At 40.9% G+C, this 57,671-nt stretch carries 50 protein-coding genes and 1 tRNA gene (2 of these 51 running past the window's edge); 32 read left to right on the forward strand and 19 right to left on the reverse strand.

Annotated elements, in window-relative coordinates:
- From PX700_RS09780 to gmk, 4 genes are all read right to left on the reverse strand, one after another.
- On the reverse strand, positions 1 to 335 hold the 5' portion of the coding sequence (locus tag PX700_RS09780) for a RidA family protein (RefSeq protein WP_415637951.1). Its footprint begins 58 nt before the window's first position; 335 of the gene's 393 nt are visible here — the first part of the coding sequence; the start codon lies at positions 333 to 335; the stop codon falls past the left edge of the window.
- Between the two features lie 12 nt (positions 336 to 347).
- Entirely contained in the window at positions 348 to 2,453 is a 2,106-nt protein-coding gene (gene spoT / locus PX700_RS09785) for a bifunctional GTP diphosphokinase/guanosine-3',5'-bis pyrophosphate 3'-pyrophosphohydrolase (RefSeq protein WP_415637952.1), read from the reverse strand.
- A gap of 122 nt (positions 2,454 to 2,575) precedes the next feature.
- On the reverse strand, positions 2,576 to 2,851 hold the full coding sequence (gene rpoZ / locus PX700_RS09790) for a DNA-directed RNA polymerase subunit omega (RefSeq protein WP_007378835.1): 276 nt from the start codon (positions 2,849 to 2,851) through the stop codon (positions 2,576 to 2,578).
- A 125-nt stretch (positions 2,852 to 2,976) separates the two neighbouring features.
- Entirely contained in the window at positions 2,977 to 3,597 is a 621-nt protein-coding gene (gene gmk, locus PX700_RS09795; protein WP_415637953.1) for a guanylate kinase, read from the reverse strand.
- A 250-nt stretch (positions 3,598 to 3,847) separates the two neighbouring features.
- Between gmk and PX700_RS09800 the strand changes: the two genes are divergently transcribed.
- Complete coding sequence (locus tag PX700_RS09800) at positions 3,848 to 5,323, forward strand: NAD(P)H-hydrate dehydratase (RefSeq protein WP_479520619.1); 1,476 nt, start codon at positions 3,848 to 3,850, stop codon at positions 5,321 to 5,323.
- 21 nt (positions 5,324 to 5,344) lie between these two features.
- Here PX700_RS09800 and PX700_RS09805 read toward each other — a convergent pair whose 3' ends face one another.
- The 5 genes from PX700_RS09805 to PX700_RS09825 all read right to left on the reverse strand — a co-directional run bounded on the left by PX700_RS09805 (position 5,345) and on the right by PX700_RS09825 (position 9,359).
- Positions 5,345 to 5,776, reverse strand: coding sequence for a VOC family protein (locus PX700_RS09805; protein WP_479520620.1), 432 nt, complete (start codon positions 5,774 to 5,776; stop codon positions 5,345 to 5,347).
- Between the two features lie 400 nt (positions 5,777 to 6,176).
- Entirely contained in the window at positions 6,177 to 6,590 is a 414-nt protein-coding gene (rnk, locus tag PX700_RS09810; protein ID WP_479520621.1) for a nucleoside diphosphate kinase regulator, read from the reverse strand.
- A gap of 199 nt (positions 6,591 to 6,789) precedes the next feature.
- Entirely contained in the window at positions 6,790 to 8,436 is a 1,647-nt protein-coding gene (groL, locus tag PX700_RS09815) for a chaperonin GroEL (protein WP_479520622.1), read from the reverse strand.
- A gap of 48 nt (positions 8,437 to 8,484) precedes the next feature.
- On the reverse strand, positions 8,485 to 8,772 hold the full coding sequence (locus PX700_RS09820) for a co-chaperone GroES (RefSeq protein ID WP_415637959.1): 288 nt from the start codon (positions 8,770 to 8,772) through the stop codon (positions 8,485 to 8,487).
- A gap of 110 nt (positions 8,773 to 8,882) precedes the next feature.
- A complete protein-coding gene (locus tag PX700_RS09825; protein ID WP_479520623.1) occupies positions 8,883 to 9,359 on the reverse strand; it encodes an FxsA family protein in 477 nt (158 codons plus the stop codon).
- A gap of 178 nt (positions 9,360 to 9,537) precedes the next feature.
- On the opposite strand from PX700_RS09825, the gene cutA reads away from it, so the two are divergent.
- The 5 genes from cutA to accC all read left to right on the forward strand — a co-directional run bounded on the left by cutA (position 9,538) and on the right by accC (position 14,234).
- On the forward strand, positions 9,538 to 9,858 hold the full coding sequence (gene cutA / locus PX700_RS09830) for a divalent-cation tolerance protein CutA (RefSeq protein WP_415637961.1): 321 nt from the start codon (positions 9,538 to 9,540) through the stop codon (positions 9,856 to 9,858).
- Positions 9,858 to 11,687, forward strand: a complete 1,830-nt coding sequence (locus PX700_RS09835; protein WP_479520624.1) for a protein-disulfide reductase DsbD — start codon at positions 9,858 to 9,860, stop codon at positions 11,685 to 11,687. The genes cutA and PX700_RS09835 overlap by 1 nt, the downstream gene beginning before the upstream one ends.
- A gap of 228 nt (positions 11,688 to 11,915) precedes the next feature.
- Entirely contained in the window at positions 11,916 to 12,368 is a 453-nt protein-coding gene (gene aroQ / locus PX700_RS09840; protein WP_415637963.1) for a type II 3-dehydroquinate dehydratase, read from the forward strand.
- 40 nt (positions 12,369 to 12,408) lie between these two features.
- Positions 12,409 to 12,867: an acetyl-CoA carboxylase biotin carboxyl carrier protein gene (gene accB, locus PX700_RS09845; RefSeq protein ID WP_166378325.1), complete on the forward strand. Its 459-nt coding sequence runs from the start codon at positions 12,409 to 12,411 to the stop codon at positions 12,865 to 12,867.
- A gap of 26 nt (positions 12,868 to 12,893) precedes the next feature.
- Positions 12,894 to 14,234 carry an acetyl-CoA carboxylase biotin carboxylase subunit gene (accC, locus tag PX700_RS09850; protein ID WP_415637964.1) on the forward strand — a complete coding sequence of 447 codons (1,341 nt, stop codon included), beginning with the start codon at positions 12,894 to 12,896 and terminating at the stop codon, positions 14,232 to 14,234.
- A gap of 210 nt (positions 14,235 to 14,444) precedes the next feature.
- Here accC and PX700_RS09855 read toward each other — a convergent pair whose 3' ends face one another.
- Positions 14,445 to 14,690 carry an HP1242/YdcH family protein gene (locus tag PX700_RS09855; RefSeq protein WP_166420091.1) on the reverse strand — a complete coding sequence of 82 codons (246 nt, stop codon included), beginning with the start codon at positions 14,688 to 14,690 and terminating at the stop codon, positions 14,445 to 14,447.
- 331 nt (positions 14,691 to 15,021) lie between these two features.
- Here PX700_RS09855 and PX700_RS09860 point away from each other — a divergent pair, with 331 nt between their 5' ends.
- The 8 genes from PX700_RS09860 to speD all read left to right on the forward strand — a co-directional run bounded on the left by PX700_RS09860 (position 15,022) and on the right by speD (position 22,845).
- Entirely contained in the window at positions 15,022 to 15,603 is a 582-nt protein-coding gene (locus tag PX700_RS09860) for an anthranilate synthase component II (RefSeq protein ID WP_415637965.1), read from the forward strand.
- A gap of 36 nt (positions 15,604 to 15,639) precedes the next feature.
- Positions 15,640 to 16,800, forward strand: coding sequence for an HDOD domain-containing protein (locus tag PX700_RS09865; RefSeq protein WP_479520625.1), 1,161 nt, complete (start codon positions 15,640 to 15,642; stop codon positions 16,798 to 16,800).
- A gap of 379 nt (positions 16,801 to 17,179) precedes the next feature.
- Complete coding sequence (locus tag PX700_RS09870; protein ID WP_479520626.1) at positions 17,180 to 18,385, forward strand: aspartate aminotransferase family protein; 1,206 nt, start codon at positions 17,180 to 17,182, stop codon at positions 18,383 to 18,385.
- A gap of 85 nt (positions 18,386 to 18,470) precedes the next feature.
- Positions 18,471 to 19,487, forward strand: a complete 1,017-nt coding sequence (gene astA, locus PX700_RS09875) for an arginine N-succinyltransferase (protein ID WP_415637968.1) — start codon at positions 18,471 to 18,473, stop codon at positions 19,485 to 19,487.
- Between the two features lie 15 nt (positions 19,488 to 19,502).
- The gene (gene astD, locus PX700_RS09880; RefSeq protein WP_479520627.1) at positions 19,503 to 20,972 is read left to right on the forward strand and encodes a succinylglutamate-semialdehyde dehydrogenase; all 1,470 of its coding nucleotides are present in this window, start codon (positions 19,503 to 19,505) and stop codon (positions 20,970 to 20,972) included.
- A 125-nt stretch (positions 20,973 to 21,097) separates the two neighbouring features.
- Complete coding sequence (locus PX700_RS09885) at positions 21,098 to 21,445, forward strand: DUF3802 family protein (RefSeq protein ID WP_415637970.1); 348 nt, start codon at positions 21,098 to 21,100, stop codon at positions 21,443 to 21,445.
- Positions 21,446 to 21,530: 85 nt separating this feature from the next.
- Positions 21,531 to 21,944, forward strand: a complete 414-nt coding sequence (locus PX700_RS09890) for an OsmC family protein (protein ID WP_024600073.1) — start codon at positions 21,531 to 21,533, stop codon at positions 21,942 to 21,944.
- Positions 21,945 to 22,032: 88 nt separating this feature from the next.
- On the forward strand, positions 22,033 to 22,845 hold the full coding sequence (gene speD / locus PX700_RS09895; RefSeq protein ID WP_024593800.1) for an adenosylmethionine decarboxylase: 813 nt from the start codon (positions 22,033 to 22,035) through the stop codon (positions 22,843 to 22,845).
- 106 nt (positions 22,846 to 22,951) lie between these two features.
- Here the strand turns inward: speD and PX700_RS09900 are convergent, their stop codons facing one another.
- On the reverse strand, positions 22,952 to 24,229 hold the full coding sequence (locus PX700_RS09900; RefSeq protein ID WP_479520628.1) for an SLC5/6 family protein: 1,278 nt from the start codon (positions 24,227 to 24,229) through the stop codon (positions 22,952 to 22,954).
- 439 nt (positions 24,230 to 24,668) lie between these two features.
- Between PX700_RS09900 and PX700_RS09905 the strand changes: the two genes are divergently transcribed.
- The 3 genes from PX700_RS09905 to PX700_RS09915 all read left to right on the forward strand — a co-directional run bounded on the left by PX700_RS09905 (position 24,669) and on the right by PX700_RS09915 (position 26,862).
- The gene (locus PX700_RS09905; RefSeq protein ID WP_479520629.1) at positions 24,669 to 25,466 is read left to right on the forward strand and encodes an alpha/beta fold hydrolase; all 798 of its coding nucleotides are present in this window, start codon (positions 24,669 to 24,671) and stop codon (positions 25,464 to 25,466) included.
- 773 nt (positions 25,467 to 26,239) lie between these two features.
- Positions 26,240 to 26,521, forward strand: a complete 282-nt coding sequence (locus tag PX700_RS09910; RefSeq protein WP_479520630.1) for a hypothetical protein — start codon at positions 26,240 to 26,242, stop codon at positions 26,519 to 26,521.
- Positions 26,522 to 26,565: 44 nt separating this feature from the next.
- Positions 26,566 to 26,862 carry a hypothetical protein gene (locus tag PX700_RS09915; RefSeq protein ID WP_479520631.1) on the forward strand — a complete coding sequence of 99 codons (297 nt, stop codon included), beginning with the start codon at positions 26,566 to 26,568 and terminating at the stop codon, positions 26,860 to 26,862.
- A 113-nt stretch (positions 26,863 to 26,975) separates the two neighbouring features.
- On the opposite strand, the gene cysQ is transcribed toward PX700_RS09915, so the two are convergent.
- From cysQ to cysG, 6 genes are read right to left on the reverse strand one after another with little or no spacing between them, the layout of a single operon-like run.
- A complete protein-coding gene (gene cysQ, locus PX700_RS09920) occupies positions 26,976 to 27,746 on the reverse strand; it encodes a 3'(2'),5'-bisphosphate nucleotidase CysQ (protein WP_479520632.1) in 771 nt (256 codons plus the stop codon).
- A gap of 9 nt (positions 27,747 to 27,755) precedes the next feature.
- Positions 27,756 to 28,349 (reverse strand): adenylyl-sulfate kinase, encoded by a 594-nt coding sequence (cysC, locus tag PX700_RS09925; protein ID WP_010555008.1) that lies wholly within the window; start codon positions 28,347 to 28,349, stop codon positions 27,756 to 27,758.
- 32 nt (positions 28,350 to 28,381) lie between these two features.
- On the reverse strand, positions 28,382 to 30,106 hold the full coding sequence (locus PX700_RS09930) for an SLC13 family permease (protein WP_479520633.1): 1,725 nt from the start codon (positions 30,104 to 30,106) through the stop codon (positions 28,382 to 28,384).
- 31 nt (positions 30,107 to 30,137) lie between these two features.
- A complete protein-coding gene (cysN, locus tag PX700_RS09935) occupies positions 30,138 to 31,562 on the reverse strand; it encodes a sulfate adenylyltransferase subunit CysN (protein ID WP_479520634.1) in 1,425 nt (474 codons plus the stop codon).
- On the reverse strand, positions 31,562 to 32,461 hold the full coding sequence (gene cysD, locus PX700_RS09940; protein WP_008133447.1) for a sulfate adenylyltransferase subunit CysD: 900 nt from the start codon (positions 32,459 to 32,461) through the stop codon (positions 31,562 to 31,564). The genes cysN and cysD overlap by 1 nt, the downstream gene beginning before the upstream one ends.
- Positions 32,462 to 32,510: 49 nt before the next feature.
- Entirely contained in the window at positions 32,511 to 33,938 is a 1,428-nt protein-coding gene (cysG, locus tag PX700_RS09945; protein WP_479520635.1) for a siroheme synthase CysG, read from the reverse strand.
- A 448-nt stretch (positions 33,939 to 34,386) separates the two neighbouring features.
- On the opposite strand from cysG, the gene deoC reads away from it, so the two are divergent.
- Positions 34,387 to 35,133, forward strand: coding sequence for a deoxyribose-phosphate aldolase (gene deoC, locus PX700_RS09950; RefSeq protein WP_479520636.1), 747 nt, complete (start codon positions 34,387 to 34,389; stop codon positions 35,131 to 35,133).
- Positions 35,134 to 35,143: 10 nt separating this feature from the next.
- Positions 35,144 to 35,992 (forward strand): SPFH domain-containing protein, encoded by an 849-nt coding sequence (locus tag PX700_RS09955; protein WP_415637978.1) that lies wholly within the window; start codon positions 35,144 to 35,146, stop codon positions 35,990 to 35,992.
- Positions 35,993 to 36,039: 47 nt separating this feature from the next.
- Here the strand turns inward: PX700_RS09955 and PX700_RS09960 are convergent, their stop codons facing one another.
- Positions 36,040 to 37,173 carry a CsgG/HfaB family protein gene (locus PX700_RS09960; protein WP_479520637.1) on the reverse strand — a complete coding sequence of 378 codons (1,134 nt, stop codon included), beginning with the start codon at positions 37,171 to 37,173 and terminating at the stop codon, positions 36,040 to 36,042.
- A 136-nt stretch (positions 37,174 to 37,309) separates the two neighbouring features.
- Positions 37,310 to 41,290: a hybrid sensor histidine kinase/response regulator transcription factor gene (locus tag PX700_RS09965; protein WP_479520638.1), complete on the reverse strand. Its 3,981-nt coding sequence runs from the start codon at positions 41,288 to 41,290 to the stop codon at positions 37,310 to 37,312.
- A gap of 163 nt (positions 41,291 to 41,453) precedes the next feature.
- Between PX700_RS09965 and PX700_RS09970 the strand changes: the two genes are divergently transcribed.
- The 13 genes from PX700_RS09970 to tuf form a co-directional block, all read left to right on the forward strand.
- A tRNA-Trp gene (locus PX700_RS09970) sits at positions 41,454 to 41,530 on the forward strand.
- 132 nt (positions 41,531 to 41,662) lie between these two features.
- Positions 41,663 to 42,040: a preprotein translocase subunit SecE gene (gene secE / locus PX700_RS09975; RefSeq protein WP_002958877.1), complete on the forward strand. Its 378-nt coding sequence runs from the start codon at positions 41,663 to 41,665 to the stop codon at positions 42,038 to 42,040.
- 4 nt (positions 42,041 to 42,044) lie between these two features.
- On the forward strand, positions 42,045 to 42,608 hold the full coding sequence (gene nusG / locus PX700_RS09980) for a transcription termination/antitermination protein NusG (RefSeq protein WP_166420077.1): 564 nt from the start codon (positions 42,045 to 42,047) through the stop codon (positions 42,606 to 42,608).
- A 214-nt stretch (positions 42,609 to 42,822) separates the two neighbouring features.
- Positions 42,823 to 43,251: a 50S ribosomal protein L11 gene (rplK, locus tag PX700_RS09985; protein WP_002958879.1), complete on the forward strand. Its 429-nt coding sequence runs from the start codon at positions 42,823 to 42,825 to the stop codon at positions 43,249 to 43,251.
- Between the two features lie 3 nt (positions 43,252 to 43,254).
- A complete protein-coding gene (gene rplA, locus PX700_RS09990; protein ID WP_024600086.1) occupies positions 43,255 to 43,959 on the forward strand; it encodes a 50S ribosomal protein L1 in 705 nt (234 codons plus the stop codon).
- A 323-nt stretch (positions 43,960 to 44,282) separates the two neighbouring features.
- Positions 44,283 to 44,777 carry a 50S ribosomal protein L10 gene (gene rplJ / locus PX700_RS09995; RefSeq protein WP_002958881.1) on the forward strand — a complete coding sequence of 165 codons (495 nt, stop codon included), beginning with the start codon at positions 44,283 to 44,285 and terminating at the stop codon, positions 44,775 to 44,777.
- Between the two features lie 76 nt (positions 44,778 to 44,853).
- Positions 44,854 to 45,216, forward strand: coding sequence for a 50S ribosomal protein L7/L12 (gene rplL, locus PX700_RS10000; protein ID WP_002958882.1), 363 nt, complete (start codon positions 44,854 to 44,856; stop codon positions 45,214 to 45,216).
- A gap of 271 nt (positions 45,217 to 45,487) precedes the next feature.
- A complete protein-coding gene (gene rpoB / locus PX700_RS10005) occupies positions 45,488 to 49,513 on the forward strand; it encodes a DNA-directed RNA polymerase subunit beta (RefSeq protein WP_415637982.1) in 4,026 nt (1,341 codons plus the stop codon).
- 104 nt (positions 49,514 to 49,617) lie between these two features.
- Positions 49,618 to 53,793, forward strand: a complete 4,176-nt coding sequence (gene rpoC / locus PX700_RS10010; protein WP_415637983.1) for a DNA-directed RNA polymerase subunit beta' — start codon at positions 49,618 to 49,620, stop codon at positions 53,791 to 53,793.
- A gap of 194 nt (positions 53,794 to 53,987) precedes the next feature.
- A complete protein-coding gene (rpsL, locus tag PX700_RS10015) occupies positions 53,988 to 54,362 on the forward strand; it encodes a 30S ribosomal protein S12 (RefSeq protein WP_008165517.1) in 375 nt (124 codons plus the stop codon).
- 97 nt (positions 54,363 to 54,459) lie between these two features.
- Complete coding sequence (gene rpsG, locus PX700_RS10020) at positions 54,460 to 54,930, forward strand: 30S ribosomal protein S7 (RefSeq protein WP_010555004.1); 471 nt, start codon at positions 54,460 to 54,462, stop codon at positions 54,928 to 54,930.
- 27 nt (positions 54,931 to 54,957) lie between these two features.
- Positions 54,958 to 57,072, forward strand: coding sequence for an elongation factor G (gene fusA, locus PX700_RS10025; protein WP_415637984.1), 2,115 nt, complete (start codon positions 54,958 to 54,960; stop codon positions 57,070 to 57,072).
- 62 nt (positions 57,073 to 57,134) lie between these two features.
- On the forward strand, positions 57,135 to 57,671 hold the 5' portion of the coding sequence (tuf, locus tag PX700_RS10030) for an elongation factor Tu (RefSeq protein WP_002958888.1). The gene runs 648 nt beyond the window's last position; the window shows 537 of its 1,185 coding nt (coding positions 1-537); the start codon lies at positions 57,135 to 57,137; its stop codon lies off the right edge, out of view.

Below are 57,671 nucleotides of genomic sequence, written 5' to 3' on the forward strand. Positions count from 1 at the left end.
AGTGCACGAACACCTAATGCAGCTCTTGCTGGGTAGGGTTGTTTAAAGTATTGGCTCATCACTTCATTTACAGTAGCGAAGTTAGATAAATCAGTAAGGTAGATATTAATTTTTACCAAATCTTGAATTTTCCCACCTGCTTCTTCACAAACCGCAGCGATATTTTTGAATACCTGATGCGTTTGCTCACTAAAGTCTTCTGAAATCATTTCCATCGTTTCTGGCACTAATGGAATTTGACCAGATAAATAAACAGCGGTGCCTACTTTAACTGCTTGGCTGTAAGTGCCAATGGCAGCAGGTGCTTTGTCGGTAGAGATAAATGCTTTATTCATGTGTTTCCTATTTTACTTTTTACGATAGACTTTTTGCACATCAGGCATAACGCGAATGCGGCGCATAATGTTAGCAACGTGGATACGGTTTTTAACGGTAACCCCTAAATCTATCACGTATAAATTACTTTCTTTTTCATCAGTGGTAATTTCTACAATATTGGCTTGGGTTGTAGCAACCACATTGGTTAATTTAGCCAGTGCCCCTTGATGATTAATAATTTCAACTCTCAGAGCTGCAATGTATTCTTTTTCTGGGTTATCGTCCCATTTTACAACTAAGTATTTAGAGCGTTCATTTTCCCAACCGCGAATGTTTTTACATTCTTGGCGGTGAACAGTCAGGCCTTTACCTTGGCTTATATGAGCCGTAATGGCATCGCCGGGTACAGGGCGGCAACACTTAGAGTAATTAACTAGCATGCCTTCAGTACCAATAATGGTTGCTTTAGCTTGGCTTGCTATATCAGTTAAGTCGTCATTGTCATTTTGCAATAAGCGCTTGGCAATTAACATACTCATTAAGTTACCAGAGCCAATCTCTACTAACAACTCAAGTACAGTAGAGAGTTCGTGCTCCTCAAGTACTCTCGCTATATTTTCATCAGCAATACTATCGAGTTTGTTTTCGCCTAGTGCTGAGTCGAGTAAACGACGCCCTAAAAGCATGGCCTCTTCATGATGCTGACTTCTAAGGTAATTACGAACACCTAAACGCGCTTTACCAGTAACAATAAAGTTTAGCCATGTTGCATTAGGATGGGCACCTGAGCTTGTTATTATCTCTATGGTTTGCCCTGTATCCAATGCCCTGTTTAAAGGGTGTGGTTTGCGATTAACGCGAGCACCTACACAGGTGTTGCCTACATCTGTATGTACTGCATAAGCAAAATCGACTGCGGTAGCACCCATTGGTAGCTCAACAATACGACCATCAGGTGTAAATACGTAAATTTCTTCTGGAAATAACTCAGTTTTTACGTTTTCAATAAATTCAAATGATGACCCTGCACTTTGCTGCAGTTCTAATAAGCTTTGCATCCATTGGCGAGCACGTTGCTGCGAAGTATTACCTGCGCCATCACCCGATTTTTTATACATCCAGTGCGCTGCTACACCTTTGTCTGCCATCTGATCCATATCGTGAGTACGAATTTGAATCTCAACAGGTATTCCGTGTGGGCCAACTAATGAAGTATGAAGCGATTGGTAACCGTTTGTTTTTGGTACCGCAATATAATCTTTAAAGCGTGTTTCAATAGGCTTATAAAGACTATGAGCCACACCTAATACGCGATAACACGTATCCATAGAGTCAACGGCTATTCTAAACGCGTAAATATCCATAACTTCGTTAAATAGCAGTTCTTTATTAAGCATCTTTTTATAGATACTATATAAATGTTTTTCACGGCCTGACACAGTCGCTTTAATGCCTGACTCTTCAAGACGTGCTTCTATTTCATGTTGGATATTCGTAATAACTTCTTTGCGATTGCCACGTGCTTTAGCTACTTCAGATTTAAGTGCACGATGACGCATAGGGTATAAAGCTTGAAAACCTAGGTCTTCAAGCTCATTTTTAATATCGTGGATACCTAAACGGTTTGCTATTGGCGCATAAATTTCTAGCGTTTCACGCGCTATTCTGCGGCGCTTATCTGGGCGCAGTGCGCCTAAAGTACGCATGTTGTGTGTTCTATCAGCAAGCTTGATTAAAATAACTCGAATATCCTGAGTCATTGCCATAATCATTTTACGGTAGTTTTCAGCTTGGAATTCTTTTTTATCTTTAAAGCTGAGCTTATCGAGCTTGCTTACACCTTCAACTAGTTCTGCAACAGTTTCGCCAAAAATTTCGGCTAAATCTTGTTGGCTAAAATCAGTATCTTCAATTACATCATGCATTAGCGCGGCCATGAGCGTTTCATGGTCAAGATGCATGCCTGCAAGAATTTGGGTTACTTCTACTGGATGAGTTATGTAAGGTTCGCCACTTGAGCGAGTTTGTCCTTCATGGGCCTCTCGGGCTACCACGTAAGATTTTTGAACCAGCTCTACATCAGCAGCGGGCAAGTATTCTGAAATTTTCTTTTTAAGACCTTCAAAAAGATACATTTACACTCCAATGTTCTTGTGAAGCAAATTAGGTAAGTTACGAATATACGATGAAATGAAAGGATTGCCAACGGCTATAGTAGAAATACTGCGCCGTTGGCTAAATCAGACCGGGAGGTCGATTATTGGTTGCCACCAACAATGGCAGCAACAGCAGCTAATTCTGCTGCTTCTTGGTGTTGTTGTTCTTCACGGTCAATTAAGTCCATTGAAGCGCTATCAACTAAACCTAATTCAATTTCACGTAAAGCAACTACCGTTGGCTTATCGTTTTCAGGGTCTACTAGTGGAGTTTTACCACCAACAGCAATTTGGCGGGCACGACGAGCCGCAACTAAAATTAAGTCAAAACGATTACCAACTGCATCTACTGCATCTTCAACTGTTACGCGGGCCATCACAGCACTCCAAAAATAATTTAAAAGCAAAGGCGTAGTTTACTCCAAGGAGCCACTTTCGCCAATAGCCAGTGTTCAATTTTTATCAGTTTTACTTGCCTAAGCCTAATTTAAGTAGGCTTAAATTATTTAAGTAAGCTATTTAGTAAAACTTGATGACGATCTTCTTGGGCTTTTAGTGTTAAGCGCTGAGCCATTACAATTATTTTTATGTCGGCAAGTGCCGTCTCAAAGTCATCATTAACAATTACAAAGTCGTATTCGTTATAATGTGAGGTTTCAGATTGTGCTTTTGCCATACGAGAGGCAATTACCTCAGCCGAATCTTGGCCACGGTTATTTAAGCGTTGTTCAAGCTCTTCTTTTGAAGGAGGTAGGATAAAAATAGTTTGCACGCTTGGCATAATTTTACGAACTTGCTGGGCACCTTGCCAATCAATATCTAAAAACACATCAATACCGGCATCAAGTTGCGACTCAATAGCCTGCTTTGATGTGCCGTAGTAATTATCAAATACTTGAGCCCATTCAAAAAAATCATCTTTGGCAATAAGCGCTTTAAATTCATCTGTAGATGCAAAGTGATAATGCACGCCATTTTCTTCACCTGGGCGAGGGGCACGAGTTGTATGTGATACAGATACTTTCATATCAGCGTGATTTTTTAATAACGCATTGATTAAGCTTGATTTACCAGCACCAGAAGGAGCTGACAAAATAAATAAATTACCGCGAGTTTGTGCCATGTTTTTCTCTACCTAAAAATAAACAGGCTTGGATTACAAGTAAGCCAAGCCTTTAATTAACTGTATTGTACTTTAATTAGCTCACCTTGCTCAAGTTAGTCGTGCACATGTTAACTGTGGTCAAGTTAGTCGTACCAAATTGGCTTGGTAGTACATTTTAAATAAAATTGAGGTTTAAAATTATCAACAGAACTAGCCGCTAGATATAAGTATTTGATAAGGTGAAGTATCACTCTTTATAGGAACCTTCATGCTCAATAAAACTTTATTTACCGCACAACAAGTAAGAGAAAATGAAGCTTTAGCTGCTAAAAATAGTCATTGTGATTTATTTACCCTAATGCAGCGTGCAGGCGAGGCGGTATATAAGCAATGGCAGTTATTTGATGCACAGCATACATTAGTCATTGTTGGTCACGGTAACAATGCTGGAGACGGTTACGTTGTAGCTAGGCTTATTATGCAGTCAGGTAAAGAGGTAACAGTATGTGCTGCTGAACTCGAAAAAACATTAAAAGGTGATGCAGCAAAAGCGCAGCAGTTATGGATTGAAGCGGGTGGAGTCGTTTCTCACTTTACAAAAGACGCTCTTGATGAGTGCGATATAGTTATTGATGCTCTATTTGGTACTGGCCTTAAAAGTAACGTGCGCGATAATTTTGCGAATATAATAAAAGCTGTAAATAACAGTGATAAGCCCGTAATAAGCATTGATATTCCATCAGGTATTGAGGCTAATACAGGGCAGCCTTTAGGGTGTGCAGTTCAAGCTACTTCAACCGTTACTTTTGTGGGTATTAAGCAAGGGCTGACAACGACGGCAGGTAAACAATATAGCGGTAAGTTAGTATTTGATGACTTAGCAATTGCTGATGCGTTTAGTGGTGTAGCCCAATCATCAGGAACCCTTGTTAATATCAATAGCTTTAAAGGAATAGCCACGCGGGCAATCAATAGCCACAAAGGCAGCCATGGTAAACTTTTATGTGTTGGTGGCAACCAAGGTACTGCAGGTGCAATTAGGCTAAGTAGTGAAGCAGCTCTTAGAGCGGGTGCTGGTATGGTAAGAGTGTATACACACGAAAGCTCAATAACGCCTATTAGTATTGGCAGACCAGAATTGATGGTAAGCAGTAATAACTTACATCAAGCGCTAGAGTGGGCAAGCTGCGTTGTTATTGGCCCAGGACTTGGGCAAGACGAATGGGCACAACAAACATTCGATGAAGTAATGCAATATTGCCAAAACAATAAAATGCCATTGGTTATAGATGCAGATGCTCTTAATTTACTGGCTAAGAAAGCTTCATCATACACGTTAGATCAATGCGTACTTACGCCACATCCCGGCGAAGCTTCTCGACTGCTAAGTGTTACCACCAGCGACATAGAATCAGACCGCTTTAATTACGCGCGCCTTTGCGCCAAGCGTTATAACGCGACTTGCGTATTAAAAGGGGCTGGAACATTAATAGATAATGCTCAGCATACGTGGGTATGTGAAGATGGTAATCCGGCATTGGCAGTTGGCGGAAGTGGCGATGTACTTACCGGTATTATTGGTGCATTACTTGCTCAAGGTTTAACTATTGATGAAGCAGCACGCTATGGTGTAACACTACACGCTAAAGCTGGTGATATAGCAAGTGAGCGAGACGGGCAAAGGGGCATGCTACCCAGCGATTTATTTTCAATTGTCAGAGAGTTAGTTAATAAAGTGACGTGAGTTTAAGCGTTACTTTATCAACTAACTATTAAGCTGTAGTAAATCCCATTTTGTACCATATAAGTCTTCAAAAACCACTACGGTGCCATAGGGTTCTACTCGAGGCTCTTCGGTAAATGTAACGCCTTTTGAAAGCATTAAATTATAATCTCGCCAAAAGTCATTGGTATGCAAAAATAAAAACACGCGACCACCCGTTTGATTACCAATAGCGCTAATTTGTTCGGGTGTTGTAGCTTTAGCAAGCAGTAGACTAGTCCTGCTCGAATTAGTCCCTTTTGAACTAGCCCCGTTTGAATTTGGAGGTGAAATTAACACCCAGCGTTTACCCTCTCCTAAGTTAGTATCCTCTACTAACTCAAAGTTGAGCTTTTGAGTGTAAAACTTAATTGCCTCATCGTAGTCCTTAACAACTAATGCAATGCTGCCGATATGCTGTTGAACGTTAGTCATGTTTGGTTTACTCCGTACTATTTAATAAATGTGCTTTTTATCATATTCAACCTGAACTTTGGTTAAGATATTTACCAAAATATTGAATTATAGTGATATTTAAATTTATTTTCTCTAGCCAGAGGTTTTCAGTGAAAACAAGGCGAACTTACGCGTCACTAGCTGGCCTATTGCAAGTAAATTCAACGCAGTGAGCGCTGAAAATAGCTACTTGAGATAGATTTATTACCCAGAGTTTAGGTTGCTTAGTAAACGATTACGCAGCGTATATGCCCGCAGTATGTAACTTAGTTATAGGTATAAATTAAACAGTATCAATCTGCTTTATAACAAAAAGCAAAACCCAGCTTCGGGCTGGGTCTACTTTAAATCGATTTTTAGCGCTAAGTGTATAAAATGTTTATCTGTGTAATTCACCAGCACGTTCTGGCTGGTAGGTTACTTCTTTTATTTTTACCTTTATTAAGCCGCCACTCGGTTTAGGCCACTCAATTTCGTCGCCTTGGTTTAGCCCAAGTAATGCGCTACCAATGGGTGATAATATCGATATTTTATCGCCACTAGAGTCACTGTTTTTTGGATACACCAAGGTTAACGTAAATTCTTCTTTAGAAGACTCAACAATAAAGTTTACAGTTGAGTTCATCGTCACAACTGACGATGGTATATCTTTAGGTTCGACTATTGTTGCTCGTGCCAGTTCAGCTTCCAATTCTTCTTTATTAGCAAAGCTACCTGCAGGTAGTGATTCCATTAAGTCATACAATCTATCTGCATCGAGTGATGAGATGATTAGTTCAGGTTTTTTATTCATTTTAATATCCTTAATAATTTTTAATAAATAAAATTAACTCTGAGTATGGCTTGGCATGCATTTAAGAAGCAAAGGGATACGCGAAGTCATTTTATTAATTAGCCACACCTGTGGCTTTTATTTTCTTTTTGCCCAATAGCTAAAAACCCAGCCGAAGCTGGGTTTTTATTTGAGCTAGGTACTTAGCAGGTGATGTTTATCACATCATTCCGCCCATACCACCCATTCCGCCCATGCCACCCATATCAGCGCCACCAGCTTCATCTTTCGGGATTTCAGCTACCATTGCTTCAGTAGTGATCATTAGACCCGCAATAGACCCTGCAAACTGTAATGCAGAGCGTGTTACTTTAGTTGGATCTAGGATACCCATTTCAATCATGTCGTTGTATTCGCCAGTTGCTGCGTTGTAACCAAAGTTACCGTCGCCGCCTTTAACTGCGTTAATTACAACTGAAGCTTCGTCGCCAGCGTTAGTTACGATTTGACGAAGTGGCGCTTCCATCGCACGAAGTGCAACTTTAATACCGTGGTTTTGATCTTCGTTGTCGCCAACTAAATCAACCAGCTTGCTAGCTGCACGGACAAGTGCAACACCGCCACCAGGTACTACGCCTTCTTCAACCGCTGCACGAGTTGCATTTAATGCATCTTCAACGCGGTCTTTTTTCTCTTTCATTTCCATTTCAGTAGCAGCACCTACTTTGATAACTGCAACACCGCCAGCTAGTTTAGCCATACGCTCTTGTAGTTTCTCTTTGTCGTAGTCTGATGTTGCTTCTTCGATTTGTGCTTTAATTTGTGAAACACGACCAGTAATACCCGCTTCTTCACCAGCACCATCAATGATTGTTGTATCATCTTTAGTGATAATTACGCGCTTAGCTGTACCTAGGTCTTCAACTGTTGCTTTTTCAAGCTCTAAGCCGATTTCTTCAGAAATTACAGTACCGCCAGTTAATACAGCGATATCTTGTAGCATTGCTTTACGACGGTCGCCAAAACCAGGTGCTTTAACAGCTGATACTTTAACAATACCGCGCATGTTATTAACTACTAATGTAGCTAGTGCTTCGCCTTCAAGGTCTTCTGCGATGATTAGTAGTGGTTTACTTGCTTTAGCAACCGCTTCTAATGTTGGTAATAATTCACGGATGTTAGATATTTTTTTATCTACAAGTAGAATAAATGGATTATCTAGTTCAACAGTGCCTTTTTCTGGGCTGTTGATAAAGTAAGGAGATAAGTAACCACGGTCAAACTGCATGCCTTCAACAACATCTAATTCGTTTTCAAGTGATTGACCTTCTTCTACAGTAATAACACCACTGTTACGGCCTACTTTTTCCATTGCTTGTGCAATGATATCGCCAATCTCTTGATCAGAGTTAGCTGAAATAGTACCTACTTGTGCAATTGCTTTAGTGTCAGAACAAGGAACCGATAACGCTTTAAGCTCTGCAACAGCAGCAATAACTGCTTTGTCGATGCCGCGCTTAAGATCCATTGGGTTCATGCCTGCAGCAACCGCTTTAAGGCCTTCATTAACAATAGACTGTGCAAGTACTGTAGCGGTAGTTGTACCATCGCCGGCTGCATCATTTGCTTTAGATGCAACTTCTTTAACCATTTGTGCGCCCATGTTTTCAAACTTATCTTCAAGTTCGATTTCTTTTGCTACAGATACACCATCTTTAGTGATAACTGGAGAGCCAAATGATTTGTCTAGTACAACGTTACGGCCTTTAGGACCTAGTGTAACTTTTACTGCGTTTGCCAGGATGTTTACGCCAGTTAGCATTTTAGCGCGTGCGTCACCTGCAAAAAGTACTTCTTTTGCTGCCATGTTTTAAATTCCTCTAAATTCTTAAATGTTTATAAACGAAAAGTAGGTTTAGCCTACAATGCCTAAAATATTATCTTCACGCATGATCAGGTACTCTTGACCTTCGATCTTTTCAACTTTTTCAACATATGAGCCAAATAACACAGTGTCACCGGCTTTAACTTCTAACGCTCTCACGTCACCGTTTTTTAAAACGCGACCATTACCTACGGCTACAACTTCTCCGCGAGTTGATTTTTCAGCTGCAGAGCCAGTTAATACAATACCGCCAGCAGATTTTGTTTCTTCTTCTAGACGTTTAACGATTACGCGATCTTGTAAAGGACGAATGTTCATGTTTTTTAGTTCTCCTAACAGTTTCTGAACAGTACAGAAAAAAGCTTTTCTAATTTGCATTCATTAATGGGGGTGGAGTGTAAAATTCCAAGAGAAAAAACGATAAATTTTTAATCTTTTCGCTCATATTCACCATCAATAGTGGTTGGTCGTTCCATTTGCCCTTGATCTCGTTCAGCATGTTGCTGCCCAGCAAACGGCGATGGCCCTTGTTGCATGCCTGCGCTCATTCTAACAGTGGCTTGGCTAGCAAGGCCTGCAGCCAATTTGTTACGAATGGCAGGGGTTAATAATAGTAATCCAAATACGTCTGTCATAATGCCAGGGGTAAGTAATAATACGCCTGCAATTACCACGCATATTCCGGTAAATAATTCTTTGGCTGGCATTTGCCCTTGCGCCATTTGCGCTTGTACGTTTTGCAGCGCACCCATACCTTGTGTTTTAACCATTTTGGCACCTAAAATCGCAGTAATAACAACCAGTGCTATTGTTGCAAATCCGCCAATCACGTCGCTTACTTGAATCAGCAAGGCGATTTCGATAATAGGAATGATGATAAACAACACAAATAAAAATCTAAACATAGCGCTCTCTAAATAATGACACTCAAAAGAGTTGATGAAATATTAATGAGGGTGACGAGGTCTCTTTTCAAGGTTAGGGCATAGGTATCGTCATTTTACTGATATTTTAGCGTCTACACATTGTATCGGCTATCAGATACTATGAAGCTAGACACTGTTAAATAAGTAAAGGTTCACAATGACTACGCAATTTAAAATGATTTTTACGACCTGCAAAGATGAAGCTGAAGCGCGCACTCTTGCAAGGGCGTTAGTAGAAAAAAAACTGGCTGCTTGTGTAAATATTTTACCTAACATGGGCTCTATTTATATGTGGGAAGGCGAAGTGGCAGAAGCAACTGAAGCCAAGCTACTTATAAAAACCAAAGCAGACAAAATGAACGATGTGTTTCTAACAATAAAAGAGTTACATAGCTACGAAGTGCCAGAGATTCAGGTTTTAGAAGTTTCTACGGGAAATTTGGCGTATTTTAATTGGATGGACGAGGTACTGAATTAATGCGTTTTTTCTTTTTATTGTTGGTTACATTATTAACCGTACCTGTAAAGGCTACGACTAATAATGTGCTTGGTGATCTACTTGGGCCTCCTCAACACACTTTTTTACCTGTAGAGCAAGCATTTGTATTTGACTTTGATCAGCAAGGCAGCACCTTGTTTGTAGGTTGGGATATAGCGCCAGACTATTATTTATATAAAAAGAAAATAGAAATCATTGCCAAAGGCGCAAGCATTAAAGTAGGTGACTCTGGTAGTGGCGAAATTATTGAAGATGAGTTTTTTGGTAAAACAGAAGTCTTTTTCAATTCTGCGAGTGTTGTAAGTAAGCTAAGCAATATAACCGAAGGCGCCGTTGTTAAAGTTCGTTATCAGGGCTGTGCAAAAGCAGGGCTTTGTTATCCGCCTGAAGTTATTAGTATTCCGCTAAGTGTAATTAGTGGCGCGCAGGTTAAAAATGTAGATCAAAATAGCGCTACCGATGAAACGGCGTCCGCAGCCAATACGTTTGCAGCACTTAACGAGCCGGCAGGTGAACCTAAAACAAATTCGGATGATGCCGAAAAAGAACTTACTTTTACAGAGCAGCTAGCAAGTCAGAGCTTGATAACTAATTTACTCATATTTTTTGTAGTGGGTGTAGGCCTTGCTTTTACGCCGTGCGTATTTCCTATGTTTCCTATTTTATCGAGCTTAATTGCGGGCCAGCAAAACCTTTCAACTAAAAAAGCCTTTGCACTGTCGTTTGTATATATACAAGGTATGGCAGTTACCTATGCAGCGCTTGGTTTAGTTGTTGCGGCACTTGGTGGGCAGGTGCAGGGGTATTTACAGCATCCATTTGTATTAATCAGCTTTAGTTTATTGTTTGTATTATTGGCTATGTCGATGTTTGGCTGGTACGAAATAAAACTGCCAAGCAGTATGATGAGCAAGTTAACCCAAATAAGTAACAACCAAAAAGGCGGCAACTACGTTGGCGTATTTTTAATGGGCGTGCTTTCGGGCTTAATAGCATCACCTTGTACTACGGCGCCGTTGTCGGCTGCTCTGTTATTTGTAGCGCAAAGTGGCGATTACTTAGTCGGGGGGTTAACACTCTACGTGCTTAGTTTAGGTATGGGCTTACCATTATTATTACTCGGTACATCTGGCGGTAAATTACTACCTAAAGCGGGTGGTTGGATGGAGCAAGTTAAAACCTTGTTTGGTTTTGTGATGCTTGTAGTGCCGCTTATATTACTTGAGCGACTAGTAAGCGCCGACATTATATTATTAATGGCAGGTGTGCTTGCATTAACAACAGCACTTTACTTACATCATTGGCAAAGTAGTCAAACACAAAGCAAGTTAAAAACCGCACTGTGGTTTGCTGCAACGCTACTCGTTATTACAGGCTTTACGTTAACTAAAAACTATTTTTGGCCAGTACAATCTGTACAGGTAAGCTCGCAAAATAATGAGTTTAAAAAGGTGGCTGATTTAGCTGAGCTAAAAAAAGCGGTAGCGAAAGCAAACGATGACGGCCGAATGGTTATGGTCGACTTATATGCTGACTGGTGCGTGGCGTGTAAAGAGTTTGAGCATTACACGTTTCCAGATGCCAAAGTGCAAAGTGAATTTAGCCATTATCAGCTAATTCAAGTTGATTTAACGGACAGTGATAATAAAACAATTGAGCTAATGGAAGAGTACACCGTGTTTGGTTTACCGAGTATTTTGTTTTTTAACACCCAAGGTAAAGAGTTAAGTACACAACGTGTAACCGGCTTTTTAAACGCTGACGATTTTGCTAAACACCTTGCTACAGTGCGGGCCAGCGCACAATAATAGTGCAACACAGCCACTTGGGTATACCGAGTGGCTTTCTAATTTTTGCTCCCTCTTACGTTCCCAGAATAGAGATTGGACCAGTATTTTGCTGCTATTTACATCGAAATCACTATAATAGTTGGTTAACGTGAGAATTTGTTGCTACATTGCTTTTTTTGCTTACTTAAAAGTGAAAAACTAGTCAGTAACCGCTTAACTCATTACTTATAGGATATATCGCGTATTATGGCTGCAAAATTTAACCTTTTGGTTATAAATGGTCCAAATTTAAACATGCTTGGCAAACGTGAACCGGATAAATATGGTTTTCAAACGCTAAGTGAAATTATGAGCGAACTAGCAAGTGCCGCTGATAGTCTAGATGTTGAGTTAGCGCATTTTCAAAGTAATAGTGAGCAAGCCCTCATTGAACGAATACACAGTGCTTGGCAAGCGGTTGATTACATAATAATTAACCCTGCTGCATTTACGCATACAAGCGTTGCATTACGTGATGCATTGCTAAGTGTTGATATTCCGTTTTTTGAAGTGCATTTAAGTAATGTGCACGCACGTGAAGCTTTTCGCCATCATTCGTATTTTTCTGATGTGGCGCAAGGTGTGATATGTGGATTAGGTGCAATGGGTTATCACGCTGCATTAAATGCCGCTGTGAGCCGGTTGCAAAACGCAATTTAATTTAAATTAACACACAAACAACTAACAGGCGGGTCGTGTAATGGATATTCGCAAGATAAAGAAGCTTATCGAATTAGTAGAAGAATCAGGTATTGCTGAACTAGAAATCACTGAAGGTGAAGAATCAGTACGTATTAATCGTAACAACATGAGCGCAGGCCCAGGTTACCCGCAATTTGCTCCACAGCAATATGCACCGGCGCCAGCAGCACCAGTTGCAGCGGCTCCTGTAGCAGTTGAAGCGGTAGCACCAGCAGAACCTACTGGTCATCAAGTTAAATCACCAATGGTTGGTTCTTTTTACTCTGCGGCTTCTCCAGAAGCGCCAGCATATGTAGAAGTTGGTCAACAAGTTAAAGTTGGCGACACGCTTTGTATTATCGAAGCTATGAAAATGATGAACCAAATTGAATCAGATAAAGCCGGCACAGTAAGAGCTATCTTAGCTGAAAATGGCGAGCCAATAGAATTTGATCAACCTCTATTCATCATTGAATAATAGCGTAACCTAAAAGGCCAACTCTAATGTTAGATAAAGTAGTCATTGCAAACCGAGGTGAAATTGCACTTCGTATATTGCGCGCCTGCAAAGAGCTTGGGATCAAAACGGTTGCTGTGCATTCAACGGCAGATCGCGATCTTAAGCATGTATTGCTTGCAGATGAAACCATCTGTATTGGTAGACCATCAGCAACTGAAAGTTATTTAGATATTCCGCGCATTATTGCTGCGGCTGAAATAACTGACGCTGTAGCGATTCATCCAGGTTACGGTTTCCTTGCAGAAAACGCTGATTTTGCTGACCAAGTTGAGCAAAGTGGTTTTGTATTTATCGGTCCTCGTGGCGACACTATTCGTCTTATGGGCGATAAAGTATCTGCTATCGCAGCAATGCGTAAAGCAGGCGTTCCATGTGTACCAGGCTCAGACGGCCCGGTATCAGATGATAAAGAACGCAACATGCAAATCGCTAAGCGTATCGGTTACCCGGTAATCATCAAAGCCGCTGGTGGCGGTGGTGGTCGTGGTATGCGTGTTGTTCGCAGCGAAGCTGAACTTATTGATTCAATAGCATTAACACAGCAAGAAGCTAAGCAGTTCTTTGGTAATAGCATGGTTTACATGGAAAAATTCCTAGAAAACCCACGCCATATCGAAGTTCAAGTATTAGCTGACGGCCAAGGTAATGCAGTACATTTAGGTGAACGAGATTGTTCTATGCAACGTCGTCACCAAAAAGTAGTTGAAGAAGCGCCAGCACCAGGAATTACTGCTGAAACGCGTAAATTCATTGGCGAGCGCTGTACACGTGCATGTATCGAAATTGGATACCGCGGTGCAGGTACGTTTGAGTTTTTATACGAAAACGGCGAGTTTTACTTCATCGAAATGAATACGCGTATTCAGGTTGAACACCCTGTAACTGAAATGGTTACTGGTATCGATTTAGTAAAAGAGCAATTAAAAATTGCAGCGGGCCAGCCTTTATCATTCACTCAAGACGACGTTGTTATTCGTGGTCATGCTATTGAGTGTCGTATTAATGCTGAGGATCCTGAAACGTTTATTCCTTCACCGGGTAAAATTACACGTTTCCATCCTGCTGGTGGTTTAGGTATTCGTTGGGACAGCCATATTTACGCTGACTATACGGTTCCACCACATTACGATTCAATGATTGGTAAGTTAATTACTTACGGTGAAAACCGTGACGTAGCTATTGCCCGCGCGCGCAATGCACTTAACGAGCTAGTAATTGACGGAATTAAAACTAATACTCCTTTGCATAAAAGAATTCTTGCGGATGAAAACTTCAAAAATGGTGGTACTAACATCCACTATCTTGAGAAGAAATTAGGATTATAATTCGAGCCTAAAAAGGCGCTTAATCAGATCGATCTGGTTTGAGCAATTAAAAATCCGATATCAGGTGACTGATATCGGATTTTTATGTAATTAGCGTCAAATTTAATCTCTTAAATTAATTAAATCTTATTCCGGATTGGCATTATAAAGTAGTTAACATTAGCCCTTTTTGACCTAAAGAGCTCACCTCATCAGTGAGCTCTTTTTTGCTTATTGTGTAGCTTGTTGTAAGTGCTCATACAGCCAATCTTTTAACTCTGATCGGTCGTGTTTTAAGAGATGCATTTGCTCGTCGCTAATTGGCGCATCTTTAAGTTCTAACATTCTAATTTCTTTGTCTAGCTTATCGTACTTATCTGCTTTTTTTGCAAACTCAGTATCGCTTTCATTTAGCTTGGCAATGGTATTTAAATACTCTGGAAAGTCATTTGTGAGTGAGTGGTCTTCGCCTAACATATTTGCTCCTTAGTAGGATATAAATGAGTTGTTTAAGTGAATTACTGCCTTCATATAATACACTGGGGTTTAAACAATCATAAATCAACCATGGCAACTTAAATTGATATAGCACAACAGCTAGATTTTTACGGTCGACTTTGTAGTTCGTTTCTTTATAATCTTTATGTTCCTTTTAAAGACTGTTGATTAACTTGCGCAATATATATTGACTTTACACTTACTAGATGAGGAAACCTCATTTATGTAGGCTAATTAATAGTGGTAGAATGCAGTGCTTAGCACCACTTGTGTGAAGTAGTGGTCAATAATTTAGAAGGTTTGTTGTGTAATGCTGTTAATGATCGATAACTACGATTCGTTTACTTACAACTTAGTGCAATATTTTCAGCGATTAGATCAAGACGTGTTAGTAAAACGTAATGACGAGCTAAGCATTGCACAAATAAAGCAGTTAAATCCGCAACACATCGTGTTATCGCCGGGGCCATGCACGCCTAACGAAGCGGGTATTTCGTTAAATGTTGTTGATCAACTAAAAGGGCAGTATCCTATTTTAGGGATTTGCTTGGGGCATCAAACTATTGCGCAAGCCTTAGGAGGGGATGTAATTCGTGCTAAAAAAGTAATGCACGGTAAAACATCTCCTATAATGCATACTAATAAAGGGGTGTTTAAAGGCTTAGCTAACCCGTTAACAGTGTGTCGTTATCATTCTTTAGTGGTTAAAGCACAAACTCTGCCTAAAGAGCTTGAGGTAACTGCATGGACTCAAACTGAGCAAGGCGAGTTTGACGAAATTATGGGGTTGTTACACAAAGATCTCGCTATCGAAGGTGTACAGTTTCATCCCGAAGCTATTTTAACTGATCAAGGCTTAGATCTGCTTGATAACTTTTTAACTCGCTTCTAATGTTATAATACACAACGCATTTAATTAATGGATGTTATGACTGAACTTGTAGCCCAGCAGCGCACTGCCAAAATACTAAGCCAACGAGCTCATGACTTATTGCTTGGGCATAGCTTTGCGCACCAGCAAATTGGTTTCATTCATACATTAGATATAGATTACGGCGAACCCATGAAGCAGCGCACCTTACTTCAGGTTGAAGTGGCTGCACAGAATAAACGCCAGCAAAGCAGTACTGCACATCATAAGTACCGCGCTCAAGCGAGTGAGCAATTACACAAAGCAATTGAAACTGCTATATATAAGCAGCTCGAAGATATAGATGGCGTAATTCATAGCACCATAGGTATTGAAGATGGCATTGCCAATATACTCGACATATTAGCTGTAAAGTCGGCGTCCGTAGGGCGTTTAGAACCATTGGTTAACGATATAGGCTGGTTGGGTAGAGAGTTAGTAACGCTCGTTAATTTACCTTACTACCGTAATCAGCGTAGTAAAAACACATCTGTAAAAGTAGATAAACCGTCGCTAGCCCTTCGTTATATTGGCCTTGATAACTTACAGCTAGTTATACCTACATTTGCCGTACGTCATTGGATGCCACATAGCACCGAACCATTTTCACTTTTAAAACGCCGGCTACGTGACAGTGCAATGGCAAATGCAATTGCCGCGCAAAAAATTGCACAAATTAATAATGTGAATGACGTACATGCGTTCACCCTCGGTATGCTTTTAGATGTAGGGCGAGTTGCATTAGTGCGCTTGTACTTAAAAACGTTTGAGCAAGTATGGCAACGCAAAGTACAACTAGCCCGAAATGAAAACCAAAAAAACTTACACACCGCATTATTAGAACTAAAGCCCGATCCGCTATTTTTAACCACGTTGCTTTGTAATAAATCGATAGAAGTAAGCGCGAAAGTAATAGATAAAATGGCTTTTAAATATTTACCGTTTAAAGGTGTAATGCAGCAGTTAGTAAATGGGGTAGATAAAGGCGATACATTACTACCGTTAACAGAAGTAATGCTAAAAGCACGTTGTTACTCTCAGTATCTTAATTTAAAAGAGCATCAACTTATTGAGCCTGACGAAACTCTAAGCTGGTTTTCGTACTTTAAGTTCACTAAAACGGAACTAAAAACCCTCCAATCGAGTAATTTTACCAATTTAGCTATTCAAATTGACTAAAAATCTGAATTTTTTGTTAATTTTTTTGCGACTAACCATTCATCCTCACTCTATTGTTATATTGCATATTTGCCGATTAAAGCGTGCGCGCCTTGGTGCTCATGCGGTTAGTTGTCTAAAAAGAAGCATAAATAGCTATGCAAATAGTTATTCACTATCTATGAAATAATATCTTTAGCCCTTTATTTTAAAGGGATACATGAAAGTTTTTAACGAGACAGATATAAGTAATTCTGAAATAATGTGCGTCTGAAAATTGAACCACAAAGCAATTTTGCGCAATTATCAGGTTACTGATCTTGCCTATAATGTTGGTTACAAATATTAACCAAACACCTATTTTGATGTTTTGTGTTGCTCACAATTAAGAGGAAATAAAATGACAGTCAATCGCGAATTATTTGATCAAGTAATGGTACCTAACTATGCACCTTCAAGCGTAATCCCAGTTCGAGGTGAAGGCTCTCGTGTATGGGATCAAGAAGGTCGAGAGTTTATCGACTTTGCTGGTGGTATTGCTGTTAACTGTCTTGGCCATTGCCATCCTGCACTAGTAGGCGCATTAAAAGAGCAAGGCGAAAAAATCTGGCATCTATCAAATGTAATGACCAATGAGCCGGCACTTCGCCTAGCTAAAAAAATGGTTGATGCTACATTTGCTGAAAAAGTTTACTTTGCCAACTCAGGCGCAGAGGCAAACGAAGCAGCGCTTAAATTAGCGCGTCGTTTTGCGCTTGATAAGTTTGGCGCAGAAAAATCACAAATCATCGCGTTCAACAAAGGTTTCCACGGTCGTACATTCTTTACCGTAACTGTTGGCGGCCAAGCGGCTTACTCAGATGGTTTTGGTCCTAAGCCTGGCGACATTGTACATTGTGATTACAACGACCTAGCTGCTTTTGAAGCACTTATTAGCGACAATACATGTGCCGTAATGATGGAACCACTTCAAGGCGAAGGCGGAATCATTTCACCAACTGATGAGTTTGCTCAAGGCGTTCGCGATTTATGTACTAAACACAACGCACTGCTTATTTTTGATGAAGTACAAACAGGTGTTGGCCGTACTGGCGATTTATACGCATACCAAGGCTTAAACGTAGTACCTGATATTTTAACTACCGCTAAAGCACTTGGCGGCGGTTTCCCAATTGGCGCTATGATCACAACAACTGAGATTGCACAGCACCTTAAAGTAGGTACTCATGGTTCTACTTATGGCGGTAACCCATTAGCGTGTGCTGTTGCAGAAGCTGCATTTGATACAGTAAATACACCTGAAGTACTTGCTGGCGTAAAAGCTAAAGCAGCATTATTTACTGAGCTACTTAATGCAGTTAACGAAAAATACAACGTATTTAGTGAAATTCGTGGCCAAGGTTTATTAATTGGTGCGGTAGTAAACGAGCAATACAAAGGTCGTGCAAAAGAGTTTTTAGTGGCTGGTACCGAGCAAGGTCTTATGTCATTAGTTGCTGGCGCAGACGTAGTACGTTTCACTCCATCTTTAGTAATTCCTGAAGCGGACATTCGCGAAGGTATGGCACGCTTTGAAAAAGCAGTAGCAAGCGTAGTAAACGCATAAGCTACCTAAGCCAACCAATTAAGGGCAAGCACTGCTTGCCCTGCAATTCCTATTTACCGTTATTTATAAGGGAGCAAGCGGACTCATGATGATCCTTCGCCCAATCCAGCAAAATGATTATTCAGCATTACTGAAAATTGCCCACGAATCTGGGCATGGTTTTACGTCTTTGCCTTTAAACGAAGAGCTATTACAAAAAAAGATCGACCATTCAGTAAGCTCTTTTGCTAAACAAACGTCACAACCTGGTGACGAGGGCTACCTGTTTGTTCTTGAAGATAGCGAAACCGGTGAAGTTGTAGGTACATCTGCAATTGAAGCTGCGGTAGGGCTTGATGATGCATTTTATCATTATCACTTAAGTAAAGTGATTCACTCTTCACGTACATTAGACGTATATAAAGCCGTTGATATTTTAACGCTATGTAACGACTACACAGGTGCGACAGAGCTTTGCACATTGTTTTTAAAAGATGGCTATCGTAAAAATTGTAACGGTAAGCTACTTTCAAAAGCGCGTTTTATGTTTATAAAACAGCATCAAGAGCGCTTTGCACAAACAGTAATCGCAGAAATGCGTGGTGTGTCTGACGAAAACGGCAGCAGCCCTTTTTGGCAGTGGCTTGAAGAGCACTTTTTCTCAATGGATTTTCCAACAGCTGATTACCTAACAGGTATTGGCCAAAAGGTTTTCATTGCCGAACTAATGCCTAAATACCCAATTTACGTAAACTTGCTAAGTAAAGATGCGCAAGCCGTAATAGGTAAAGTACACGACAACACACGCCCAGCAATTGAATTATTAAAAAGCGAAGGCTTTACGTTTAATGGCTACGTAGATATTTTTGACGGCGGCCCAACGGTTGAAGCAAAAGTAGATAACATTGCAACTATTCGTAATGCTAATGACTTTAACGTTGAAATTGGCGAAATGACTGGCGACACCATGGTGTTACTAGCAAACGAAAAGCTTAATGACTTTAGAGCAACCGTTACACCAATGACATTCGACGAGCGCGCAAAAAGCCTTATTTTATCGCAAGAAATAGCAGATGCATTGCATTTGCAAGCTGGCGATATTGTTAGTGCAACCACGATTTAATTTAGGAGAAAGTATATGACTCATCCTGCACAATTTATAAATGGTCAATGGTCAGCAGGCCAAGGCACAGAATTTAATTCAGTAAACCCTGCAAATAACGACGTTATTTGGCAGGCTTCATCAGCCACTGCGGCGCAAGTAGATACCGCAGTAAATTCAGCGCGCGAAGCGTTTTATGCATGGGCTGATAAAAGCTTTACTGAGCGCTTGGAAATAATTAAAGCTTTCGCTGCGCAATTAAAAGAAAACAGCGAAGAGCTAGCCGTAACTATCGCACAAGAAACAGGTAAGCCACTGTGGGAAACTCGCACAGAAGCGGGTGCTATGGTTGGTAAAATTGCCATTTCTGAAAAAGCATTTTTAGAGCGTACTGGCGACGTAGAAAACGCAATGCCACTTGGCCGTGCAATGATCCGTCATAAGCCACATGGTGTTGTAGCTGTATTTGGTCCGTATAACTTTCCGGGTCACTTACCTAATGGCCACATTGTGCCAGCGCTTTTAGCAGGTAACACAGTGGTATTTAAACCGTCTGAGCTTACTCCTAAAGTGGCAGAGCTTACGCTTAAGTTATGGGAAAAAGCAGGTTTACCAGCAGGTGTTATTAACCTAGTTCAAGGTGAAGTAGAAACGGGCAAAGCCCTTGCTGCTCACAAAGGTATTGATGGCTTGTTCTTCACGGGTTCTTCGCGTACTGGTCATATTTTACATGAACAGTTTGCAGGCCAACCTGGTAAAATTTTAGCATTAGAAATGGGTGGTAATAACCCACTTATTATTACTGACGTTGAAGATACGAAAGCTGTTGTACACGATATTATTCAATCAGCGTTTATTTCAAGTGGCCAGCGTTGTACGTGTGCACGTAAACTGTTTTTACCAACAGGTAGCAAAGGCGATGTGATACTTGAGCGTTTAATCACAGCAACTAAAGCGATTAAAGTAGGTAACTATGACGATGCAGACCAGCCATTTATGGGCTCTATGATCTCATCAGCTGCAGCAGCAGGCATGGTTAAAGCGCAAAACGAGCTTGTTGAGCTTGGCGGTGAAGTATTAGTAGAACTTGAGCACACAGCTAATACTGGCTTTGTAACACCAGGTATTATTGAGTGTACAAATATTAGTGACTTCCCAGACGAAGAGCATTTTGGGCCACTTTTAAAAGTATTCCGCTTTGACGACTTTGATCAAGCCATTGATAAAGCAAACGATACAACCTTTGGTTTATCGGCTGGTTTATTAAGTGATAGTGCAGCAGATTACGACCACTTTTTACGTCGTATTCGTGCAGGTATTGTTAACTGGAATCGTCCAATTACTGGCGCATCAAGCGCAGCACCATTTGGTGGTATTGGCGCATCGGGCAATCACAGAGCAAGCGCGTATTACGCAGCCGATTACTGTGCATACCCTGTAGCTTCAGTAGAGCTTGAAAAAGTAGCGATGCCAGCAACATTAAGCCCAGGCTTAAAAATAGATTAAGCAGTACTTAATCACTACAAAAGCAGCTTCGGCTGCTTTTTTTGTATTGCTATCGTGCAAAGCTAGCAATCAGCAGCGCTTTCTGCTTAAATCAAAATAATTAATTATACAAAGGTGGTATAAATATGGTTTTAGATAGGCAAGGGTACGATGATTTGATCATGTATCTAACTCAAAATTTAGCATTGTTTGAGAAGCCAGGCGAAATAAAACCAGGTGCCCCAACAGTAATGGAATTAATCGAAGACGTTATTGCACAAAATGTGATACTTATTTGCGAGCAGCACACAAATCTCAACACAGAGCAGCGTAGTCAAATTGTACGCGAAGTTGACGGCATAGTTTACGATTTAGAAGAAGTCCTCAGTAGCATCACCTCACAGCCTGTCACAGTAGAGCAACACGCCTTTATAGACGAATTTGCAGGTTTAGTAAAAAACCTCTTTGATAGCGCTTTAACGCAACAATCTTAGTCATTTTATAGCCCTGCGTTGCATTTTCATTTGCAACTACGGCTAACTTGCTTACAATCAAGAAAATATTTTTTGAGATATAACAATGCAAGCAAATGTAAAATGGGTTGAAGGCGATACATTCATTGGTCGTTCTAATTCTAACCACAATGTTGTGTTTGATGGCGGCAGCGATAGTGCAGCACCAAGCCCAATGGAAATGGTTTTAATGTCAGTTGGCTGTTGCTCATCAGTCGATGTGGTTAGTATTTTAAAAAAAGCTAAACAAGATTTTTCTGATGTACAGGTGCAACTAAGTGCAGAGCGCGCCGAAACAGCCCCACGCGTGTTTACCAAAATTAACTTACACTTTGTTGTTAAAGGCAATAATGTGTCTGAAAAACACCTTGCACGTGCAGTTTCACTCTCTGCTGAAAAGTATTGCTCGGTTGCATTAATGCTTGATAAAACAGTAGAAATTACGCATAGCCACGAAGTTGTGCAAGAACAAGCAAAATAACGCTTTTTCCACGAGGAAAATTCGTATAAAATCCGCGAACTTTTCATTCTGCAGGTGCAGAACCCACTAATTTATAGGTTGGTTTATTATGAACAAACCCTTCGATAAACTTAAACTTCATGGCTTTAACAATTTAACCAAAAGTTTAAGCTTTAGTATTTATGATATTTGTTACGCAAAGACCGAGCAACAACGTAAAGAATATATTGAATATATCGATGAGCAGTACAGTGCAGATAGACTAACCGACATTTTAGGTGAAGTTGTTGATATTATTGGTGCTAACATTTTAAATGTAGCGCGCCAAGATTATGAACCGCAAGGCGCAAGTGTCACTATTTTGGTTTCAGAAGAACCAGTAGAAGAGCAGCAAAATTACGATGCTGACGAAGCACCAGGCCCATTACCTGATTCAGTTGTTGCGCACCTAGATAAAAGCCACATTTGTGTACACACATACCCTGAAGCTCACCCTGATGATGGTATTTGTACATTCCGTGCTGATATTGAAGTGTCTACGTGTGGCATTATTTCGCCACTTAAAGCGTTAAACTTCTTAATTCATAGCCTTGAGTCAGATGTAGTAACTATTGATTACCGTGTTCGTGGTTTTACCCGCGACATAAACGGTGTTAAACACTACATTGATCACGCGATTAGCTCGATTCAAAACTTCATGACAGAAGATACAAAAGAAGCGTACCAAATGATGGACGTGAACGTGTATCAAGAAAACCTGTTTCACACCAAAATGATGTTAAAAGAAACCGATTTAAACACGTACCTATTCGGTATTTCGACAGCAGACTTATCAGAGGGCGAAGAAGAACAAATTCGCTCAAAACTGACTCGCGAAATGCAAGAAATATTCTATGGCCGTAACCTGCCAGATACAGAATAATAGCAACGAATTAAATTAAAAATGGCGCTCAGTGAGCGCCATTTTTTTATGTCTAAAAAAGCCCAACTAATTAGCTTAGCTGGGCTTTTTACTTATTAACAAAAGGCTACTTGAGCATGCCGTATAAAAGTGCAAACACAGCAAGTGAGCCAACCGCTAGTATAAATAGCGTGCTTAAGCGGTTACGGTATTTGTAAAGTGCAGGTACTTTATAAACCGCAATCATTGGCATAATAAATAAAATCATCGCAATGATAGGGCCCGATAACTGATCCATCATATCTAAAATACTTGGGTTTTTAACAGCACAAAACCAAATAGCTAAAAACATGATTAACACACCAATTTTATCGGCAGCTTTTGCGCTTAAACTTGTTTGCTTAGTTACTAAACCTGTAAAGCTTTCGCGTGCCCCTAAAAAGTGCCCCAAAAACGACGATGTAATAGCAATAAAGGCAACAAGCGGCCCTAGTGTGGCAATAAACGAGTTATCAGTAATATTAGCAAGGTAGGATAAAACCGATACGTTAGCCGCTTTAGCTGCTGCCATTTGCTCGCCTGTAAGCGACAGCACGCAAGAGAACACAAATAACAGTACAAAGGTAATAAGTAGCAAGCTAGTGCGCTTTAAAATCGCCTCAGACTTACGTGTAGCTTGTTCGCCGTAATGACCGCGTTGCACGTTTGCAAAGCTAGAAATAGCCGCTGCGTGGCTAAACGAAAACACAATTATAGGAATCGACAACCACAGCGTTTTACCAAAACTACCCATTTCAGGCACTGTCATATCTGGCATCTGCCAGCTAGGGATTAAATAAAGTGATAAAAACAACAATATGCCCACAAGCGGATAAACTAAAATAGCAAAGGCACGTAGCATCAAGCGCTCGCCGCCCATCATTAAGCTAATCATACCTGCAACTAATACGCCCGAAAGTAGCACGCGAGAAGGTGATTCCATACCCATTTGATTAACCATAAAACTATCAACAGTATTGGTTAGACCCACACCGTAAATAAGCAAAATTGGGAATATAGATAAAAAGTACAACAAGGAAATTAACCGGCCCGCAGTCACACCAAAGTGTTCTTCAACTACGTCGGTAAAATCGGCATTTTTATTTTTTGACGACAGTACAAAACGTGCTAGTCCACGATGCGCACAAAAGGTCATTGGGAACGCTAAACACGCCATAATAATTAACGGCCAAAAACCGCCAATGCCAATGTTAATAGGCAAAAATAAAATACCCGCACCAACGGCGGTACCAAATAAACTTAATGCCCACTGCGTATCGTGCAGGTTCCATTTAGTTTTTGTGCTTGAGTTTGTGTGTGTGTTTGTTGATGCATTTGAAAGCGTTGCATCTTGAGATGTTGTCATGTGTGTGTGCTCATCCATTATTTAAATAATAACTGCGCCGAAGGGTATAGTTTTTAGAGACATTTTTCATGTTTTGAGGGTGTTTGTAGACTAATTAATTAGACCCAATTGCAGGACAAGTGTCATGAATACTAAACAGCGGTGTAAAAGTGAGCAAACCCCATAAATGGCAACACCACATTACAATTTACTGTAGGTTGGGTAGAGCGAAGCGAAACCCAACACGCCACGCCAGCAGCAAAGCCAAGATAGGCGATTTCCATAACGTAAAAATAAGGGAAGGTCATTTTTATTGGTTTTCATTTAAAAATCAAAATCTGCTCCCAAAAGCTGTTAAGTAGAAGCCATCGATCGGAACTTCATAAGAGATTTTTCTTAAACTCCGTTATACTTCCTGCAATTGAATATGCCAAACGAAGTAAATAGGCCGCTAACTGCAATGAGCAAAAAAATCCTTTTCCATACTACTTTTGCGCACGAAACCAGTAAAACATGGGTTGTATTTGTCCATGGAGCAGGTGGTAGTTCGGCAATCTGGTTTCGTCAGCTTAAAGCCTATAAAAAAGAATATAATGTGTTGTTGCTAGATCTTCGTGGTCACGGTAAATCGAGTAACTTAGTAAAACACTTTGTTGATAATAATTATTCGTTTAATAATGTCTCAAAAGATATTATTGACGTGTTAGATCATAACAATATCACCAGCGCACACTTTGTTGGTATTTCATTGGGCACAATTATTATTCGAAACATTGCTGAAATAGCGCCGCAATATGTTTCTAGCATGGTGCTAGGTGGAGCGGTTACTCGTTTTAATACTCGCAGTAATACATTGGTTTATTTAGGTAATACTTTTAAACACTTCTTGCCTTATATGTGGCTGTATCGCTTATTTGCTTTTATTATGATGCCTAAAAAGCGTCATAAAGAGTCTCGACTTTTGTTTGTTCGTGAAGCAAAGCGCTTGTGCCAAAAAGAGTTTATAAAATGGTTTAAATTAGCCATGGACGTAAACCCCTTAATGCAATATTTCAAAGAAAAAGACATTGATATACCCATTCTGTACATTATGGGCAAAGAAGATCATATGTTCCTTGGCCCTGTTAAAGAAATGGTTAAGCGTCATAAAAACAGCGTACTGCAAACTATTCACCATTGTGGCCATGTCTGTAATGTAGAACGCCCCGACGTATTCAATCAGCACTCGCTTGCTTTTATCGCCCAGCAAAATCGTTAAGGGTTGTTGCTTTTAAAAAGCGTTCAATTAATGGCGAGTCCTAAAAACTTATAATAGCGATCATTAGTAAATAGAATCAGGTTATTTTATTTTTTTTGTCTTAAACTAAAAACATAGCCTTACTGTATGTCACAACTTTTTACACATAGTAAAATACTTCACTTAAATATAATTTTATAATTGGCAATCACTTACACAGTTTGCTACTAATAGATGTTCACAAAATAAGAACAGGCAAGTTAACTATAAGGGTGTAATTTGAGCAAATTACTAGAGTGCAGGGAAGTTTGTAAGAATATTTTTAGTTTTAATGTCATTACTACTTAATGGGTGTTCTCCAATTTGGGAGGAGCAACCTTATGAAGTGTATTACATTAGCGGCATTAAAAAGTTAGGTTACAGCCTTGGCCAGGGCGCATATATTGGGCGACTCGATGAACCAATAAATATTAAATCTAACGAAAAATATATTTTGGCTTATGCTTGTCCGCATAAAATTTGTGCTTTTACTATATTGATAAAACCAAAGATAACAAGTTTGCTGAACACAACGAGTTTGTTTATGGGCCATACACAAAAGCTCAATTTGCAGCGATAGTCAAAGAGTTAGGGTTACCGACTATAAATTCCAACGCTAACAACGCAATTTAATAAAGGTTAAAAACTTTACTTAGATTTTCACGGGGTGCAACACTTCTAAATTTAGTAATTAAAACGCCCTCTAGGGTTTATAAATACAGAACTTAAAGAAAAAGTAGTACAGGAAAGTGAGTATGAATAAGATAAAAGTCATTGTTATATTATTCGGCATAATATGGTTTGTGTTTGGAGCCGCTTTTTTTATAGGTTTTGAGTCATTAAAAAAGCTGTTGTTCTGCGTGTTTGTATTTTCTTTCTGTTATAGATATATATATGCATTTATTTTAAAAAGGAGTCTTTATGCACCATATACCGGTGAGGAAATTCCTCCTACTGAAGATAATTTATTAAAGCGGCTTTTTATGCTGATTATAGCTATCGGTGTGTGTAGCTATTTTACTTTCTTTATTTCTTAAAAAAATATATTTACTCATAGCCTTTATGTTTGGGAGATCAATAAATGGCACTTTTATCGATTTCAGTAGGCGTTGCGTTTTTTGCAGTTGCTATTATTTGGTTTGGCTTTAGCGCTATATTCGGCCAAATGGAAAATTCAGATTTTGCATATAGCTTTATACTGGGTATGTTCCCTGCGTTTATTGGCTTGGTTTTAATAGTGCCTAGTACGCTTTACCGAACTGTTTTTGTATTTGCCCAAAAGCCTGAGCAAACCCTAAAAGAAAAGGTTATTTTATCGCTTGGTTTGTTTATAACTTTGCTGTGCTTTAGTGCGCTTATTAAGTTAACTTTTACATAATAAATGACTTAAGCATTCCTAAGTATTTGTCTTTATGCTCACTGAGCAACTTTAATCGTTAAAGCTATCACTTGCCTTTCTGACAACTGATAGCTAACCACTTAAAACTGCCCTTACTCTTCTATCGCACTCACCACAAAATACGGGTTTAAGTATTCATCTTTGGTATTGTAAATAAGCGCTCTGCCATCAAGTTGGGTCACTTTAGCACCGGCTATTTCGGCAATAGCATGGCCTGCACCTGTATCCCATTCGCAGGTTGGACCTAAGCGCGGGTAAATATCGGCACTGCCCTCAGCAACTAAACACAGCTTTAGAGAGCTGCCTTTAGACACCATTTCAACATCGTCAAAGCGTTTTACAAACTCGGCTAAATCGGGTGATGGATGCGAGCGACTGCCAACAACACGTATTAACCCTTTGTTAGGTTTAGTCGTTACTTTAAGCTCAATTCGCTCATCGCCTTTATCTTTAAAAGCACCAATGGCTTCGGCGGCTAAGTACGATACGCCAAGGGCTGGTGCATCGACTACGGCTAAAATAGGAATACCATTTTTAATTAGGGCGATGTTTACGGTAAATTCACCGTTCTTTTTAATAAATTCTTTAGTGCCGTCGATTGGGTCAACTAACCAGTAGCTTTTCCACGTTTGGCGTACATCCCAGCTTATGTCGGCGTTTTCTTCACTGAGTATTGGAATGTCGGGTGTGAGCTGTTGAAGCCCTGCCACAATCAGTTTATGAGCTGCTAAATCGGCGTCGGTTACGGGGCTTTCGTCGGCTTTGTACTCAACGTTAAAATCCTTTTCGTAAATTCCCATTATTGCTTGGCCTGCTTTGCGGGCAAGGATTAGGGTTTCTTCTAGCAGTTCGGTTTGATTCATGGGGTTAACCTATATTATGTGCTTTTGTTTTAGATACGTTATCAGTTGTGTAACCGATTGGTCTAGGGTGTTTTTACTTGTATCTAAAATTATTTCTGGATTGTTTGGCACTTCGTAGCTTGAATCGATACCCGTGAAGTGTTTTATTTCTCCTGCACGGGCTTTTTTGTATAAGCCTTTTGGATCGCGGCTTTCGCATACATCCAGTGGGGTATCGATAAATACTTCAATAAATTCGCCGTCGTCTACTAGGCTGCGCACCATGTCGCGCTCTGCTCTAAAGGGCGATATAAACGCAGTAAGTACTAACAAGCCAGCGTCGGTCATTAGCTTTGCGGTTTCGCCTACGCGGCGTATGTTTTCAATGCGGTCTTCGTCGCTAAAGCCTAGGTCTTTACACAAACCGTGGCGTACGTTGTCGCCATCGAGCAGGTAAGTGTGCGTACCTTGCTGATTAAGCGCGGCTTCTAGTGCGTTTGCTACGGTACTTTTGCCAGAGCCTGAAAAGCCGGTAAACCATAAAATAGCGGGCTTATGTTTTTTTTGCTCACTACGCTGTGCTTTTGTAGTTGCGTAGTTATGCCAAACTATATTTTCATCCATAGTGAATGTCTCTTATACTGTAAGCGCAGGTATTAAAACGGAAATACCAGCGGGATCAAGGTTAATACCGTGATTGAATAAATAATAGAAAGGGGTAAGCCCATCACTATGTAATCTTTTAAGCGATAGTTACCCGCGCTATAAACCATTAAATTAGTTTGATATCCGAATGGCGATATAAAGCTGGCTGATGCGCCAAAGGCAACTGCCATAATAAACGGTAGCGGATCAACATTAAAACCAACTGCGAGTGAGTAAGCAACAGGGAATGACAAGGCAGCAGCTGCGTTATTAGTAATAAGCTCGGTAAATAATACGGTCATTAAAAATATGGCAATAAATGCGCCGTACGGGCCAAAGTCGCCAAGTACCATAAATAGGGCGCTGGATATTTGCCCGGCAAGTCCGGTGCCTATCATTAACTTGGCAAGGCCAATAGCGCTACCTACAACTACGAGTAACTCGATAGGAAAACGGCGTTTTACTTCGTTAAGTTTTATGGTGCCACTGAGCATTAAGCCAATCAGTAATACTAATAAGCCTTTAACCAGCGGCACTATGCCAACAATGCTTAAACCCAGTACTGCGGCAAAGCTTAGTAGCACAATATTTGATTGCTTAGGTGCAAGGTGGGCTTGTAAGTCAAACCCTGAAATATATACAAATTCGCGCTTTAAATTAGGCAAAGTGTAAAAGTTTTTGCCTGGTGCGAGTATTAGTGAGTCGCCAGCTTGTAATTGCACTTGCCCAAGGCCGCCTTGTAAGCGGTCGTGCCCACGGCGAATGGCAATAACGGCTGCATGAAACTGCTCTCTAAAGCGGGCTTCTTTTACGGTTTTGCCAATAAATTTTGAAGACTGACTTACGACTACTTCTACTAAGTGTTCTATGTCTTTTTGATGATTCTCGTGCACTACTTTTAGGCCGTCGAAACGGGTAAGTAATGGCACCGATTTTATGTCACCTACAAAAAGCAGCACGTCATCTTTTTGAATAATTTGCTGCGGGGTGACTGCGCAAATACGGCTGCCATCGCGAATGATTTCAGCAAGGAATAAGTCTTTTAAATCACGTAGGCCGTTTTCTTCAACGGTACGCCCTATTAATTTTGAGTTTGCTTGTACTTTGCCTTCTAGGTAAAAAGGCACGACTTCTTGGTCACTTTTACCGTTGTCGGGTAAGTATTTAAGCATTACTAAAATGGTAATTAGGCCTACGCTTAGCGCGCCTAAACCGACTAAGGTAAAATCAAAAAAGCCCAGCGGTTTCATGCCGGCATCAACGGCAAAACCATTGACGATTAAGTTGGTTGATGTACCAATAAGCGTAATAGTGCCGCCCAAAATAGCAGTGTACGACAGCGGTAATAATAGCTTTGAAGGGGAGTGATTAGGGTTGTCTTTTATCGCGGTAATAAGCGATGCAACAACAGCGGTATTATTAGTAAAAGACGATAAAAAGGCGGTTGATAACCCCAGTTTTGTTACCGATTTTACTAAACTACCTTTAGATAGCGATTGCGCTAACTTTTGAATTAGGGTGGTTTTTTCTATTGCGGTCGACACTAACACCAATAGTACTAAGGTGATAAGCGACGGGTTAGCATAATTAATTAACATGCTTTCAAGATCGATTAGCCCTGCTAAGTAGCTGGTGCCAATGGCACTTACAAATAACCATGCTGGATTAATACGGGTGCCAAAAAGGCACCCGACTAAGGTAAGCATAATGCCTGTTAAAACGAGCTGTTCTACCATGCTTTTAAATTCCTAACAGGCTAAAGTTAACTTATAACTTAGAAATATCAAGCGCTTGCCAATGCGGAAAGTGCTTGCGTACTAAGCTGTTAAATTCAACTTCAAATTCGCTAAAGTTACTTTGCTGTGCTTGGCTTTGCAGTACTTGTTCAATCATGCCCGCAGCAACCGTTAGGTTTGATAAGCGATCGATTAGTATAAACGAGCCTGTTTCGTGATTGCTGTGGTACTCGTCTGCCAAAATAGTTTCGGTTAGTTCAAGCGTTACAATCGCAATTTCGTTTAACTGCAGTGAGTCGCTAGTGCCGTGCTCAAGCGTGTTTACATCAATTGTGTAATCAATTTTTGTAACAATAGCTGAGGTATTTTTGCTGCCTAGTTTTAGGTTATAGCTTTTACCTAATACTAATGGCGACTCATGCATCCATACAATTTTAGCTTGCAGCTGGTTAGTAACAACAGCCGTTGAGTTTGCAGGTACTATTACGTCGCCTCGGCTAATATCAATTTCGTTATTTAGAGTAACGGTAATTGCTTGGCCTGCTTGTGCGCTGTCTAGGTTGCCATCAAAGGTAACAATTTCTTTAATGCTTGATGTTTTACCCGACGGTAATACTTTTATTGCATCGCCTACATGTAACTTGCCTGATGTAAGTGTGCCCTGAAAACCACGGAAGTTTAAGTTAGGGCGAACTACATATTGCACTGGTAGGCGCGCTTCAAAGCCTGTATCTGTTTCGGCTGCTGGCGAATCTTCTAGTAATTCAAGTAGCGGCTTGTCGGTGTAATACGGTGTATGTGCAGAGCGCGTTACTACGTTGTCGCCTTTAAGCGCCGACATAGGCACAAACTTAATATTTGATACGTTAAGTTGCTCAGCAAATTTAAGGTAATCGGCCTTAATTTTTTCATACACGGTTTCGTCAAAATCAACGATATCCATTTTATTAATCGCAACAACAAACTGCTTAATGCCCAGCGAGTCACAAATAAAGCTGTGGCGCTTGGTTTGTACCTGCACGCCGTAACGCGCATCAACCAAAATAATAGCCACATCGCTTGTTGATGCGCCTGTTACCATGTTGCGCGTGTATTGCTCGTGCCCAGGTGTGTCGGCAATAATAAATTTACGCTTAGCCGTTGAAAAATAACGGTACGCTACGTCAATGGTAATGCCTTGCTCACGCTCAGCTTGTAGGCCATCAACTAGTAATGCAAGGTCAAGATCTTCTCCTGCGTTACCTACTTTTTCGTTATCTTTATGAAGGGCAGCAAGCTGATCTTCATAAATTTGGTGGCTGTCATGCAGTAAGCGGCCAATCAATGTCGATTTACCGTCATCTACGCTGCCACACGTAAGCATGCGCAATAAGCTTTTGTCTTGTTGGCGTGCTAGGTAGGCGTCTATGCCTATTTCTTTTACTTCGTTAAATGTATCGTTATTTTGGCTAGACATTAAAAATACCCCTCACGTTTTTTCTTCTCCATTGAGCCGGCTGAATCATGATCAATAACACGACCTTCACGTTCAGATGATGTAGATAGCAGCATTTCTTCAATAATTTCGGTTAAAGTACTTGCTGTTGACTCAACTGCACCGGTAAGTGGGTAGCAGCCTAATGTACGAAAACGTACAGATTTCATTTGCGGTACTTCACCTTCATTCAGTGGCATACGCTCATCGTCAACCATAATTAGGGTGCCGTCACGGTCAACAACAGGGCGCTCTTTTGCTAGGTAAAGCGGAACCATGTCGATGTTTTCTTGGTAAATGTATTGCCAAATATCAAGCTCAGTCCAGTTAGATAACGGGAAAACACGAATGCTTTCGCCCGGATTAACTTGGCTGTTATAGGTGTTCCAAAGCTCAGGACGTTGGTTTTTAGGGTCCCAACGGTGGTGTTTATCGCGGAACGAGTAAACACGTTCTTTTGCGCGTGACTTTTCTTCGTCGCGGCGTGCGCCACCAAATGCTGCATCAAAACCATATTTGTTAAGTGCTTGCTTTAAGCCTTGGGTTTTCATTATGTCGGTATGTTTACCCGAGCCATGCGTAAACGGGCCTACACCCATTTCAATGCCTTCTGGATTTTTGTGTACCAGTAGGTCAAAGCCGTATTCTTTAGCTATACGGTCGCGAAACTCAATCATTTCACGAAACTTCCAATTGGTGTCTACGTGTAATAACGGAAACGGAATTTTTGCAGGGTAAAATGCTTTACGCGCTAAGTGCAAAAGTACCGACGAATCTTTACCAATAGAGTAAAGCATTACTGGGTTCTCAAACTCAGCGGCGACTTCGCGCATGATTTTGATACTTTCAGCTTCAAGTTGCTGAAGGTGAGTTAAAGCCATTGTTAGTCGTCCTACTAAAATGATTAAAAGTTACAAATTTAAAATTCGGTTATGTATTTGATACATCTGTTAGCGGCTGTGCAAAGCTGCTTGTTTGTTCGTTTTTCCCAAACCACGCTAATTGTGAGTGTAGGGCAGCTACTTCTCCAATAATAAGTAGCGCAGGCGATATAATGCTGTTGCGCTGGATTAAGTCGGCAAGTTCGCCTAGTTGGCCTGTTACTACACGCTGATTTTTGCGTGTGCCGTTTTCGATAATAGCGACTGGTGTGTCGGCTTTACGGCCATGTTTTAAAAGCTCGCTTTGTATGTGCGGCGATTTAATAACGCCCATGTAAATAGCAAGCGTTTGATTTGCTTTTGCCAGCGATTGCCAATCAAGTTCTTGGCCGTCTTTTTTACAGTGGCCAGTTACAAATTGAATGGCTTGTGCATGGTCACGGTGTGTAAGCGGAATACCCGCATACGCACAACAACCTGCAGCGGCGGTAATACCCGGTACAATTTGATAATTTACGTTATTAGCAGCCAGTACTTGTACTTCTTCGCCACCACGACCATAAATAAACGGATCACCACCTTTAATGCGGCATACTTTTTTGCCTTGTTTAGCAAGGTCGACCAACATTTGGTTGGTGTCGTCTTGAACAACGCTATGATCGCCTAAACGTTTGCCTACACAAATAAGGTCTGCATCTCGGCGTACTAGTTCCATAATTTCGTCAGACACTAAAAAGTCGTATACAACCACATCGGCTTGTTGCATAAGTTGCAGTGCTTTAAGTGTTAAAAGCTCTGGATCGCCAGGGCCTGCACCTACTACATATACTTCGCCTTCAGGTTCTGCTTTAGCATCTAGCATTTGTTCTAGCTGTTGCTGTGCGGCTTGAGTATCGCCGGTTTGCACTTTACTCACGACAGATGAGTCGAATACGCCTTCCCAAAATTGGCGGCGGTCTGAAAAATGTTTAAAGCGTTTTTTTACTTTGTCTCTAAAGCCACCGACAAGTGTTGCAAGTGGGCCAATATGATGCGGAATAAGGGTTTCGAGCTTTTCGCGCAAGCGACGTGCAAGCACTGGCGCTGTGCCTGCGCTTGATATAGCAATAGTGATTGGGTCGCGGTCAACAATAGATGGAAATATAAACGTACATTTAGGTTGGTCATCAACCACGTTTACAAATACATTGCGAGCATTGGCAAGTTCAAATACGTTGTTGTTTACTTCATCGCGGTCGGTTGCTGCAATAACAAGCATTTTTCCATCGAGATGCGACTCATCAAAATAAGCATCAATAAGCGTTACTTCATTATTATGTGCATGCTCTTTTAGTTCGTCGCAAAACCAAGGTGCTACCAAAGTTACACTGGCACGCGCTTTTAAAAACGCGCGACATTTGCGTAATGCGACCTCTCCACCGCCAACAACCAATACTGGTTTGTTGTCGAGTTTGGTAAAGATAGGTAAATACTGCACGTTAATAAGACCCCTAAACAAATTCAAATATAAGAAAACGCTTTATTCTGATAAGCAGAATATAGCGGCTATCAATAAGTAAAAAATAATTAAAACCAAGTTGATATAACCAAAAGTTATAATAAGTGGGCTTTTTAGGCCTAAGAGTTAGTTAACAAGGGATTACGACGAGTTACAAGTGAAATAACAAGCTTATAGTGTTTGGCTATGAGTTATAGCGAGTTTGGTTTAATTTGTTAATATGGGCATATCAAATTTTGTACTTATACCAATTGCATTAAATTAGTGATCTATTATAGCGACGAGAAAATAGCTCAATAACAAGGCTAAAATTATGATACATAGTTGTTCTATATAAATAATTTTTAACGTAGTTAGTGAGTTATTTAATACGCTAAAATGATTATGTTTTTAATAAAATTGGTATTACATAAGCAACGGAGCTCTAATGACACAACACCAAAAAGATGCCGCATTAGCAGTCGCACTGATGGATTTAACAAGCTTAAACACTAGCGATACCACCAAAAGCATTCAAGCGCTTGTTGATAGTATAAACCCGACGCTAGGCACGCCTGCTGCCGTATGTGTTTATAGTGACTTTGTTGATGATGCTAAAATAGCACTCGCAGCACGTGAGCTTAACCACGTAAAAGTTGCAACGGTCACTAACTTTCCAACGGGTGATGCACCACTGAGTGATGTAATTAACGAAACACTTATTGCAATAGAGCGCGGCGCTGACGAAATTGACCTTGTTATTCCTTACAAAAAACTCATAGCGGGCGATGCTCAAACGGTACTTAGCTATGTAAGCGAAAGTAAAAAAGCGTGTGGGTCTCGTGCCCAGCTAAAAGTAATAATAGAAAGCGGCGAGCTTAAAACTGAAGCACTCATAACTCAGGCCACGGAGCTTGCAATTAAAGGCGGTGCTGATTTTGTAAAAACGAGTACGGGTAAGGTTGCTATAAATGCCACACTTGAATCAACAAAAATTATACTAACAGCCATTAAAAACTCAGATAAACGTGTGGGCTTTAAAGCTGCCGGTGGTGTTAAAACCGTTGCCGATGCCAGTGATTATTTAGCGTTAGCACGCACGATGATGGGTGACGGCTACTTGCATGAAAATACATTTAGGTTTGGTGCCTCGAGCCTGTTAAGCGATGTTTATACAATATTAAAAAGTAATTAAAGGATAAATAATGAGAGCAAGAAACTCAGGGACACAAGCATTGTTTAACAACCTATTTAAAGGTGCATTGGTTGTGGGAGTTATCGGTTTTGGATTAACTGCATGCACTAACCCAAGCACACCGGCAGGTGAAGAAGGCTATGTATTCGAAAAACCACGTGTATTTGGAGAAGGTGGTTATCAAGGAACAATGAAGGGCCCATCTAATTACGGTATGTCGTTACTGCGAAATGAAGTAGTAAATATAGATATGCGCCCTAATACCTATACTGAAACTTTTAGAATTTTAGCTAATGATGATTTAAACATTAAGTTTGATTTTCATGCTGTTATTGCTATTGAAAGTGGCTCAGTTAAAACCGTAGTCGAGCAGTACGGTGCCGAAAATTGGTATAAACGTTTTGTACGTGAAACATTTAGAACGTATGTACGTGACACTGTGCAAAAATACGATAGTGGTGAACTTAAAACAAATCGTGAAAAAATAGCTAAAGAGGTCACTCTGCGTTTGCAAAATTACCTCTCTACAACGCCATTTAAGCTTGCAAATGTTGTAGTAGGCAACATAAATTATCCTGACATTGTTGCTAATGCAGTTGAGAAAAAGCTAGCAGCTCAGCAGTTGTTATCGGAAAAAGAAACACAAAAAGAGATTGCCAAAAAAGATGCTGAAATTAGGGTGGAGGAGGCTAAAGGGATTGCTCAGGCGCAAAAAATTATTAATGCAACGCTAACCGCTAATTATATCCAGCATGAAGCGATAAATGCACAAATAAAAATGGCTGAGTCACCTAACCATACAACAGTGTATATTCCTGTAGGTAACAACGGGGTGCCGTTAGTAAAAGGGGCTAATTAAGCCTATGAACTTGGGCAGCTAAATTATAGCTACCCAAGTGACTGTTACTAAAATGCTTTAAACATACTACCTAAGCTATCAAGGCCAGATTTATTACTTTTAGCAATACACTCGGAGTCATCTAAAGACTTCTTAGTGGCAGCATCAGCAAGCCCTGTTACTGCGAGCTTATTCTCTTGTTGATATTCTCGAAGTGCGATGACTGTTTTACGGTCGTATTCTACGTCTTGCGTTTCAAACTCTTCATAGTTAGGCTGGTGTCTTAAATAACCTAAGCACATTAAATTTAAACGTGACATGGCTAGGTCAAGCTTTTCATAGTGAGGCATTCTATGATTTGGTACCTCTATATTATCAACGGGTTTGCTCACTGCTTTTGCTTTACTTACTTTTAGTGGCGGTGGAGCAGTGTATCCCGATGCTAATGTGTTATTGCTATTGTAGCGGTAGTAAGTATCAGGAATTTTTGTTTCTAGGAATTCAACTGCTTTGATAATAACTTCACGAAGGGCTTTTTCCTTAGGGGTATCAGACCATCCACTAATATTACCGCCAACAAGTGCGCCACCAAAGTTGGTTGCGGCTCCAGTAAAGTCAAAATCTTTACTGCCACCTTCAACACTTGTTGCAGCTAAAATGCGTGATGTGCGTGTATCTATGAGGCGTAGGTCAATCGCCATATGAGAGCCTGAGAAACCAGCGGATACAGAGCTAAATACATCACCCATAAAGCCGCCACTGCCAACACTTGCACCAGAGCTATCGTCATCAAATTCAGTTACCGCTGCAATAACGACTATTTCAGCGCCTTCAATCTCACCATAAGCGGCACCCGATGATGCACTAACGCGGCCTGAGGCTGCTAGGTCTTGTTCTGATAAAACAGTATCAAGCGCTTGGCGCTCTAAAACAATAAAGCGATTTGTTGATACCAGCGCTGTAGTTAATTGATCAGCCATACCGTCGCCTATTTCTTTACGCCACCATTTTGAGTTGTTTGATTTGTCGGTAAAGCGTGAAACAGCAATACGCGCTTTAGGCCCGTTGTATTGTTGTTGTGTAGCGGCATTTATGTCTTGTGAATTTTGACCTGACGTAACATTTGTGGAGGTGCTTTGACAAGCGCTCAGAGTGGTAGTTAATAGTGCCGTTAATAATAGTTTTTGTGGTGCTTTTAACATATGACTGTCCTTAATTAATATGCACAAGGGAAATGTAGTGCATTTCCCTTAATATGTAAATTCATGTTAATTTAGTTAAATCAGTAGGTTAATAATAGTACTGGTGCGAAATGTTTAGTCACATAGGCGAAATTTATCAGGATTGTTCGCGAAACTGTTTTGGGGACATATTATATTTTGCTTTAAAGCACCGGGCAAAGTAGCTTTGTGAATTAAAGCCAACTTGCTGTGCTACTAGACCAATTGCAAGCTCACTATTTTTTAAAAGCTCTTGTGCAAATTCTAAACGAATATTTCGAATGTAATCGCTTGGTGTTAGGTTGTACAAGGCTTTCATTTTTAATTGTAAAGCGCGAGGGCTAAGGTAGAGCGCGGCTGCAAATTCTTCTACGCTAAATGCTTCGTCTTGGTAATGCTCTTTTACTGTCGTTTTTACACGCTCGGTAAATACATAATCTTTACTTTGCGCCATTTGTGGGTCGAGCTGGGTTGTTTGTGATAAAGCAGGTAGTTGTTGTTTTAAATGTTGATTAAGTACTTCTCTAATCGTTAATAACCCTTGAACACGGCTGAGTAACAGCTGCGGCTCAAAAGGTTTACTCAAATAGTCATCAGCAAGTAAGTCTAGGCCCTTTAATTTACTATGTGTATCTGCCTTTGCTGAAAGTAATAACACCGGAATATGGCTAATAGCCGCGTCGCTGCGCAGTGCTTTAATAAACTGATAGCCATCCATAACAGGCATCATTACATCACTTATTACCAAGTCAGGCATTTCGTTTTTACATAAAGCTAAACCTAGCTCTCCGTTAGCTGCACTTATACACGTGAAGCTACTAATAAATAGTGAAGTTATTAAATCACGCATTTCATCGTTGTCTTCAATAATAAGAATCTTATTACTTTTTACTGCACATAAATTATTGTTTTTAGACACAGCAAGAGCAGTAAGGTTAGAGATTTCGTCTATTTGAGTTGTTGGGAGTGAAACAGTAAAACAACTTCCTTTGTTTAATTCACTTTTAAGTTCAATAGTTCCTTCATATTGCTCAACTAGCTGCTTCACCAGCGCTAAGCCAATACCGCTACCACTTTGATTACTCGTATCTATGCGTGTAAAACGCTGGAAAACGATGTCGATATGCTTGGTATCTATACCAATACCTGTATCTGTGACGGTTATAACTAATGTGTGCTTGTGGCTCGATAGTTGAAGTAATACGTTGCCATCATTTTGTGTATATTTTTGTGCATTACTTAATAAGTTACTGATAATTGAAAGCGTATGGCTTTGCTCCAAAGCAAGGTACGTATCGCTATGTGTTAAGTCTAAAGTTTCAAACGTAATTTTTTTCTGCTCAAACAGGGGGGCAAAGTCTTCTATTAATTGTTTAATGAGGGGTTTTATAGCATAAGGTGTTACGTATTTTACCGATACACTAGGGCGGTTGCTTAATTGTAAAAGTTGGTTTATTTGATCCAACAGCTTGTAGCTATTTCGCTGAATCATTGCAAGTTTTTGCTGTGTATCTGGGTCCTTATGCGCGCTTTGCAAGCTCTCAAGTGGTGCTAATATTAGACTCAATGGTGTTTTAAGTTCATGGCTAACATTATCTAAAAGCTGAGTTTTTAAGTCGCTGAGCTCTCTCTCTTTTAAGCTTGCTTGCTCTGCAACTTTAGCGCTATACCTTGCTGCTATAATTAACCACATTATAAATAATACGATAATGACATAACTGACATAGGCAATATTGCTCTTCCACCAAGGTGGAGTAACGGTAAGATCAACCATTTTTTTATTATTACTCCATTGGCCATATTGGTCTTTAACTTTCACGATGAGACTATAATTTCCAGCTGGAAGTTGAGAGTAGCTAACCTGTCGTTGGTTTTTGCTGGCATATAAAAACTGTTTATCCAACCCCGCTAATTTATAAGCATATTGATATTGAAATGGGGGCTCTGCACTATTTAAAGCTGAAAATTTAAAGCCGATAACACCGTCTTCTTCTTTAAAAAATAGTTGATCTGCATAGCTTATAAGCTTAGCTGTTTGGGCATTTTTGCGTGTGTATTTCTGTATTGAGGTTGACTGGTTATAAATAAGTAAATCTGTGATAACGGGTTCTGGGGGGGGAGATGATAAGGCAAGCTTTAGCGGGTCAAATTGATTAAATCCATTGATACCACCAAAAAATAATTCGCCGTCATCGGCTTGAAACGCGGCACCTAAAATAAATGAAGTATGCTGTATGCCGCTAGCTGGTAGAAAATGCTGCATTTTTTGGGTTTGAGGAGCGTAACGAGTTAATCCCTGATTACTGCTTAGCCACAAGTAACCGCTACTATCTTGTTTAATCGCAAAAATATTGTCATTAAGTAAGCCATCAAACTCTGTAATTTTTATTACTTTGTTTGTTTGGATATTTAACTTATTGAGCCCGCCAAAAGTACCTACCCATAAAGTGTTTTCGTCTTGTAAGTGCAAGGATGTAACCATGTCATGCGTTAAGCTGTTTGGCTTTTTAAGATCGCTTCGATAATGAGTAAATGTTTCATCATCTAAAGAAAATTTATTTAGTCCTGCACGGGTTCCAACCCATATAACATTATTATAATTGTCGTGAGTAATACTAAAAACAGTATTATTTGAGATGCTATTTTTATCTGCATTATATTTAAAGTGTGTTACTTGTAATGTGTTTGGGTTAAATCGCGTCAATCCTTTGTTGCTACCTAGCCATAAGTTACCACTTTGGTCGCCCTCTATTGCATAAATACGATTACTGCTGAGCTGATGACTCTTGACAGTAAAAGCCGAAAAAGTATCATCCGCTGAATTGTAAAGCAGTAAACCGCCTCCGTACGTACCTACCCATACGCGTTTATCTGCATCTTCATAAAGGCTAAATATATTGTTATTAGTTAAGCCAGTATTACGGTTTTCATCGGTTTTATACCGTTTAAATCCCGTGTCAGTTTGTTTGTTAAGTCCGTCGCGTGTACCAACCCAAAGTAAGTTGTTACTGTCTTTGAGTATTGCCCTTACAAAGTCACTGGAAATAGAGCGCAGGTTATTTTCTCGATGCTTTTGATGACCAAACTGAGCCTGTCTTTTATCATAGCGATGCAACCCATAGCCATCCGTACCAATCCAAATTATCCCCAGAGGGTCTTGATAAAGAGATAACAAATGATTACTGGCTAACCCATGTTTTAAATCAGCAGAATGAATGATTTGTTGAAATTGCTGCCCAAACAAGGTTTTTGTAGGCTGGTGGTAAAGACCATTGCCATACGTACTTATCCATAGGTTTTGTTCAGCATCGAGAAGTATATCGGTTACCCAAATATTTTTGAGTTGCTCAAAGTGACTAAATGCAAGTGTGTTTGGATCAAACATACTCAACCCTTCTTTACCACCAACAATCAATTTACCATTTGGCGCCTTTGTTAATTGCCAAAGCTGTTTAGGGCTATTGGGTATGTGTTTAAATACGCCCGTTTTGGCGTCAAATTTTATGAGGCCGTTGTTGCTGGCCAACCAAATATTATTTTGTTGATCAAAAGTAATATCTTTAAAAATGATATCTACTTGGTTTTGGGTGGGGTAAGTAAATAACTTCGTGGTATTTTTACTTGTATTAAACCGCGTGAGTTGGCCTTTATCATGGGCAATCCATAATACTTGTGGTGAATTGGAAGTAATTGATGAGATGCGTTCATTAGCAATAGATGGAATTGAGTGCTTGTTATAGACACTAAATTGCCCTGTTTCAGTATTAAGTATGTTTAGCCCATTGCTTGCAGTTGCAAGCCAAATTTTGCCGTTTGCTATATTCACACAATCTGTAATCCAATTTCCGGAAATACTGGGGTGTGAGGGGTTAAACTTATAATGCTTAAATTCATACCCGTCAAATCGGTTTAGGCCGCCTTGTGTTGCAAACCAATGAAACCCTTTATCGTCAGTTGTACTGCAGGTAATTGAATTTTGTGATAACCCTTGTTCGTTTGTATATGTATCTAAGTAGAGTGGGAGGGCAAGCGAGCTAATATGAAATAATAATAAGAAGCTTATAATTTTATACGTTATGATTGTTTTTATTGCTCTCACAGATATCCTATCTATTGTGGCTCCCTCTAATCTAGACAATCATAAACTGATTTTTAATTAAAGTTAAGATTGTTTTTTTAATGCAATATCGAGATTTTGCATTGTGGGTACCTTTTAGGCTTGTGTAAATGATTTGCGTAAGTATAATAGGCATCCACTTTGCAGGGGCGTAGTTCCAATTGGTAGAACAGCGGTCTCCAAAACCGATGGTTGGGAGTTCGAATCTCTCCGCCCCTGCCAGTTTTACTTGTTAGTTGAGTAGTCTGAGATTAAAAACCGGTTTAAATTAAGTCTGTTTTTAAGTTTAGATTTTAATGGATTAACCCTGCCGTAGTGTAGGGTTGTTGTGTCTGTAGTTAAGGTAATAATATTATGAGCACGAATGTAGAAACACCATCAAGTGCGATGGAGTCAGTAAAGTGGTTAGTAGCAATCGCGCTACTTGCAGGCGCAGTTGTTGGTAATCATATGTATGCAGATCAATCTGTATTACTACGTGCTATCGGCGTTGTTGTTGCAATAGCGGCTGGATTAGCAATTGCCTCGCAAACATTTAAGGGACGTAACTTTCTTGCTTTCGCAAAAGAAGCTCGAATTGAAGTACGCAAAGTTATTTGGCCAACGCGCCAAGAAACTACCCACACGACATTAATTGTAATGGTTGCAACAGTGATTATGGCACTTATCCTTTGGGGATTAGATGGCATTTTATTCCGCGCTGTAGGCTTTTTAACTGGATTGGAGATCTGATCCCATGTCGGATGAGAACGAGAACAAAGAAATTAAGTTACGTTGGTATGTAGTACAAGCCTTTTCTGGTTATGAAAAGCGTGTAGCTCAAACGTTAACTGAACACATTAAAATCGAAGGTCTTGAATCGAGCTTTGGTGAAATATTAGTACCAACTGAAGAAGTTGTTGAGATGCGCGCTGGTCAAAAGCGTAAATCTGAGCGTAAATTCTTCCCAGGTTATGTACTAGTACAAATGGATATGAATGACGCAAGCTGGCACTTAGTGAACAGCACTGAACGCGTAATGGGCTTTATTGGTGGTACGTCTGATCGTCCTGCTCCAATTAGTCCTAAAGAAGCAGAACGTATTCTTAATCGCCTACAAGAAAATGCTGAAGCACCTAAACCTGCTACATTATTTGAACCAGGTGAAGTTGTACGCGTTACTGATGGACCATTTGCAGATTTCAGTGGTGTAGTTGAAGAAGTTGACTACGAAAAAAGCCGCGTAAAAGTATCTGTACTTATTTTTGGTCGTTCTACGCCAGTTGAGCTTGAATTCGGTCAAGTTGAGCAAGATAGGTAATTGATCAAAAAAGCTTCGCTGATTTTTATTTAAATTTTAGTATGAAGCTTGAAAAAGGCCGCTGATTAACTTATAATCAGCGGCCTTTTTGTATTAAGGTAAAAATTTATTTTTACTGTGCAAAAAGTACGAAACCAATTTTTAAACTGGGAAGCCGTTAGAGTACGCGTCCTCGCGCGCACAAGGCTGAGACCCACCAAATGAGGTATTTATAATGGCTAAAAAAGTTGAAGCTCTAATCAAGCTACAAGTTGCCGCTGGTATGGCTAATCCTAGTCCTCCAGTAGGTCCTGCACTAGGTCAACACGGTGTAAACATCATGGAATTCTGTAAAGCGTTTAACGCACGTACAGAGTCTATCGAAAAAGGCGCTCCAGTTCCTGTAGTGATCTCTGTTTACGGTGACCGTTCATTTACGTTCGACATGAAAACGCCACCTGCTGCTTACTTACTTAAGAAAGCTGCTGGTATCAAGTCAGGCTCAGGCCGTCCTAACACTGATAAAGTAGGCACAGTAACTCGTGCTCAACTTGAAGAAATTGTTGAGACAAAACGAACTGACCTTACAGCTGCCGATATGGACGCAGCGGTTCGCACTATCGCAGGTTCTGCGCGTGCGATGGGCTTGAACGTAGAGGACTAAGAAATGGCTAAATTAACTAAACGTATGCGTACTATCCGCGAAAAAGTGGAAGTAACAAAAGATTACGAAATCAATGAAGCAGTTGCTCTTTTAAAAGAGTTAGCGACAGCTAAATTCGTAGAAAGTGTTGACGTTGCCGTTAACCTTGGTATCGATGCTCGTAAATCTGATCAAAACGTTCGTGGTGCTACTGTACTACCTAACGGTACTGGTCGTGACGTTCGTGTTGCTGTATTCACACAAGGCGCTAATGCAGAAGCTGCAAAAGAAGCCGGTGCTGAATTAGTAGGCATGGAAGATCTTGCTGAACTAGTTAAAAAAGGCGAGATGAACTTTGACGTTGTTGTTGCATCACCAGACGCTATGCGTGTTGTTGGTCAACTAGGTCAAATCTTAGGCCCACGTGGTCTAATGCCAAACCCTAAAACTGGTACTGTAACGCCTAACGTTGCAGAAGCAGTTAAAAATGCTAAAGCAGGTCAAGTACGTTACCGTAATGACAAAAATGGCATCATCCATACTACTATTGGTAAGGTTGATTTCACTGCAGAGCAATTACAACAAAACCTTGAGTCTCTAATTGTTGCGCTTAAGAAGGCTAAACCTTCTCAAGCTAAAGGTGTTTACTTGAAGAAAGTAACTATCTCTACAACAATGGGCGCAGGTGTTTCTGTTGACCAAAACACTTTAAGCACTGTTGTTGCTTAATTGAGTGTTTACATGGCGTGAAATTTGTACTATAATTTCGCGCCATTTTGTTGATTAATTTATTAATTGGCAAAGTAAAGAATTCGGGTTGAAGTCCATAATTTCGTTAAGCCTTCGGGGTTAACGATAAATTGGGCTTCCGTCCAAGACCGTAGGTGGCTTCGGCCTTAATATTCACCTACGTAGACGGTGTAGACCCCAGATAGATTTTTCCTAATCCTTCTGGCTCTCGCCGTAAAAAGCATCTCTACCTTGTTTGGTAGGGAAGAGTAGAACAGGGGAATCCGATAATCGGTATCCCCATTAAACCAGGAGTAACACCCATGGCTTTAAATCTTCAAGGCAAAAAAGCAATAGTTGCTGAAGTCAACGAAGCAGCCAATGGTGCTCTATCTGCAGTTGTTGCAGATTCTCGTGGTGTAACAGTTGGCGCAATCACTGCCCTTCGTAAAGAAGCTCGTGCAAATGGTGTTTGGATGAAAGTTGTCCGTAACACTTTAGCAAAACGTGCTCTTGAAGGAACAGATTTTGAGTGTCTTTCTGATTCATTTGTTGGTCCAAGCTTAATCGCTTTCTCATCAGAGCACCCAGGTGCTGCTGCGCGTATCTTTTCAGATTTCGCGAAAAAGAATGAGAAATTCGAGCTTAAAACGGCCGCTTTTGAAGGAAATGTTGTTGATGCAGCAATGCTTGCTACATTACCTACATACGACGAAGCTGTTGCACGCTTAATGAGTGCTATGAAAGAAGCGTCTGCTGGCAAATTGTGTAAAACAATTGAAGCAGTACGTGTACAGAAAGAAGAGCAAGCTGCTTAATTTTAAGCTGTTTAATCTCACTTTCGGTGTAAAATTTATTTGGACGTAATGTCCGTTAATTATTAGGAAATTTGTAATGTCTGTATCTAAAGACCAAATCCTTGACGCAATTGCTGAAATGTCAGTAATGGACGTTGTTGCTCTTATCGAAGCAATGGAAGAAAAATTCGGCGTAACTGCTGCAGCTGCAATGGTAGCTGGTCCAGCTGCTGAAGCTGCTGAAGAGAAAACAGAATTTGACGTAATCCTTACTGGCGCTGGCGCTAACAAGGTTTCTGCAATCAAAGCTGTTCGTAGCGCAACTGGCCTTGGCCTTAAAGAAGCGAAAGCTCTTGTTGAAGCTGCTCCTACACCTGTTAAAGAAGGTGTATCTAAAGAAGAAGCTGAAGCACTTGCAAAAGATCTTACTGAAGCTGGTGCTGAAGTTGAGGTTAAGTAATTTAGCTTTTGCTAAGTTCGCTGCCTGAGAAATCAGGCAAGGGCTGGTGATTATTTAATCACCGGCCTTTTTGCGCTATAGAGTGATGCACTCTTTTAGTTCAAATAAAATCTGATTTTTTCTTTACTTTCAACGCTTTATAGTTTGCTAGTGTTAAAGTGGGATCTAATTAGAACAACAGTTAAATGTTGTAAAATCTTGGCATAGCTGCCAGTTAAGTCTGTTCTTACAAGAACAGGTCGGGTCAAAGATCAGCAAGCTGAGGAACCCCATGGCTTACTCTTATTCTGAAAAGAAACGTATCCGTAAGGATTTTGGTAAACGTCCACAAGTTTTGGATATACCTTTTTTACTGTCTACACAGTTAGAATCGTTTAAAAAATTCTTAGTGCCGGACGCTGATGGCGATCATGGTTTGGAAGCTGCCTTCCGTTCTGTGTTCCCTATTAAAAGCTACTCGGGAAATTCTGAGCTTCAATACGTAAGTTACCGTATTGGTGAGCCAGTTTTCGATGTAAAAGAATGTCAAATTCGCGGTGTGACTTATTCTGCTCCACTTCGCGTGAAACTGCGTCTTGTTGTTATGGACAAAGAAGCACCAGGCACAGTTAAAGACATTAAAGAGCAAGAAGTTTACATGGGCGAAATTCCGCTCATGACAGATACCGGTACTTTTGTAATCAATGGTACAGAGCGTGTTATCGTTTCTCAGCTACACCGTAGCCCTGGTGTATTCTTTGATAACGACCGCGGTAAAACCCATTCATCGGGTAAAGTATTATATAACGCACGCGTTATACCTTACCGTGGTTCATGGTTAGACTTCGAATTTGATGCAAAAGATAACTTATATGTACGTATTGACCGCCGTCGTAAATTACCGGCGTCTATCATCCTACGTGCACTAGAGTATTCTAGCGAACAAATCCTAGATATGTTCTTCGATAACACTACGTTTGAAGTAACGAATGGTAAAGTTCTTATGGAACTTGTACCTTCGCGTTTACGTGGTGAAACTGCCGCTTTTGATATCAAGAGCGAAGACGGTGAAGTATTTGTTGAAAGCGGTCGTCGTGTTACGGCTCGCCACATCAAGAGCATCGAGAAGAAAGGCATTAAGCAATTAGAAGTACCACATGAGTACATCATTGGCCGTATTGTAGCTAAAAACTATGTTGATGAGTCAACTGGTGAAGTTATTGCAAATGCAAATGACGAGCTAACTCTAGAGCTAATGGCTGAATTGGTTAAAGCCGGTTACACTAAAATTGATACGTTATATATCAATGAAGTGGACAGCGGTGCTTACATGTCAAATACTTTGAACATTGACTCTGCAAGCAGCCGTTTAGAAGCACTAGTAGAAATTTACCGCATGATGCGCCCAGGCGAGCCACCGACGAAAGACGCGGCTGAAGCCTTATTCCAGAACTTGTTCTTCTCTGAAGAGCGTTATGACTTATCTACTGTAGGTCGTATGAAGTTCAATAGCCGTGTTGGTTACGATACAGACACAGGCCCTGGCACATTAAGCAAAGAAGACATCGTGTCTGTTATGAAAGTATTAATTGCTATTCGTAACGGTCAAGGCGATGTTGATGATATCGATCACTTAGGCAACCGTCGTATACGTAGTGTTGGCGAAATGGCTGAGAACCAATTCCGTGTTGGTCTAGTACGTGTTGAACGTGCTGTACGTGAGCGTTTAAGCTTAGGTGACCTTGACGCGATAATGCCACAAGATCTTATTAACGCTAAGCCTATTTCGGCAGCGGTTAAAGAGTTCTTCGGCTCGTCTCAGTTATCACAGTTTATGGACCAAAATAACCCACTATCAGAAGTTACGCATAAACGTCGTATCTCTGCATTAGGTCCGGGCGGTCTAACTCGTGAACGCGCAGGCTTTGAAGTACGTGACGTTCACGTAACTCACTATGGTCGCGTATGTCCAATCGAGACTCCTGAGGGTCCAAACATCGGTCTAATTAACTCGTTGTCTACGTACGCACGTACAAATGACTACGGTTTCTTAGAAACACCTTACCGCAAAGTGGTAGACGGTGTTGTAACTGATGAAGTTGATTATTTATCAGCCATTGAAGAAGGTCAGTTTGTTATCGCACAGGCGAATTCAAACTTAACTGAAACCAATGAGTTTGTTGATGAACTTATCCCATGTCGTCACAAAGGTGAATCTACCTTTATGGGTCGCATGGACCAGCAGTATATGGATGTATCACCACAACAGGTGATCTCTGTAGCGGCAGCACTTATCCCGTTCCTAGAACACGATGATGCTAACCGTGCATTGATGGGTTCAAACATGCAACGTCAAGCAGTACCAACATTGAAAGCGGATAAGCCGTTAGTAGGTACCGGTATTGAGTTAACACTAGCGAAAGATTCTGGTGTAACTATTGTTGCTAAACGTGGTGGTGAAGTAATGTATGCTGACGCAAGTCGCATCGTTGTAAATGTACATGAAGAAGAACGCATCCCTGGTGAAGCGGGCATCGACATCTACAACTTAACCAAATACACACGTTCAAACCAAAATACATGTATTAACCAAAAACCAACTTGTATGGTTGGCGAACCGGTTACTCGTGGTGACGTGTTAGCAGATGGTCCTTCGACTGACTTAGGTGACTTAGCCCTTGGTCAAAACCTTCGCGTGGCATTCATGCCATGGAACGGTTATAACTTCGAAGATTCAATCTTGTTATCAGAGCGCGTAGTTGAAGAAGATCGTCTAACGACTATCCATATTCAAGAACTACAGTGTGTTGCCCGTGATACTAAATTAGGTCCAGAAGAGATCACAGCAGACATCCCGAACGTGGGTGAATCTGCACTAGGCAAGCTTGATGAATCAGGCGTTGTATATATTGGTGCTGAAGTTAAAGGCGGCGATATCCTAGTAGGTAAAGTGACTCCTAAAGGCGAAACACAGCTTACACCTGAAGAGAAGCTACTGCGTGCTATCTTCGGCGAAAAAGCGTCTGACGTTAAAGACAGCTCTTTACGTGTACCAAATTCTGTAACTGGTACTGTAATTGACGTGCAAGTTTTCACCCGTGATGGTGTTGAAAAAGATAAACGCGCGTTAGAAGTTGAAGACATGCAGCTTCGCGAAGCGAAGAAAGACTTCAACGAAGAGTTCCGTATTTTAGAAGCAGGCGTTTTAGACCGTGCACGTAAGCTACTTATAGCTGCTGGTTTTGATGAAGATAAACTTGCATCTCTAAATGCTGAAAAAGTACTTACGCAAAGCCTTGCTGAAGAAGACAAGCAAGCTGAGCTTGAGCAACTAGCTGCGCAATACGATGAGCTTAAAGCTGAATACGATAAGAAGTTTGAAAACAAACGTCGTAAAATTACCCAAGGTGATGACTTAGCACCAGGCGTACTTAAGATTGTTAAAGTATACCTAGCTGTTAAACGTCGTATCCAACCGGGTGATAAAATGGCGGGTCGTCATGGTAACAAAGGTGTTATCTCGACTATCGTACCAGTAGAAGATATGCCTTACGATGACAAAGGTCGTACGGTAGATATCGTATTGAATCCACTAGGTGTTCCATCACGTATGAACATCGGTCAGATCCTTGAAACACATATGGGTCTTGCTGCACGTGGTATCGGCGAACGTATTGAAGAGATGATGAAAGAGCAACGTGAGCTTCATGAGCTACGTGAATTCATCAAGCAAGCCTACGAAATTGGCGAATCTCGCCAAGTTGTAGATATTGCTAGCTTCACTGATGACGAAATTCGTCGTCTAGCTGAAAACTTAAAAGGTGGTTTACCAATAGCTACTCCTGCATTTGATGGCGCGAAAGAAAACGAAATCAAAGACATGCTTGAGCTTGGTGGATACCCTCGTAGTGGTCAGGTTACACTTTATGATGGCCGTACTGGCGATCAGTTTGAACGTCAAGTAACTGTTGGTTACATGTACATGCTTAAATTGAATCACTTAGTTGATGATAAAATGCATGCACGTTCTACTGGTTCTTACAGCCTTGTTACTCAGCAGCCGCTGGGTGGTAAAGCACAGTTCGGTGGCCAGCGTTTTGGTGAGATGGAAGTATGGGCACTTGAAGCTTACGGTGCTGCTTACACTCTACAAGAAATGCTAACAGTGAAATCGGATGACGTGAACGGTCGTACTAAGATGTATAAAAACATCGTTGATGGTAACCATAAAATGGAACCAGGTATGCCAGAATCGTTCAACGTATTGTTGAAAGAAATCCGCTCACTGGGTATCAACATCGAGTTGGAAGAAAATTAAGCCAATTAGATGCTGCAGTTAACGCTGCAGCATCTGTTACGGCTGAATAGAATGTAGGGACGAAATTATCCGTCCTCAAGATTAACTCCGACAGGAGAGCTAAGGTGAAAGACTTACTTAAGTTTCTGAAGCAACAAAATAAGACCGAAGAATTCGATGCAATTCGCATTGGTCTTGCTTCACCAGACATGGTTCGTTCATGGTCATTCGGTGAAGTAAAGAAACCTGAGACTATTAACTACCGTACTTTCAAGCCTGAGCGCGATGGCTTATTCTGTGCCCGTATTTTCGGCCCAGTGAAAGATTATGAGTGTTTATGTGGTAAATATAAACGCCTTAAACACCGTGGTGTGATCTGTGAAAAGTGTGGCGTTGAAGTAACACTCACTAAAGTGCGACGCGATCGTATGGGTCATATCGACCTTGCGAGCCCAGTTGCACATATATGGTTTTTAAAATCATTACCGTCACGTATTGGCTTAATGCTAGATATGACGCTTCGTGATATTGAACGTGTTCTTTACTTCGAATCATTCGTAGTAACTGAACCTGGTATGACAACGCTTGAGCGTGGTCAGCTATTAGGTGAAGAAGAATACTTAGATTCACTAGAAGAGCACGGTGATGAATTTGAAGCTAAGATGGGTGCTGAAGCAGTTTTAGACTTGCTTCGTGAACTCGATCTTGCTCAATTAATTGCTGAGATGCGTGAAGAGTTACCAACAATTAACTCTGAAACTAAGCGTAAAAAAATCACTAAACGTCTTAAGTTAATGGAATCGTTCCACCAATCAGGTAATAACCCTGAGTGGATGATCATGACAGTACTTCCAGTATTGCCACCTGATCTACGCCCATTAGTACCACTAGACGGTGGTCGTTTTGCGACATCTGATCTAAATGACCTTTACCGTCGTGTTATTAACCGTAATAACCGTCTTAAACGTCTACTAGATTTAGCAGCACCAGACATTATTGTACGCAACGAAAAACGTATGTTACAAGAAGCGGTAGATGCGCTACTTGATAACGGTCGTCGTGGTCGTGCAATTACAGGTTCTAACAAACGTCCTCTTAAATCTCTTGCTGATATGATCAAGGGTAAGCAAGGTCGTTTCCGTCAGAATCTACTTGGTAAGCGTGTAGATTATTCAGGCCGTTCTGTTATCACAGTAGGTCCTACACTTAAGCTTCACCAATGTGGTCTTCCTAAGAAGATGGCACTTGAGCTATTCAAACCATTCATCTATGGCAAATTAGAGCGTCGCGGCATGGCTACGACAATCAAAGCTGCTAAGAAAATGGTTGAACGTGAAGTTCCGGAAGTATGGGATGTACTTGACGAAGTAATTCGTGAACATCCAGTATTACTTAACCGTGCACCAACACTTCACCGTTTGGGTATCCAAGCGTTTGAGCCTGTGCTTATCGAAGGTAAAGCGATTCATTTGCATCCATTAGTATGTGCGGCGTACAACGCCGATTTCGATGGTGACCAAATGGCGGTACACGTACCGTTAACAATCGAAGCGCAGCTTGAAGCTCGTGCATTGATGATGTCAACAAACAACATTCTATCTCCTGCGAATGGTGAGCCAATCATCGTTCCTTCACAGGATGTTGTATTGGGTCTTTATTACATGACTCGTGACCGCATTAACGCTAAAGGCGAAGGCGCGATATTTAAAGATCCAAAAGAAGCAGAAAAAGCATACCGCAGTGGCAATGCAGACCTTCATGCAATCGTGAAAGTACGTATTAGTCAATCAGTTAAAAACGAAGACGGCGTAGTAGAAGACACTATCACTGTTATCGATACAACTGTTGGTCGTGCAATTCTGTCTCTAATTTTACCTAAAGGCATGCCGTTTGCGTCAATCAACCAGCCGCTAGGTAAAAAGCAGATTTCTGGCTTATTGAATGAGTGTTACCGTCGTCTAGGTCTTAAAGATACAGTTATCTTTGCTGATCAAGTTATGTACACCGGTTTCCATTATGCAATGAAGTCAGGTGTTTCTATCGGTATTGATGACTTAGTTATCCCACCGGTTAAAGCACAGATAATTGAATCAGCTGAAGCTGAAGTTACTGAAATCAACCAACAATTCCAATCAGGTCTTGTAACGGCTGGTGAAAAGTACAACAAAGTTATCGATATCTGGTCACGTGTAAACGAAAACTTATCACGTGAGATGATGTCTAACTTGTCGAAAGACACAGTTATTAATGCTAAAGGTGAAGAAGTAGAGCAACCGTCATTTAACTCAGTGTTTATGATGGCCGACTCAGGTGCTCGTGGTAGTGCTGCACAGATTCGTCAGTTGGCGGGTATGCGTGGTCTAATGGCACGTCCAGATGGTTCAATCATCGAGACGCCAATCACAGCTAACTTCCGTGAAGGTCTAAACGTACTTCAGTACTTCATCTCAACGCATGGTGCGCGTAAAGGTCTTGCCGATACTGCACTTAAAACAGCTAACTCGGGTTACCTAACGCGTCGTCTAGTAGACGTAGCACAAGATTTGGTAATCAACGAAGACGATTGTGGCACAGAAGATGGCTTAACAATGAAACCGCTTATTGAAGGTGGTGATGTTGTAGAAGCACTTCGTGAACGTGTTCTAGGTCGTGTTGTTGCTGAAGATATTGTGATTCCAGGTACTAATACAGTGCTTGTTGAACGTAATATCATGCTAGACGAAAAACTGTGTGATCTTTTAGAAGAGCATTCAGTAGATGAAGTTCGTGTACGTTCTGTTATCACTTGTGATAATGACTTTGGTGTTTGTGCTAACTGTTATGGTCGTGACCTAGCACGTGGTCATATCATCAACGCTGGTGAATCAGTGGGTGTTATCGCGGCACAGTCAATCGGTGAGCCGGGTACACAGTTAACAATGCGTACCTTCCACATCGGTGGTGCGGCATCTAGAGCGTCTGCAGAAAATAATGTACAAGTTAAAACTAACGGTACATTAAAACTTCATAACTCTAAGTACGTATTAAACACAGACGGTAAGATAGTTATTACCTCTCGTTCTACGGAAATTACTATCATTGATAGTTATGGTCGTGAGAAAGAGCGTTATAAAGTACCTTACGGTGCGGTATTAACAGTGCAAGACAATGCTGAAGTTCAAGGTAACGACATCGTTGCTACTTGGGACCCGCATAGTCACCCAATCGTTCTTGAGCATAAGTCAAAAGTATCGTTCAGCGATATCGATGACTCAAATACTGAAGCACAGACTGATGAGCTAACTGGTTTAACCCGTGTAGTTGTTAAAGATCTTGCTAAAGTAAATACGAAAGAACCAAAGCTTATCATCGAAAGTGAAGAGCGCGGTCTGCAAGAAACACGTCTTCCTTCATTCACTACGATTGAAGTTATTGACGGCGTTACAGCAAACCCAGGTGACGTGCTAGCACGTATTCCGCAAGAAGGTTCGAAAACTCGTGATATCACGGGTGGTCTACCACGCGTAGCCGACTTATTTGAAGCTCGTAAGCCAAAAGAACCAGCTATATTAGCTGAGATCACAGGTACTATTAGCTTCGGTAAAGAGACTAAAGGTAAGAAGCGTTTAGTTATTACTCCAGCTGAAGGTGATCATTACGAAGAAATGATTCCTAAGTGGCGTCAACTTAACGTGTTTGAAGGTGAGCAAGTGTCTAAAGGTGAAGTTATCGCCGATGGTCCTGAATCACCGCATGATATCTTACGCCTACGTGGTGTGACTCATGTTGCTAACTACATCGTTAACGAAGTGCAAGAGGTTTACCGTTTGCAAGGCGTTAAGATCAATGACAAGCATATTGAAACAATTATCCGTCAGATGATTCGTAAATGTACCATCATACACGGCGGTGATACTGACTTCTTAGCCGGTGAACAAATCGAAGTGGCGCGCGTTAATATCGCAAACCGTGACCTTGAAAAACAAGGTAAGATACCAGCTAAGTATGAAATCCAGTTAATGGGTATCACAAAAGCATCACTAGCAACAGAATCTTTCATCTCTGCAGCGTCTTTCCAAGAGACAACACGTGTTCTTACAGATGCGGCAGTGAATGGTAAGAGCGATGAGCTTCGCGGTCTTAAAGAAAACGTAATTGTGGGTCGTTTGATCCCAGCCGGTACCGGTTTTGCGTATCATCAAGAACGTATGGCTCGCCGTAAACAAAGCAAAGTAGTAGTAGAAGAGCAAACAGTAAGTGCAGAAGAGGCAACTCAAGCACTTACAGACGCTCTAAATGCTGATTTGTCTGGAAATCAATAAACTGTTCTTAATCAATAGATTAAGTAATCGTGAGACAGTTATATGCTGTCTTACGGTTAGTTTAGGTTGACAGGTTAAACTTTGCTCATTAAAATTCCGCCACCCATTTACTTGTGTGCTCAATGCAGGCTCGTAAATAAAGGGCGGATTTTTTATTTTTTTCAGTAGTAATTTTAATTTCAGGAGCTATTTAAATGGCAACTATTAACCAGCTAGTGCGTAAGCCACGCCGTAGCAAGGTTACGAAAAGTAACTCAGCTGCACTAAAAGCGTGTCCGCAAAAGCGCGGTGTATGTACTCGCGTATATACAACTACACCTAAGAAACCTAACTCGGCGTTACGTAAAGTAGCACGTGTACGTTTAACTAACGGTTTCGAAGTAACTTCATACATTGGCGGTGAAGGTCATAACCTTCAAGAGCATAGTGTAATCCTAATCCGTGGTGGTCGTGTTAAAGATTTACCAGGTGTGCGTTTTCACACTGTTCGTGGTGCACTTGACTGTGCAGGCGTTAGCGATCGTCGTCAAGCTCGTTCTAAATACGGTACAAAACGCCCTAAAGGCTAATTGTATTCCGTTAGTAAGGCCAAGCACTAAATATATATAATTATTGTTTTGGGTGATTGACTCGAAAGAGCAAACCTGAATAAACCGGAGATACAAAATGCCTAGAAGACGCGTAATCGGTCAACGTAAAATTCTTCCAGATCCTAAGTTCGGATCGGAACTTCTTGCTAAATTCGTTAACATTGTAATGTTAGACGGCAAGAAATCTACTGCTGAAAAAATTGTTTATGGTGCGCTAGACGTGGCTGCTGAGAAATCAGGCAAGTCGCACCTAGAAATCTTTGAAACTGCACTTGATAACATCCGCCCACAGGTAGAGGTTAAATCTCGCCGTGTTGGTGGTTCAACTTATCAAGTACCAGTTGAAGTACGTCCAGTTCGTCGTAACGCATTAGGTATGCGTTGGTTAGTAGACGCTGCACGTAAGCGTGGCGAAAAATCTATGGGCTTACGTTTAGCTCAAGAAATCGTTGACGCTTCTGATAATAAAGGCACTGCGGTTAAGAAACGTGAAGACGTTCACCGTATGGCTGAAGCGAATAAAGCATTCGCTCATTACCGTTGGTAATCTGTCTTTAACCTTTAAGAGGATCATATGGCACGTACAACTCCACTTGAGCGCTATCGTAATATAGGTATTGTAGCTCACGTAGATGCAGGCAAAACCACCACAACAGAACGTGTTCTGTTCTACACGGGTCTTTCTCATAAGATCGGTGAAGTACATGATGGCGCTGCAACTATGGATTGGATGGAGCAGGAACAAGAGCGTGGTATCACAATCACTTCTGCTGCAACAACGTGTTTTTGGAAAGGGATGGACGCTCAATTTGACGCCCATCGTATCAATATTATTGATACTCCAGGACACGTAGATTTCACTATCGAAGTAGAGCGTTCTTTACGTGTACTAGATGGTGCGGTAGTTGTTCTTTGTGCTTCATCTGGTGTACAGCCGCAAACTGAGACAGTTTGGCGTCAAGCGAACAAATACGAAGTTCCGAGAATGATCTTCGTAAATAAAATGGATCGCACGGGCGCTGACTTCTTAGCAGTGGTTAGCCAGGTGAAATCTCGTCTTGGAGCAACGCCTGTTCCAATTCAGTTGCCTGTAGGCGCTGAGGACGACTTTAAAGGTGTTATTGACCTTATTAAAATGAAAGTGATTAACTGGAACGAAGCGGACCAGGGTATGACTTTTTCATATGAGGCAATACCGGCAGAACTTCTGGAATTAGCACAAGAATGGCGCTCTCATTTAGTTGAAAGCGCTGCTGAAGCAACAGAAGAACTAATGGATAAATACTTAGAAGGTGAAGAGTTAAGTGAAGCAGAAATTAAAAATGCTTTACGCCAACGAACATTAGCTAATGAGATTGTTCCAGTTACTTGTGGTAGCGCATTTAAAAACAAAGGCGTTCAAGCTGTGCTTGATGGCGTTGTTGAATATATGCCGTCGCCAGAGCAAGTGAAACAAATCCAAGGTATCTTAGAAAATGGTACTGAGGAAGAACGTCCAGCTAATGATAAAGCGCCGTTTGCTGCACTCGCATTTAAGATTGCAACAGACCCGTTTGTTGGAACCTTGACCTTTTTCCGTGTTTACTCTGGTACTGTTAAACAGGGTGACACGGTATATAATCCAGTAAAAAGTAAGCGTGAGCGACTTGGCCGTATCGTACAGATGCATTCAAACTCTCGTGAAGAGATCAAAGAAGTTTTCGCAGGCGATATCGCGGCAGCTATTGGTCTTAAAGACGTAACAACAGGTGAAACACTGTGTGATCCGAATTCTATTATTACGCTTGAGCGTATGGAATTCCCTGAACCAGTAATCTCTATTGCGGTTGAGCCTCGCACTATAGCTGACCAAGATAAGATGGGTATCGCGCTAGGTAAACTAGCTGCTGAAGACCCTTCTTTTCGCGTACAAACTGACGAAGAATCAGGCCAGGTTATAATCTCTGGCATGGGTGAGCTTCACCTAGATATCATCGTCGACCGTATGAAACGTGAATTCAGTGTTGAATGTAACGTTGGTAAGCCGCAAGTCTCATACCGAGAAGCTATTCGTTCAACTGTTAAGGTTGAAGGGAAGTTTATACGTCAGTCAGGTGGTCGTGGTCAATATGGTCACGTTTGGCTTAAACTTGAACCGATGGACATTACGGATGATGAGTCACCAATTTACGAGTTTGTTAACGAAACCGTAGGTGGGTCTGTTCCTAAAGAGTTCGTTCCTGCGGTAGACAAAGGTATCCAAGAGCAAATGTCTCAAGGTGTACTGGCAGGCTACCCATTACTTGGCGTTAAAGCGACTTTATATGATGGTTCATTCCATGATGTAGATTCGAATGAAATGGCATTTAAAATAGCAGGTTCATTGGCAATGAGAGATGGGGCGCGTAAAGCTGACCCTGTACTTTTAGAGCCAGTAATGAAGGTTGAAGTACTCACTCCTGATTCAAATATGGGTGATGTAGTTGGCGACTTAAATCGTCGCCGCGGCATAATCGAAGGCATGGAAGATGCATTAGGTGGACTTAAGCAAATTAATGCGCAAGTTCCTCTTTCTGAAATGTTTGGTTATGCGACTGCTTTACGATCTGCAACACAGGGCCGTGCCTCATACTCTATGGAGTTTGTGAAGTACGCTGAAGCCTCTAAAAATGTTGCAGATACAATAATTTCAGCTCGCGCTGTTATATAATTTTAGCTTGTCTGGCTCAATAGTGAGTCAGGCTTTAATTTCTTTATTAGGAATTTTTTAAGATGGCAAAAGAAAAGTTTGAACGCGTAAAACCGCACGTAAACGTTGGTACAATCGGCCACGTTGACCACGGTAAAACTACACTAACTGCAGCAATCACTAACGTACTTGCAAAAGTATACGGCGGTGTTGCTAAAGATTTCGCATCAATCGATAACGCTCCAGAAGAGCGCGAACGTGGTATCACTATTTCAACGTCTCACGTTGAATACGATACACCTACACGTCACTACGCACACGTAGATTGTCCTGGTCACGCCGATTATGTTAAAAACATGATCACTGGTGCTGCTCAAATGGACGGCGCGATCTTAGTAGTTGCTGCGACAGATGGCCCTATGCCACAAACGCGTGAGCACATCCTTCTTTCTCGTCAAGTTGGCGTTCCTTACATCATCGTGTTCATGAACAAATGTGACATGGTAGATGACGAAGAGCTACTTGAACTAGTAGAAATGGAAGTTCGTGAACTTCTTTCAGAATACGATTTCCCAGGTGATGACTTACCTCTAATCGCTGGTTCTGCGCTTAAAGCGTTA

It is taken from the genome of Pseudoalteromonas sp. TP27 (assembly GCF_056470645.1).

Excerpts from the sequence above, each read along its gene's own strand:
- spoT (WP_415637952.1), bottom strand. The coding sequence starts at position 2,453 with ATGTATCTTTTTGAAGGTCTTAAAAAGAAAATTTCAGAATACTTGCCC.
- rpoZ (WP_007378835.1), bottom strand. The coding sequence starts at position 2,851 with ATGGCCCGCGTAACAGTTGAAGATGCAGTAGATGCAGTTGGTAATCGT.
- gmk (WP_415637953.1), bottom strand. The coding sequence starts at position 3,597 with ATGGCACAAACTCGCGGTAATTTATTTATTTTGTCAGCTCCTTCTGGT.
- PX700_RS09800 (WP_479520619.1), top strand. The coding sequence starts at position 3,848 with ATGCTCAATAAAACTTTATTTACCGCACAACAAGTAAGAGAAAATGAA.
- PX700_RS09805 (WP_479520620.1), bottom strand. The coding sequence starts at position 5,776 with ATGACTAACGTTCAACAGCATATCGGCAGCATTGCATTAGTTGTTAAG.
- rnk (WP_479520621.1), bottom strand. The coding sequence starts at position 6,590 with ATGAATAAAAAACCTGAACTAATCATCTCATCACTCGATGCAGATAGA.
- groL (WP_479520622.1), bottom strand. The coding sequence starts at position 8,436 with ATGGCAGCAAAAGAAGTACTTTTTGCAGGTGACGCACGCGCTAAAATG.
- PX700_RS09820 (WP_415637959.1), bottom strand. The coding sequence starts at position 8,772 with ATGAACATTCGTCCTTTACAAGATCGCGTAATCGTTAAACGTCTAGAA.
- PX700_RS09825 (WP_479520623.1), bottom strand. The coding sequence starts at position 9,359 with ATGTTTAGATTTTTATTTGTGTTGTTTATCATCATTCCTATTATCGAA.
- cutA (WP_415637961.1), top strand. The coding sequence starts at position 9,538 with ATGACTACGCAATTTAAAATGATTTTTACGACCTGCAAAGATGAAGCT.
- PX700_RS09835 (WP_479520624.1), top strand. The coding sequence starts at position 9,858 with ATGCGTTTTTTCTTTTTATTGTTGGTTACATTATTAACCGTACCTGTA.
- aroQ (WP_415637963.1), top strand. The coding sequence starts at position 11,916 with ATGGCTGCAAAATTTAACCTTTTGGTTATAAATGGTCCAAATTTAAAC.
- accB (WP_166378325.1), top strand. The coding sequence starts at position 12,409 with ATGGATATTCGCAAGATAAAGAAGCTTATCGAATTAGTAGAAGAATCA.
- accC (WP_415637964.1), top strand. The coding sequence starts at position 12,894 with ATGTTAGATAAAGTAGTCATTGCAAACCGAGGTGAAATTGCACTTCGT.
- PX700_RS09855 (WP_166420091.1), bottom strand. The coding sequence starts at position 14,690 with ATGTTAGGCGAAGACCACTCACTCACAAATGACTTTCCAGAGTATTTA.
- PX700_RS09860 (WP_415637965.1), top strand. The coding sequence starts at position 15,022 with ATGCTGTTAATGATCGATAACTACGATTCGTTTACTTACAACTTAGTG.
- PX700_RS09865 (WP_479520625.1), top strand. The coding sequence starts at position 15,640 with ATGACTGAACTTGTAGCCCAGCAGCGCACTGCCAAAATACTAAGCCAA.
- PX700_RS09870 (WP_479520626.1), top strand. The coding sequence starts at position 17,180 with ATGACAGTCAATCGCGAATTATTTGATCAAGTAATGGTACCTAACTAT.
- astA (WP_415637968.1), top strand. The coding sequence starts at position 18,471 with ATGATGATCCTTCGCCCAATCCAGCAAAATGATTATTCAGCATTACTG.
- astD (WP_479520627.1), top strand. The coding sequence starts at position 19,503 with ATGACTCATCCTGCACAATTTATAAATGGTCAATGGTCAGCAGGCCAA.
- PX700_RS09885 (WP_415637970.1), top strand. The coding sequence starts at position 21,098 with ATGGTTTTAGATAGGCAAGGGTACGATGATTTGATCATGTATCTAACT.
- PX700_RS09890 (WP_024600073.1), top strand. The coding sequence starts at position 21,531 with ATGCAAGCAAATGTAAAATGGGTTGAAGGCGATACATTCATTGGTCGT.
- speD (WP_024593800.1), top strand. The coding sequence starts at position 22,033 with ATGAACAAACCCTTCGATAAACTTAAACTTCATGGCTTTAACAATTTA.
- PX700_RS09900 (WP_479520628.1), bottom strand. The coding sequence starts at position 24,229 with ATGACAACATCTCAAGATGCAACGCTTTCAAATGCATCAACAAACACA.
- PX700_RS09905 (WP_479520629.1), top strand. The coding sequence starts at position 24,669 with ATGAGCAAAAAAATCCTTTTCCATACTACTTTTGCGCACGAAACCAGT.
- PX700_RS09910 (WP_479520630.1), top strand. The coding sequence starts at position 26,240 with ATGAATAAGATAAAAGTCATTGTTATATTATTCGGCATAATATGGTTT.
- PX700_RS09915 (WP_479520631.1), top strand. The coding sequence starts at position 26,566 with ATGGCACTTTTATCGATTTCAGTAGGCGTTGCGTTTTTTGCAGTTGCT.
- cysQ (WP_479520632.1), bottom strand. The coding sequence starts at position 27,746 with ATGAATCAAACCGAACTGCTAGAAGAAACCCTAATCCTTGCCCGCAAA.
- cysC (WP_010555008.1), bottom strand. The coding sequence starts at position 28,349 with ATGGATGAAAATATAGTTTGGCATAACTACGCAACTACAAAAGCACAG.
- PX700_RS09930 (WP_479520633.1), bottom strand. The coding sequence starts at position 30,106 with ATGGTAGAACAGCTCGTTTTAACAGGCATTATGCTTACCTTAGTCGGG.
- cysN (WP_479520634.1), bottom strand. The coding sequence starts at position 31,562 with ATGTCTAGCCAAAATAACGATACATTTAACGAAGTAAAAGAAATAGGC.
- cysD (WP_008133447.1), bottom strand. The coding sequence starts at position 32,461 with ATGGCTTTAACTCACCTTCAGCAACTTGAAGCTGAAAGTATCAAAATC.
- deoC (WP_479520636.1), top strand. The coding sequence starts at position 34,387 with ATGACACAACACCAAAAAGATGCCGCATTAGCAGTCGCACTGATGGAT.
- PX700_RS09955 (WP_415637978.1), top strand. The coding sequence starts at position 35,144 with ATGAGAGCAAGAAACTCAGGGACACAAGCATTGTTTAACAACCTATTT.
- PX700_RS09960 (WP_479520637.1), bottom strand. The coding sequence starts at position 37,173 with ATGTTAAAAGCACCACAAAAACTATTATTAACGGCACTATTAACTACC.
- secE (WP_002958877.1), top strand. The coding sequence starts at position 41,663 with ATGAGCACGAATGTAGAAACACCATCAAGTGCGATGGAGTCAGTAAAG.
- nusG (WP_166420077.1), top strand. The coding sequence starts at position 42,045 with ATGTCGGATGAGAACGAGAACAAAGAAATTAAGTTACGTTGGTATGTA.
- rplK (WP_002958879.1), top strand. The coding sequence starts at position 42,823 with ATGGCTAAAAAAGTTGAAGCTCTAATCAAGCTACAAGTTGCCGCTGGT.
- rplA (WP_024600086.1), top strand. The coding sequence starts at position 43,255 with ATGGCTAAATTAACTAAACGTATGCGTACTATCCGCGAAAAAGTGGAA.
- rplJ (WP_002958881.1), top strand. The coding sequence starts at position 44,283 with ATGGCTTTAAATCTTCAAGGCAAAAAAGCAATAGTTGCTGAAGTCAAC.
- rplL (WP_002958882.1), top strand. The coding sequence starts at position 44,854 with ATGTCTGTATCTAAAGACCAAATCCTTGACGCAATTGCTGAAATGTCA.
- rpoB (WP_415637982.1), top strand. The coding sequence starts at position 45,488 with ATGGCTTACTCTTATTCTGAAAAGAAACGTATCCGTAAGGATTTTGGT.
- rpsL (WP_008165517.1), top strand. The coding sequence starts at position 53,988 with ATGGCAACTATTAACCAGCTAGTGCGTAAGCCACGCCGTAGCAAGGTT.
- rpsG (WP_010555004.1), top strand. The coding sequence starts at position 54,460 with ATGCCTAGAAGACGCGTAATCGGTCAACGTAAAATTCTTCCAGATCCT.
- fusA (WP_415637984.1), top strand. The coding sequence starts at position 54,958 with ATGGCACGTACAACTCCACTTGAGCGCTATCGTAATATAGGTATTGTA.